Here is a 57,671-nt window from a genome sequence, read left to right on the forward strand (position 1 = left end):
TTCTTGCATAGCAGCTATAGCTGTTATTACCTTAAATATTGAACCTGGCTCAAACGTATCATTTACAAGTCTATTTCTCCACATTTTTTGAACCTTATCATATTCAGTTTTCCCTGTAAATTCATCTGCACCTTCAAATGGTTCATTTGGATCAAAATCTGGCTTATTTGCCATTGCAAGAACTTCTCCTGTCTTAGGATCCATAACAAGAACTGATGCCGCTTTAGCTTTATTGTCTTTAATAGCTTGTTCTGCAGCTTTTTCTGCAAATAACTGAATATGTTCATCTATAGTTAATGTAATATCTTTACCTTCAATTGGTGAAACGAATTTTGAAATAGTATAAGGTAAATCATTACTTCTACTATCTAATTCTGCAATTCTCATACCAGGTATACCTGATAATTCATCATTATATTGAAGTTCTATACCTGTTAAACCTTGTCCATCTATATTAGTACTACCTAAAAGATGTGCAGCAAAATTTTTATTTGGATAATATCTTTTAGTATCTGCAGATACTATAACACCATTTATACCTAAAGCTTTTACCTTATCAGCTTGTTCTTTTTCAATTCTTCTAATCAGTGTAGCTGAACCTGCATCAGCTCCACTTGGAAGCTTTGTATTAAGCTTTTTAAGAACATCTTCTGTTTTCATTCCAACCGCTTCTGCTATCTTAGGTGCAATATCTTCATTAGTTTTATCATCTTTATTTTTTTTAGCATCGTCTTTAAGATAAGCTCTTATAGAATTTAAGTCAAAATCTATTCTATAGACATTTGCAGAAACTGCAAGTTCTTCGCCATTTCTATCTAGGATTCTTCCTCTTCTTGCATCTATCTTAACTTCACTTGTCCATTGTTCTTCTGCTCTAGCTGCATAATCTTGTCTTTTAACAATCATTATATAAGATAATCTTACTGCTAAAACTGCTAAAAGCACTGTCAATAATCCAATAACTACTCCCATTCTCTTCCTAGACAATGCCCTATCTGTAAAGCCTCTTTTTTTCACATTAATTCCTCCGTATTATTAGCTTAAAAACACTTAGGATGCACTTTGTTTTTAAGTGCATCCATTACTTTAATAAATAATTAATTACTTATTTCCATTTACGTTTCCTAATCCTGAAAGATAATCCTTTGATAAATCAATGTTAACCTTTTTAGCATCTACTGTGGAAATCATCTTTAATTTATTTTTAGCATTAGATTCGATATTTTTAAGAGAAGCATGCTTTAATAATTCAACCTTTAAAGCCTCATTATCTGAAGTAACTTTTTTAATATCTGAATTTATAGTTCCAACTTCTGTTTGTAATCTATAAACTTTACTATCTCTCCATATAGTTATAACTCCAAGAACAAAAATAACTAATGCTATTTGTAATGCTGCATTTCTTTTTCTAATTTTCTCTTGTCTTAGTAATTTCTTTTTTTTGTTTTTATCAATATTTATGTTTTTCTTAGTTTTTTTTGTATTATTATATTTTCTCTGAGGATTTACAGCTGTATTTCCTTGTACATAATCATATTCCTCTACTAACACTTTATTCACATCCCTTTACATTTATAACATAATAATATAATAATTATACTTTTCTACTTTACCTTTATTTTTTATAACTTTTCTATAACTCTAAGCTTTGCACTTCTACTTCTAGGGTTTTCTAAAACTTCTTCTTTTGACGGTTCTATAGCTTTTCTACTTACTAATTTAACTAATGGTTCTTTTCCACATACACATATAGGAAATTCCTTTGGACAAGTACATGGATTAGCTAAATCTCTAAATTTTAACTTAACTATTCTATCTTCTAGTGAATGGAATGTTATAATCGCCATTCTTCCGCCTTTATTTAATCTATTAACACCATCTTCTATGGCCTTATTTAAGATTCTAAGTTCTCCATTTACTTCAATTCTTATAGCTTGGAAAGTTCTCTTAGCAGGGTGTGGTCCTTCTCTTCTAGCTTTTGCAGGTATTGCACTTTTTATTATGTCAACTAACTCAAAAGTAGTTTCTATAGGTTTGCTTTCTCTTTTTTCTACTATAAATGAAGCTATTCTCTTTGCAAATTTTTCTTCGCCATAATCTTTTATAACCTTATATAGTTCTTCTTCACTATAAGTATTTACAACATCATATGCTGAAAAATCATTTTCTCTATTCATTCTCATATCAAGATGTGCATCTTTCATATAGCTAAATCCTCTTTCTCCTTCATCTAATTGATAAGATGAAACCCCAAGGTCCATTAGTATACCATCTACATTTCCAACGTTTAAATCATCAATAATCTCACCTATGTTATAAAAATTATTGTGAACTAAGACCTTGTTTTCAAAGTTTTTTAGTCTTTCTCCCGCAGCTTTTAATGCATCTTTATCTTGATCTATTCCAATTAGTAAACCATCTTTAGATAATCTTTTTAGGATTTGTGATGAATGCCCAGCTCCACCTAAAGTACAATCTACATATTTTCCATCTGGTTTAATGTTTAAACCTTCTAAACACTCATTTAAAAGCACCGAAACATGTTTAAATTCCATATAGTTTTCTCCTCATCTTATCTTCTAAAATAACTTATTTTTTAAATTTTAAGCTAATATTAGAAACTTATTGTATTTATTTTTCTAAAGTTTTTTTACTATATTATCTAATCTTCATATCTTATCTTTATTAACTTATGTAAACTTAATCTTCAAAATCTTTAAAAATAATATAATGAAGATATAATATACAATAATAATTCTTATTATAGACACTCTATTATTCTAATATGTAAATATAGTCGCCTATATTATACTTTACATTTATTTAGGTATACTTTCAACCACTATTTATTACTTTTGGAAACTTATTTTATATTATTCTATTATAATTATTATTTTCCTTCTTTTTTTATTTTATTTTTCCTTTATTTTACTTTTATTAATATTACATATTTTATTATACAAGAATTTTTCACTCTATTTATAATAAATTAATTAAGATATTTTAAAATTTAAATTTTTTATAATAAAAAAAGGTGGAATAAAATCCACCTTTTTTTAAGTTATTTATTAAACATTGAATCTGAAGTTTACTACATCTCCATCTTTCATAACATATTCTTTACCTTCTAATCTGTAAAGACCTTTTTCCTTAGCAGCTGCTTCTGAACCACATTCTACTAAATCATCATAACTTACTATTTCAGCTCTTATGAATCCTCTTTCTATATCTGAGTGAATCTTACCTGCAGCTTGTGGCGCTTTTGTTCCTTGTTTTATAGTCCAAGCTCTTACTTCTTGTACACCAGCAGTTAAATAACTTATAAGACCTAATAACTTATATCCTTCTCTTATAAGTTGATCTAATCCTGATTCTGTAAGTCCATATTCTCCAAGCATTTCTTGCTTTTCTTCATCTTCAAGACCTGAAAGTTCTTCTTCTATCTTAGCACTTACTATAACTATTCCTGAATTTTCATTTTTAGCATATTCTTCTACTTTTTTAACGTATTCATTATGAGGATCTCCGCTAACAACATCATCTTCTGAAACATTACATGCATATAATACTGGCTTTGAAGTTATTAAGAATAGGCTCTTTACAAAAGCTTCTTCATCTTCATTTAAATCTAATGTTCTTACAGGTAAGTTGTTTTCTAGGTGAGATTTAACTCTCTCCATTATTTCATATTCAGCCTTTGCATTTTTATCTCCTGATCTTACAAGTTTAACTGCCTTTTCCATTCTTCTTTCTAAAACTTCTAAGTCTGAGAATATAAGTTCTAAGTTTATTGTTTCTATATCTCTTATTGGATCTACAGAACCTTCAACGTGAACTACATTTCCATCATCAAAACATCTTACAACGTGAACTATTGCTGAAACTTCTCTTATATGTGATAAGAATTTATTTCCTAATCCTTCTCCTTTTGAAGCTCCTTTAACTAATCCAGCTATATCATAAAATTCTATTGAAGTATATACCTTTTTCTTAGTACCATACATTTTTTCTAATACATCTAATCTTTTATCTGGAACGCTAACTACTCCAACATTTGGTTCTATAGTACAAAATGGATAGTTTGCTGATTCTGCTCCTGCCTTTGTTATTGCATTAAATAAAGTACTTTTACCTACGTTTGGTAAACCTACGATTCCTAACTTCATTATGTACATTCCTTTCTAATTTAAACTATACCAATAAATTATACTCTACATATTGTTAATTTTCAACTTATTAAAGAGTTACGACAATTTCCTTTAAATATTACCATGTTTATTTCTAAATATTCTTCTAATAATAATATTAAATACTATTAGGAGGTTTATTATGAAAAAAAAATTATTTAAAATAATAATGCTTTCATCTTTTATATGTATCTTATTTTCATGTATTAGTGTATTTGCTAAAACTACAAATGATAACTCTGAGCTTAATTGGTATTTTGTAAATAGAGGCAAAGATACTATTCCAGAAGCCCCTAAGGAATCAGCTACATTTTTAAATGATACATCTTCATTTTATTTAGGTGATACTTCAAAAAAAGAAATATATCTAACATTTGATGAAGGATATGAAAAAGGAAATACAGAAAAAATCTTAGACATTCTTAAAGAAGTTGATGTAAAGGCAGCATTTTTTGTTGTTAAGCCTTATATAATTTCAGAACCTGATACTGTAAAGAGAATGGAAGCTGAAGGCCATCTTGTATGTAATCACACTTCACACCACCCATCTATGGCTTCTATTAAAGATACAGAAAAGTTTAACAATGAGTTTAAAGAAGTTGAAGATGCATATAAAGATTTAATAGGTAAGGATATGCCAAAATATTTTAGACCACCTATGGGTAAATATTCAAAAGCTTCACTAGAAAAAACTAAAGATTTAGGTTATAAAACTATATTTTGGAGCTTTGCATATAGAGACTGGTTAGTTGACAATCAACCATCACCTAAAGATGCAGTTCAAAAGATAAAAAATGGAGTTCACCCTGGATGTATAATGTTACTTCATGCAGTATCTGATACTAATACAAAAATATTAAAAGAAGTTTTAACAGATCTTAAAAATGAAGGATATGAATTTAAAACTTTAGATGAACTTCCAGACCAAATGATAATAAAAGGTGCAAATTAATTTGCACCTTTTATTTATATATTATTATATACAGTATAGAGTATATTTTCTTTTTTACTATTAGATTCCTTAAGTAAGGATTTTATCTCATCTTCTACTTCATTAAAATAACTTTCGGACTTTAATGAGCTTAAATTTATCTTTACATTTATAATTGAGCTTTCTATTACTGAATGTAATAAACTTGCTGCTACTCCAGCATCTGATACAAGCATTTTATTTCCATACTTTATTGCAAATTCTATATTTTCATAAAATTTAATACATTCTCTACAAAGATTTAATGGACACATCATAGCACCATATGTTTTTTCCTTAATTTTTTGTTTTCTATATTCTTTTTCTTCATCTGTATTTTTAGGTAATTTATAAGAATCCATAACCTTATTAAAAGAAGCTCTATCTTCTTCCATTAATTCAATACACTTTTTTATAAATTCTTTGCATTCTTTTTCAAAAGATATCATTTTCTCTTTATTTTCTTTACTTAAAGGTTCAAACGATTTTTTATTTATTGTTAATGAATACACCATATTGTTTAAAGCTCCTGCAATTGCAGCTACAAATGCTGCGCTACTTCCACCTCCAGGTGATGGTGAACTTGAAGATAAATCATTTAAGAATTCTTCGATTTTATAGTTTTTAAATAGCATGTATTTAACACTCCTAAAAAATAATATTGAATTAGATTATAACATCTTATAGCCTTAAGTTCTATCTTTTAATAAAAAAATTAGAAGGCTTATAAATTAAACCTTCTAATAAAAACTTATTTATTTTCTTTTTTACTTATTAATTTTTCAATCTTTTGTACAATTTCATCATCTTTATTTAGTTGCTTAGCAATTTTTAGATGTAATTTTGCATCTTCTAAGTTTCCTAAATTAATATAACACATTATTATATTAGTACATATTTCAACTTCTCTTGAAGCTTCAAAAGCTTTTTTAAAGTATTTTATAGCTTCTTCATAGTTTCCTATGCATGCATAATTTAATCCTAATTCATTAACAACTTCAAGTATACCACTTTCAATTCTTAAGCTTTCAAGTAAATAATAAATTGCTTTTTCAAATTGTCCTACTTTTCTATAACATAAACCTAAATAATAATATATTAAAGGATTTTCTTGGAACTTATCTAATAATGATAAGAACAATCCTATTGACTTTTCTGGCTCTTCATCAACAAGACTTACAGCCTTTTCGTAAGTTGTTACATTTTCTATATCATTCATAAGCATTTCTATTTCTGGAGTTTGTTCTCCACCTCTTCTTAAATACTCATTAATTTCAACCTTAGCCCCTGCATAATCAGTTTTATCTTTTAAAATTATACCTTTATAAAGATATGGTTCTTTCATCTTATTAAATAAAATTTTAGCTTGATCTATATCTTCTAATAGGATTTCTTCAAAACCACTATCTTTTTCTCTAATACTTATACCTATTAAAAGTAATTTTTTCATATATTCTTCATTTTCAAAAACTTCAAGAAGTCCCTTTAATATAAGATAAGCATCTTCTAAACGTTCTTCTTTAACTCTTTTTGCAACTAAGCTCTTTGCACATTCTTCACTTTCTGGAATTTGCATAAGTAATAATTTATAATCATCACTAAAGCTTATATTTTTATCTGCTCCTAATGTTAAAAGCATACCTTCTATAAAATAATATATAGGAAGATTTTCTATTTTAATCTTATCTTGTATATTGCTTGTTATATATTCTGAACTTATTGGTAAAAATAATTCTTTATTCTTAAAAGAAATATACTCTGGTATATTTACTGACTTTTTAAAACCTTCTTGATTTATTTCTAAAAATAAAAGTTTACTAAGTTTTTCTTTAAATAATGATTTATAATCCATATGTTTGCACCGCCTATAAAAATATTCACGTCTCGTATAAAGTTAGTAGTTCTTTTATGATTTAAAACAAAAGATAAACTATTATCAAATATAGATTTTAACACACTAAGCTTAGATAATTCAACATCAATAGATATTTAAGCAAAAAAGAAAAGAGTTTTTAATTTACTCTTTTCTTTTAAAATATTATTTCTTATCTTTATTTTCTGAAAGTTTTGCTTGTTCTTCTTCCATTAAATCAGAAGTTAATTTTCTTTCATTTGCTACAGCTGCAATTACAGTATCTAATTTATCTAATACTTCTATTTCTCCAGCAATTTCTAAATCACATAATCTATATACTGAGCCATCTACTCCATTAGATACATCAAATTTTATAGATTTAGGTAATTTTTTTGAATCACAACATACCTTAACAGAATCTTTTTCTTTTTGAAGTACAGCACCCTTTTTATTTAGATATCCTTCACCTACATATTGTATAGGAATAGAAGTTTCTATTTGTTCGTTTTCTTCTAAAAGTTCTAAATCTAAATGAACAACTCTATGATTAATTGGTTCTCTTTGAACTTCTTTTATTAAAGCATTTTTATGCTCTCCATTAAAATTAACATTTAAAATTCCATGTTCTCCTGAATTTGAAATTTCTCTTCCAAGTTCTAAAGAACCGACTTCAAACATGAAATTATTTATTCCTTTTCCATATATAACGCCAGGTACTAATCCCTTTGCTCTAGTTTTTCTTCCACTATTATTAACTTTGCATCTTTCATTTATTTTTAGTTCACCCATAAAAATATCTCCTATCTTAATTAAAAATTCTTTTTAATTATGCCTAAAAATAAATACTTTTATTCATCATTTTCTAATGTTAGTATTTAGAGTTAATGTAAATATCTTAACCTTACAATAAAAATTTATGAGCTTCATCTTCTGAAAATACTTCTATTCCATTTTCCACAAATAATTTTGCAGTTATTCCTTCACCCTTTATTTTATTATCTGAAAAAGTTCCATCATATATATTTTTACTTCCACAAGAAGGACTGCCATTTTTTAATATTGCAACCTTTGCATCTACTAATTTAGCAATTTTAAGTGCCTCTTTAGCTCCCTTTTTAAACTCTTTACTGACATCTTTTCCTTCTTTACTTATAACTGAAATCTTTCCGTCATTTTTTAAAATTTCTGAAGGCACTCTTGGAGTTGTCATTCCCCCTAATTGTTCTGGACAAACTAAAACTGCTTTTCCTCTCTTTAATAATTCAACACAACTTTCATTTTTATTATTTTTTCCATTATATTTACAATCACATCCACAAAGACATGCACTAATTATCATCATAAAAATATTCTCCTTTCTTTAACACAGAAAAAGACTAAAGATTTAATCTTTAGTCTTAATTTCTAATATGTAACTTCTTCCCAATCTATTTTATTTAAGTATAATTCAACATATTCTCCGCTCATCTTAGGATTTATAGTATCCTCATGAGAAATTGTTATAGTTGACATTGCAATTGCATATTTTACTGTCTCTCTTAAACATAAATTATTCATATAACCATATCCTACACCAGCGACAAATGAATCACCTGCTCCTGTAGTATTTTTTACAACTACATCTTTAGCTTTTATCTTACCTTCTTCTTTGTCATTTAAATAATATATGCCATCAGAATCTAAACTAATGAATACATTTTTAACTCCTAAAGATAAGAAATATCTACCTGCTTCTCTTAAGTCTTCATCATTTTCTATTTTAGAACCCCAAAGTATTTCTGCTTCATATCTGTTTGGCTTTATAGTATGGAAATATTTAATTAAATGCTTTATCTTTTCTGCCTTAGCTGCTGATACTGGATCTAAAACAAATTTTGTTTTTCCATAATATGTAGTAAGTATATGTTCTAAAAGTTCTGCATCATCTGCATCAAGAATTGTATACTCTGCATCATATATTATTTCTTTTTTTGAATCGATAAAGTCAGCATCCATTTCATCTAAGCTTTCCATATCTACAACCGCTGATACCATATCCCCAGTATGGTCTAAGATTGCCATATAAGTTGGAGTACAACCACCTTCAAGAATTAATGATTCTTCCATATCATATCCTACCATCTTTGAATGTGATAAGATATTTCTGCCGTTCTCATCATCTCCTATTATTGATATAAACTTAGTATTTACTCCTACTCTTGCAAGATTTTCTGAAATATTTCTACAAACTCCCCCAAGAGAAATTTTGATATTACCAGGATTTGAATCCTTGCTTTTATATATGTTTCTAGTAAAACCTAGTATATCAACAATTGACGCCCCTATAACTAGTATGTATGAATCTTTTTGTATCATATTATCTCTCCTGTTTCTATTTCCCATTATTATAAATAAAACATATAATTATTATAAGTTACAAAATAAAAAAAATAAAGAATATTTCATGAATTTTTTAAAATAATTAATGTAAACGCTTATAATTTGTCGTATTATATCTTATTTTAGTTTTTATGCCTAAAATAGGATATATAAACTTAAAAAGATAAGCTTATTTTTAAGAAATAATCTTATCTTTTTTGTATATTTATGAACAAATATTAAATATCTTTACTTATTTTAAAACAACTACAGTAACTCCATCTCCACCTTCACCATAAACTCCTAGTCTATAGCTTTTAACATGCGGATGTCTTTTTAGCATATCATTTATTGCTTTTCTAAGAACTCCAGTTCCTTTACCATGAACAATAGTTACTTCACCTAAGTTTGCCATATAAGCATCATCTAAATACTTATCTGCTCTAAAGCAAGCTTCTTCAGAGTCCATACCTCTTAAATCTATTCTGCTTTCTACATTGCTTAAGTTTAACTTAACTTCTCTTCTCTTCTTTTCTTTTTTATTTGTAGTTTGCTTTTCTAAGGCTCTTAAATCTTTAGCTTTAACACTTATCTTCATTATTCCAGCTTCAACTAATACTTCACCTTTACTATCTGGCATTGATATAACAACCACGTTTTGATTTAATGATGGAAGATATGCTTCCATTCCTAATTTAATCTTATCTATACTCTTACCTTTTTGTTCTTTTTGAGTATAAAGTGCATTTTCTTTACTTTCTAAGCTTTCTTTTAACTTTCTTCTCTCTTCTTCAAGTCTACTTCTTCCACCACCTGAAATACCCATCTTTTCAAGCTCTCTCATAGCTTTTAGTATTTCATCTGCTTCTTCTTTTGCATCAGCTATTATATCCTTAGCTTCTTTTCTAGCATCCATATATGCTTTATCTCTTGCCTTTTCTAACTTTTGAAGTTTTTCTTCATATTTTTTCTTAAGCTTTAAAGCATCTTCTTTAGCTAAGATAGCTTCTCTTGCATCTCTTTTTGCTATTATACTCTTTTCTTGAAGTTCTCTTATAAGATCTTCAAATTGAAGATTGTCTTCAGCTATAAATTCTTTAGCTTCTTTTATTACGCTTTCGCTAAGTCCTAATCTTTTAGATATTTCAAAAGCATTTGATTTACCTGGTACACCAATTAAAAGTCTATATGTTGGCTTTAAAGTTTTTACATCAAATTCAACTGAAGCATTTTCAACATCTTCTGTTCTTAATGCATACCCTTTAAGTTCACTATAGTGTGTTGTAGCTATAATTTTACTTCCTCTAGCTTTTAAATTATCAATTATAGCTGCTGCAAGTGCTGCTCCTTCTGTAGGATCAGTACCTGCGCCAAGTTCATCAAATAATATTAATGATTCTCTAGTTGCCTTACTCATTATATCAACAATATTAGTCATATGAGATGAGAATGTTGAAAGTGATTGTTCTATGCTTTGTTCATCACCAATATCTGCAAAAATTTCATTATAAAACGCTATCTTAGAGCCTTCTTTTGCTGGTATTAAAAGACCACACATCCCCATTAAATGTACAAGTCCAACTGTTTTTAAAGTTACTGTTTTACCACCAGTATTAGGTCCTGTAATCATTATTACATTATATCCTTTCTCTAGATATATATCTGAAGATACTACACTCTTTGGATCTATTAAAGGATGTCTTGCTGAAATCATATTAAAACTTCCATCATCGCTTACAGTTGGATAAGTTCCATCTATGCTTGATGCATAAGCTCCTTTTGAGAATATAAAATCAAGTTCTCCTAATATCTTGTTATTGCTTTTACAAACATCAACATTATTTGAAACCTTATTTGAAAGGTCTGCTAATATTCTTTCAATTTCAGCTTTTTCCTTTAACATAAGCTCTTTTATTTCATTATTTAAATTAACTAAACTCATAGGTTCTATAAATAATGTTGCTCCAGTTGAGCTTTGGTCGTGAACTATACCAGGAACTTGACCTTTATATTCAACTTTAACAGGAAGAACATATCTATCCCCTCTCATTGTATATAAATTTTCTTGTAAGTATTTTGAATAACTTCTAACTATGCTATTTATTCTCTCTCTTACAGAAGAATTTTTTTCTTTTAAACTTCTTCTTATGCTTCTAAGAGTAGCTGATGCTCTATCACTTACCTCTTCTTCTGATACAATAGATCTTTCAATTTCTTCTTCAAGACCTTTTAAAGGTTCTAAAATATAAGCTAAATCTTCTATTCTTTCAAAAGCAACCTCAGCTTCATCTCTTTCAGTATACTTTTTAAAATTTCTTGCACATTTTAACATACTTCCTATATGTAGAAGTTGCATGCATGATAAAACTCCACCTTTACTAGCTCTATCAATTCCTTCGCTTACATCATATAATCCTTCAAATGGAGGAGCTCCCTTTGTAACTAACATATCTAAAGCTTCTTTTGTTTCTTTAAGAGCAATTTCCATCTCATATTTTGTTTCATATGGCATCAATTTATCTATAAGCTTTTTTCCGCCTTGTGTTTTTGAATATTTCTTTAGATTTTCTTTTATTTTTTGAAATTCTAAGACTCTAAATGTTCTTTCATTCATCTTCTATTCTACACCTCTTCTATAATGGCCTTTTGTATAATTTTTATTATCAACTAAACTTTTCCCATTAAGTTCATTTATTATTTCTCTTACTTCTTCTTTGCTTTCATCAGTAAAATCAATTCTTAAGCATTTAATTCCCATATCTTTTAAATCATCTATTTCTTCTATTAAATTTGTTGGCAGAGAATTTAATAGGTGACTTCTACAGAATATGTCTGTCATAACATTAAACTTTTCATTCATTCTATCTACTAATGTAAATGTATCTCTTTCACATGCTCTATTACATTCTTTGTTGCTATCTTTTTCGCCAAATGTACTTCCTATTGGGCAATATTCACTAACCATTAATTCTGTTTTTCCATATATAGTTTTAGAAACATTTCCTTTAAATCCTTTTAATGAAGCTTTCATTTCTTTTCTATTAAGTTCTTCACTTATAGGTAATATATCTAAATCTTCACTATAAAATTCTAACGCTTCTTTATTGAAGATATTTAACTTATAATCTCCAACTATAAGAAGTTCATTCTTATACTTATTTACTATTCCAATATTAGATGTAAGTATACCTTTTATATATGGTTTACATTCTTCTATTATATTTATGATTTTATCAAATTCACTCTTTATTATATTAGGTGTTTTAAGTATTAAATTATACTTTTCTCCATATTTTTTAACATCACTTATTCTTAAAGCATTTTTATGTCTACTAAATACATCTACTGCTATATACTCAAATTCATCTTTAATTTCTTCAAATTGATCTTTTAATATTACTTTAGGTAATACATCTATATTTTTACTTTCTCTATCACTTGTCATAGAAATTTTTTCACTATCATGTCTTTTTCTTCTATACTTTGCACATTCAGATTTTATTATCTTGTCAAATAATTCTCTTCTTAATTCATTAAGTTCTCCAATTCTAATAAAACCATCTTCAAATGATATAAATTCTATTTCATTAAATTTATATGGATATTCCCCTGATTTAAATAAAGCTTTTTCTATTCTTTCTTTATCTAAAGGTTTATTTGAAGCTTTTTCAACCTTGCTTCCTGAAACTTCATAATAATTATCTTTAAATAAAACTCCAATTTTTATTTCTTCATCCACTTTAAAATTAACATATCCTTTTAATTCAATTTTTCTGCCATAAGGTTTTACTCCTTCACTTAATTCCAAAGTTAGGTTTTTATCAGACATTTTATATATATAATCTCCTACTTTATATCCTGTAGGGAATAATTTTACCTTATCTCCTTTTTTAGCAGATTTTACTTCATCTTTATTTTTTATGATTTTACTAACTGTAAAACCTCCATCTTTTATTCTAACCCCATCTCCTAGGCCAATATTTTCTTCTAATAAAATTTGTCCATTATCTAATACTTTTCCAAGTAAAACACCAGTATTTTTAGGGAAATTATAGCTCATCATATCTTTCCCAACATTTTTATTTAAATATGCTTTTGAAAAACCTTCTCTATTAAATAATTGAAGTAATTCCTTTTTACCTTTTTTATTATCAAACTCTTCATTATATAATTCTTTATCTACTGCTTTTCTATAATTTCTAACTACACCAGCTACATATTCTGGCTTTTTCATTCTTCCTTCTATTTTTAATGAATATACACCAGTGTCTATAATGCTTTTTACATCTTCTACAGCACACATATCTTTTGTTGATAAAAGATACCCTTTCTTTTCTCCACCTTTTTGTGATTTTAATGTATATTCCATTCTACAAGGCTGTGCACATCTTCCTCTATTACCACTTCTACCACCTATCATAGAACTCATAAGGCATTGTCCTGAGTAGCATACACAAAGTGCTCCATGCACAAACATTTCAGTTTCTATATTTAAATCAGTTGATATATGTCTTATTTCTTGAAATGTCAATTCTCTTGATAATACTATTCTATGGAAGCCTTTTTCTTTAAAATACATAGCAGCTTCTCCATTATGAACAGTCATTTGTGTTGAGGCATGAATTTCAAAATCACTATATTTTTCTTTTATTATTTTAAATAATCCTAAATCTTGAACTAAAAGAGCATCTACACCTATTTCATAAAGATACCCTGCATATTTTAAAGCTTTAGGTAATTCCTCTTCTTTTAATAAAGTATTCATAGTTACATATACTTTAACGCCATAACTATGTGCATAATCTACTGCTTTTTTCATTTCTTCATTATTAAAATTTGAAGCATAAGCTCTTGCTGAAAACTTATCCCCACCTAAATATATAGCATCTGCACCATTATTAATTGCAGCATATAAACTTTCCATACTTCCAGCAGGTGCTAGAACTTCTATCTTTTTCATTTACATCTCTCCTATAAATTTAACCATTTGTTCTTTTCCATATCACTTTAGTTTAACCTATTACTTAATAAAAATAAAGTACTGAGCAAACGAAAAATTACTCAGTACAAAATTTTACTTTCTCTTTAATAACACAGGTTGATTTTCTGCCTTAACTTTTGTAAGTTCAATTTGTGAATCTATTAGCTTCTTTTCTAAATCAAGAACTTTATACTTATTACTTTGAAGTGCCATTCTTGTAGACTTTCCAGCTTCAATTAGCATCTTTCTATCATTTTCAAATTTTTTTGTTTTTTCTTTTAATTCATTCTCAAACTTAATAGTCTTTTCATTTAATTCATTTTCAAATGCAATAGTTTTTTCTTTAAGTTCATTTTCAAATTTATTAGCTTTTCCTTCTACTTCCTTTAAGCTATTTTGTTTGTCTTTTATTTCTTCTTCTAAAATATCTATTTTTTCTTTTAATCTCTTTACTTCCATCTCTTTTTCTTTTTGAAGCTTTTTAAAGCTTTCTATACTCTTTTCCTTTTGAGATGTTTCTTTTTTCATTAATTCTTTAAGCTTTGAATATTCTGCTTGAAGCTTGTTTAAATTCTCATTTTTCTTATTTAAGTTATTTTTAGAATCATGATACTTTGTCTTATATTCATCTATTGAAGCTTTATTATCTTTAACTTTATCTTCTAATTCCTTTATTATATCTTTAAGCTTATTTTCCTCTACTTTAAGTAAATTTTGGCTACTTCTAATATTTTCTAAATCCTTAAGTATTAATTCTCTTTCCTTCTTTACTTCTTCTATTTCTTTTGATAGAGTTTTATTTTTCAATAATTTATTATCCATCTCTTTTTTATTATTTCTATTTTCAGCTTCTAGCTTGTTTATCTTTTTATTTAAATCTTCCTCTATCTTCTTTTTATCAGCTAATGTAAGCTTAACCTTATTATCTATTTCATTATTTTTATTTTTTAAACCTTTATTTTCATTTTTAAGCTCTTTATTTTCTTCCTTTAATTTTGAAATTTCAGCTTCTTTATTTTTTATATTGTTTAAATTCTCACTACTACTTAAACTTAATTTATTCTTTTCTTCTTGTACATCATTAATCTTTTTTAATAATGATTCACGATCTTCTTTTAAGCCATTTATAACATTATCTTTTTCTTTAGATATAATAGCATTTTCATCTTTTAATCTAGTTATATTGCTCTTTAATTCTTCGATAGTCTTAAAAAGAGTAGCCCTTTCATTTTCCATATTCTTTTTAATGCTTGCTAATTTTCTTATTTGATCGTCTGATTTATATAAACCATCTGCAATATTTACAGCTGCAAGTACAGATGCTTGGGATATGCTAAGCATAGGATTTTTTCCAAGTACTTCTTTTATCCTTTCATCTACATATGAGGCAATATCTCTTAAATATTCTTCGCTTTCTTTTCCTTTTAAATTATAATCCACACCATTTATGTTAACAGTAATTTTTACCATACTATTCCACCTCTTAAATATCCAATATAATTTCTCTTATATAATTATATTGGATATTTTAGTATTTCACAATTATGTAAAGTGAAAAGATAATTAATTTTTAAAAATTTTTTTATTTTAAAAAAGGACTAATTGCATTTTTGCAATTAATCCTTCTTAAAATTTATATTCTTTTAATTCTTTACTTTATAAGTAAATTATCTTAATATAGCACCTAATTTATATTCAAGAGCTCTTAAAATCTTTTCATGAACCTTATTTACTTCTTTATCTGTTAATGTCTTTGATTCATTTCTATATACTATAGCATAAGCAATACTCTTTTTGCCTTCTTCTACTTGTTCGCCTCTATATATATCAAATAGTTCTACTTTTTCAACGATATTACTTCCTGCTTTTCTTATAGTATCTTCAATATCTTGAACTAATACTTCTTCATCAACTATAAGAGCTATATCTCTTGTAACTGCTGGGAACTTAGGTAATGCTTTATATTTATTTTCAAGTTCAGAATTTTCATATATAGCATCTAAGTTTATTTCTGCTACATAGCATGGAACTTCTATTCCAAAGTTTTCGTTAACATCTGGATGGATCTCTCCAAATACTCCAGCTTCTGTTTTTCTTCCAACAATAAGTTTTGCAGTCTTTCCTGGGTGGAAGCTTGGGTTTTCAGTTTCTCTTAAGAACTTAACTCCCTTAACACCTAATCCTTCAATTAAGTTTTCAACTATTCCTTTTATATTTAAGTAATCAACATCTCCATAAATACCTACAGTTAATATATTCTTTTCTGTTGGTATTTCTGTTGGATCTTCTGAAGGAATATAAACTTTACCTATTTCAAAAAGGTATGCTTCACTATTATTTCTTGAATAGTTTCTTGAAAGTGATTCCATCATTGACGCTAAAGTAGTAGTTCTCATTACACTATAATCTTCACCTAAAGGATTCTTTATAGTAACTACACGTCTTAAATCACTATCTTCTGGCAGAGATATCTTATCAAAAGCTTTTGGTGATATAAATGAGTAGCTTATAGATTGATTTAATCCACTTGCTGTCATAACTTCAATAACTTTTTCATCTAATATTTCTTTTTTATATTTTGGTTCTCTTTCAGTTTGAACCTTAAATATAGTTCCTTCAATATTATTATAACCATATATTCTTGCAACTTCTTCTGCTATATCTTCTTTTATAGCTATATCTATTCTAAATGTTGGCATAGTTATATCTAAAGCATCTCCATTTATTTCAGTTTCTAAATCTACTGAATCTAAGCATCTTTTCATTTCTTCTTTTGAAATATTTGTTCCTAAGAATTTATTTATCCAATTAGAATCAACTGATATGCTTGAAACTTTTTTAACTTCATTATATATATCAATTGTTCCTTCCATAACATCTCCGCATCCTAATTCACAGATAAGTGCACATGCTCTATTTAATGCAAGTTCTGCTAGGTTTGGATCTATATCTTTTTCAAATCTTGAAGAACTTTCTGTTCTAATTCCAAGCTTTTTAGAGTTAACTCTTATATTAGTTCCTTCAAAGTTTGCACATTCAAATATTATTTCAGTTGTATCTTGTTTAACTTCTGAATTTTGTCCGCCCATTATTCCAGCAAGAGCAACAGGTCTTTCTCCATCTTTTATGCATAAAATAGTGTTATCTAATTCTCTTTCAGTTTCATCTAAAGTTACAAACTTTTCACCGTCTAATGCTTTTTCAACAACTATAGTATTTGTTTTGATTTCTCTTTTATCAAATGCATGCATAGGTTCTCCTATTTCAAGCATTACAAAATTAGTTATATCAACTATATTGTTTATTGGTCTTACACCAGCTTCTAATAATCTATCTTGCATCCACTTAGGTGATGGAGCTATTTTTACATTTTTAACTCCTCTTGCCATGTATCTTCTACATAAAGAATCTTTAACTTCAACACTTAATTCATCATTTATATTAGCATCTGAAGTAACTTTATACTCCATGTTTGGCATTTTATATGTTGTTCTAAGAGTTGCAGCAGTTTCTCTTGCCATTCCAAGCATACTTAAACAATCTGGTCTATTTGATGTAATATCAAAATCTAAAGTTTCCTTTTTAAGTCCTAAGTATTCTTTTATTTCAACACCTAAAGGAGCATCTTCTGGAAGAATCATAAGTCCATCTACTTCATCTTCTCCCTTAAGTCCAAGTTCAGCTTCTGAACAGAACATTCCGTTTGAAACTACCCCTCTAAGCTTTCCTTTTTTAATTTCTGTTCCATCTGCTAATGTTGATTTGTGAAGAGCAACTGGAACAACATCTCCAACTTTCATGTTTGTTGCAGCAGTTACTATTTGAAGTTCTTCACCATTTCCAATATCAACAATACATACACTTAACTTTTCTGCATCTGGGTGCTTTTCAATAGATTTAAACTTACAAGTAACAACTCTATTTATAAGATCTCCTTGAACTATTATTCCTTCTAATGCTGATCCTGTAAGAGTTAATAAATCCCCAAGTTCCGTAGCATTTACATTTATATCAACATAATCATTTAACCAACTATATGGTACTTTCATTTTATTTCCTCCTATTTTTAAACTTTAATATTTTAGAATTGATCTAAAAATCTCATATCACTTTCGTATAGTAATCTTATATCATCTATACCATACTTAAGCATAACCATTCTATCAACACCAAATCCAAATGCAAAGCCTGAATATTCTTCTGGATCTATGTTACAGTTTCTAAGAACTTGAGGGTGAACCATACCACAACCTAGTATTTCAATCCATCCGCTTCCTTTACATACTTTACATCCTTTTCCTCCACAAACAAAGCATGTCGCATCCATTTCTGCTGAAGGTTCTGTAAATGGGAAGTGGTGAGGTCTAAACTTAGTTTTAACCTTATCTCCAAACATTTTCTTTGCAAATAATTCTAAAGTTCCCTTAAGATCTGCAAATGTAACTCCTTTATCAATTACTAAGCCTTCCATTTGATAGAATATAGGTGAGTGAGTTGCGTCAACATCATCTGATCTATAAACTTTTCCTGGTGATATCATCTTAATTGGTGGCTTTTGATTTTCCATAGTTCTAACTTGAACTGGAGAAGTTTGTGTTCTTAATACAAGATTATCATTTATGTAGAAAGTATCTTGTTCACTTCTAGCTGGATGATCTTTTGGTATATTTAAAGCTTCAAAATTATATCTATCGTATTCTATTTCTGGTCCTTCTTCAATAGTAAAGCCCATTGAAACAAATATATTTTTCATACTTTCAAGAGTTAAATCTAATGGATGTCTTTTTCCTAATCTACTCTTTTTACCTGGAAGTGATATATCTATTACTTCATTAGCTAACTTTTCATTTTTTTCTTTAGTCTTTATTTCTTTTGAAATATTTTCTAAAGTGCTTTCTAAAACAGCCTTTACTTCATTAACCATTTTACCTATTATTGGTCTTTCTTCTTTTGATACATCTTTCATACCTCTTAAAATAGTCGTAAGTTCTCCTTTTTTACCAAGGTATTTTACTCTTATTTCTTCAACTTCTGAAGAAGTTTTAGCATTTGATATTTCTTTTAATGCTACATCTTGAATATTTTTCAATTTTTCTTGCATATTCAATTTCTCCTTTCCTTACAATTCCAAATAAATTTAACATAAAAAAACCGCCCCTAAAATAAGGGACGGATTATCCGCGTTACCACCCTAATTGGTCTAAAATACAATGATAAATAGACCCAACTTGTAAATTTAACGATCTTACCCGCTAACTGCTACTTTATTTCACAGTTAGAACTCCCAAGTGAACTTCAATATAATTCTTTTAAAATAGCTTACAGTCTATGGCTATTTCTCCCTTAAAAAGTTAATCATATCTACTCTCTTGATCAACGCTTTATTAATTTAAAAACTACACTTAAAATTATACATATATTTTCTAAAATTACAATAGTGTTCTTGTCTGTCTAACTCTTTCATAAAGAATTATAGAAGTAGCAACTCCAACATTTAATGATTCTGCTCCACCTGGCATAGGTATTTTTACCTTTTTATCTGAAATATCATAAACTTCATTAGATACTCCATTTCCTTCATTACCTACAGTTATAACTATTTTGCCAGTTAAATCTTCATCAAAGAAATCATTTTTTCCTTCTAATGAAGTAGCTACAATTGAAAATCCTTTTTCTTTTAAATCTTTAACAACACTTAAATCTTCATCTTGTATTATTGGTACATAAAATATAGAACCCATTGTAGATCTTATTGTTTTATCATTATATATATCAACTGTTCCTTTTGTTAATATAATCCCATCAATACCTGATGCATGGGCTGTTCTTATTATAGTTCCAAGATTACCTGGATCTTGAACTTTGTCGCATAACAAATAAAATTCGCCATTTAATACTTTATTAGTATCATTCATAAATACTACTGCAAGAAGCCCTTGAGGATTTTCAGTTTCACAAATTTCTAAAAATAAGTCTTTGCTTAATTTAAATACTTTTCCATTATAGTTATATTTACTTATAATATCTGTTGCTTTATCTTCAATATCATCAATATAAAATATAGTTTCTATATTAGCATTAGCTTTAAGTGCTTCTTCTACTAATCTAAAACCTTCTATTAAATATTTTTTTTGCTTGTTTCTATTTCTTCTATCTTTTAACTTTTTAGTCTCTTTATATATAGTATTATTTTTACTTTCTATATAAACCAAAATTTATACCTCACGTTAATTAAATTTAACTATCATACCTTCTAACTTACTCAAGTCTTCAGCAGAGCCTATTGCAACAAATATATCTTTGCTTTTAACCATAAAATCTGCTGGAGGTGAAAGATTTATTTCATCATCTCTCTTTATAGCCATAACATTAATTCCATATTTGCTTCTTAATTTTAACTCATTTATAGTTTTATTTTTCCATTCTTCAGGTGCTTCTATTTCCATAATGCTATAATCTGGTGATAATTCAATAAAGTCTAGAATACTTTCTGAAACTAAATTATGAGCTACTCTAACACCCATATCTTTTTCAGGTAATATTACCCTATCTGCACCTATTTTATATAGTACTTTTGCATGTAAATCACTATTACCCTTTGCAATTATATACTTAACACCAAGTTCTTTAATTAAAAGCGTAACCATAACACTAGCTTGTATATTAGATCCAATAGTTACAACTGCTACATCAAAATTTCTAAGCCCTAAAGTTCTAAGTGCACCTTCATCTGTAGCATCCATTTGAACCGCATGAGTAACCTTATCTGATATATCTTGAATTAAATCTTCATTTTTATCTATAACAAGAACATCATTTCCAAGGCCATAAAGCGTTTCAGCTACTGATGATCCAAATCTACCAAGACCTATAACAACAAATTGCTTTTTTATCATTTAATTCATCCCCTAACCAATTAAAATTCTACCTTCTGGATATTTATGTGTTTGCTTTTTCTTATTTTTTAATAATGCTAAAACTACAGTCATAGGACCAACTCTACCACAGTACATAGTTAGTATTATTACTACCTTTCCTACTGAACTTAATCTTTGAGTAACTCCTGTTGTAAGTCCAACTGTACCAAAAGCAGATGTTGCTTCATAAAGTAAATTTATAAATGATTCGCCTGGCTCTGTAATAGTTAATATCATAGTAACTAATATAACAATTGACATTCCTATTATTAACAAAGCTAATGATTTATAAACTAATTCTTTAGAAAATCTTCTACCAAAAACTTGAGCATCTTCTCTACCTCGTATTACTGAAATAACTGATAAAATAATAACCCCAAATGTTGAAGTTTTAAGACCCCCTGCTGTTGATCCTGGAGAACCTCCTATAAACATTAAAATTACTGTTAAAAATTTTGATGCATTAACCATATCATCAGTAGATACGCTGTTCATCCCTGCAGTTCTTGGTGATGCTGAAGCAAAATAAGAATTAAGAACCTTATATCCAAATCCCATATCTCCTATTGTCTTTTTATTATTCATTTCAAATAAAAACATTAATATAGTTCCAACAATTAATAAAGCAACTGAAACTACTATTACAACTTTTGAATGAACAGATAGTTTTTTAATACCTCTATAATTATATAATTCAAACCAGACAGTAAATCCAATACCACCAATTATAATTAAACTACTTAATGTTAATAATACTACAATATTATTCCAATATCCTGTAACTGAATTAAAATGTCCGAATAAATCAAATCCTGCGTTACAAAAAGAAGATATTGAATGAAAAATACTAAAATAAATACCTTTACCTAGTCCAAACTGTGGAACGAATTGTGTAGATAATAATAAAGCTCCAAAAAATTGTACTGAAAATGTAAAAGCTAATACATACCTTGCCATTCTAACTAACCCTTGAATGTTAAATGTATTCATAGCTTCTTGCATAACTAATCTTTCTCTTAAAGTTATTTTTTTACCTAATATAAGTGCAAAAAAAGTTGCAAAAGACATGAATCCAAGTCCCCCAACTTCAATAAGTAGCATTATAACTACTTGTCCAAAATGACTCCAATATGTGCCTGTATCTAAGGTTATAAGCCCAGTTACACATGCAGCTGATGTTGATGTAAATAAAGCATCTAAGAAATCTGTACTTTTTCCACTAGCTGATGATATCGGTAAACTTAAAAGAATCCCACCTATTAAAATAAGTATAACAAACCCTATTACTAAGATTTGTACTGCACTTAAATTTCCTCTCTTTAAAAATTTTTTCATAAAATCACCCCAAAGGCTTATACTAATATATATTTATAAATTCAATAAATAGCCTTTTTCAACTTTATTTTTGTATATAAAAAATGCGACCGAAGTCGCATCTTTTTAACTAAGCGTTTATGTGTTTTTTAGCTACTTCAACTAATTCAGCAAATGCTTTTGGATCATTTATAGCTATTTCTGATAACATTTTTCTGTTTATATCTATGTTAGCTAATTTCATTCCATTCATGAATCTTGAATATGAAAGACCATTCATTCTTGTAGCTGCGTTTATTCTAGCTATCCATAATCTTCTGTAGTCTCTCTTCTTTAATCTTCTACCAACATAAGCATTTCTTAATGCTCTGATAACTGATTCATTAGCTGTTTTAAATAACTTGCTCTTTCCACCGTAGTATCCTTTTGCAAGCTTTAATACTTTTTTATGATTCTTACGAGCGTTAACTGCTCTTTTAACTCTTGCCATTTAACAAAACCTCCTGTGTCCAAACTCTTATAGGTATGGTAATAATTTCTTGATTACTTTTTCTTGTGCTACTGATACGTATCCACCTTTTCTAAGTTTTCTCTTAGTTTTTGATGTCTTCTTAGTTAAGATGTGGCTTCTGAAAGCTTTAGCTCTCTTAAGTTTTCCTGTACCTGTCTTTCTAAATCTCTTTGCTGCACCTCTATGTGTCTTCATTTTTGGCATGATAAAATCCTCCTCTCAAAAGTTATGCCTTTTTTGGCCCTAAAATCATAGTCATGTTTCTTCCTTCTCTCTTAGCTGGCTTTTCGATAACACAAACATCGTCAAGCTTTCCTAAGAAATTGTCAAGAATTCTTTGGGCGATATCGCCTAATTGCATTTCTCTTCCTCTGAATCTTACAGTGACTTTGACTTTATCACCATCTAATAGGAACTTTCTTGCTTTTTTAGCTTTTATTGCAATATCATTTTCTTCAATAGTAAGGCTTACTCTGATTTCTTTGATATTGATGACTTTTTGTTTTTTCTTAGCTTCTTTTTCTTTTTTAGATTGTTCATATATGAACTTACCTAAATCCATAATTTTGCAAACTGGTGGGTTAGCATTTGGTGATATCATCACTAAATCTAATTCTTGCTCGTCTGCAATATTAAGAGCTTCTTTAGTTGGTAATATTCCAAGTTGTTCTCCATCTTTAGATATTACTCTAATCTCTTTTTCTCTAATCTTTTCATTGATTATATAATTCTTACTAATAGTTTCCACCTCCAGGTTTAACGATTCAAAGATACATATAAATAAAGGACGGCATAAAGCCGTCCTGTTTAATCAATAATAAATTCATTAAATAAACTAAACCATACGAACAACTTATCATTAAGCGCTGCAGGTGAGAAACGGCTGTTTCTTCTTGACATGATATATTTTAATATCTTATTTTATTTTTGTCAACATATTTTTTATAAAAAATTATTTAGTTCATATTCGTCAACAAATCCTACTCGTTCACCGAATATATTAACTATTGTATCAATGAATTCTTTATTTGTACAGAACTTTTTATTATAAATTTTAATTTTCTTAGGTGCATTAGTTATAAGTCCACTTATTATTACATCTTCTATATTCGCATCTATACCTAACCTACAATCATTTAATTCTTGAATAAACTGATTAAATAAATCATTATTGCTTTGATCTACTATATTATAACCACCATCTTTATGAATTATAATATTTATAATTTCAACCTTACTTTCTTGTATATCAACAAAATATTTTAGTAATTTTATAAATTCCTTATATTCTTTTTCCACCATATATTTTTCTATGATTTTATCTATGATTTTTTCTATATCACTTTTTAGTTCTTTCATCCTAAACGTTATAAATCCATTTATATTAAGTTCATTTTTCTCTTCTAAACACTCTTTTATCTTTAAAACTATTTTGTTTATCTTATTTTCGCAGTATACACTTACTTCATCTTTTATATCTGCTCTTCTATATAAAATATCCATAATATTTTTTTCAACTTCTATTATTTCATCTTGTTTTAAGAAAAAATACGTATCTGTCAAAAATTCAAATAATTCTTTTTCTTTATAATTTTTAATCACTATATCATATAATAATTCGCTTATATATAGCTTAATTTTTTCAAAAACTTCGCTATTATAACACTCTTCTTCACACATAACTTTTACAAGATGAATATTACCTTCAATCTTTTCAACTAAACCTATTACTATATTTTTATTTTTTAGTAGGGTTTTCAATTCTTGTAACTCTTTTATAAAGTCTAATTCTCCCATATACGCTAACTTCAGCACAAGCATAAATTTCACTCCCTTCTTAGTAATAGTATGTATTAAATACAATCTATCTATACTTATAGTTATTTTGTAAAACTTCCTAGTTTTGTTGATTTTTTATCATATTAATAGTAACTTAAGTATATATTTATATTTAGGAGGGTATTTATGTATTCTTTTGTTGATTACAGAATAACAGACTTAGAATTATCAAATTTAAAAAAACAAGGACTTAAACCCATAAAGGTTCCACAATCTAAACTTTTATATGATGCAATAGATGGACATGTAGATATTCAATTAAATATCTTAGATAAAGAATCTAAGACCATAATAGTACATAAAGATATTGAAAAAGTCTTTTTAAAAGAATTAAAAAAACATTCAATAAATTTTATTTTTTCTAGTAATTCATTAAATAGCAAATATCCTAATGATATAATTTTAAATGCTTTAATAACTGATAAATTTATAATGCATAATATTAAATATACAGATAAAAATTTATTAGAAAATTGTAGCACTAAAAAAATATTAAATGTAAGTCAAGGATATACAAACTGTTCAGTTTTAAACATATATAATAAAGCTTTTATCACTTCTGATAAAGTTATATATAATACATTAAAAGATGAAAATTATGATGTTTTGCTACTTCCACCTGGAGATATTTTGCTTGAAGGATTTGATTACGGATTTATAGGCGGTACTGGAGGCATGATAGGTGATAATAAGATAGCTTTCTTTGGGAATTTAAACTGCTACAAATATGGTAATGAAATAATATCCTTCTTAAAAAAACATAACATTACACCTATTTATTTATCAGATTCTAAGCTAGTAGATAGGGGGAGCATATTAACACTATAATCTTCTATATATAGTACGTTGTATTATTTAAAATGTTTCAAATTAAAATAATAAAAGCTATATTATTTATAGCTTTTATTATTTTATAAAGTTTATGTTTGATTTTGAATATTTTTTATACTTTTCTAAAAATTCATGCATGCTTGCAATTATCTCTAATTTATCATCTTTATTAAGCCCACCTCTTCCTAATCTATCACATAGAAATAGTAATGTCATATCATTAATATCAACATTTTCTAACATTTCTTTTTCATTTGCAAAAGGCAAGTTTTTTTGTATGTATAAAAAGTGCATATGATATTTTATTAAATTTTGAACTTCTTTTATAAATCTTTCATCTTTAAATCCCATTCTTTTAAGAAATACATAACTTTCAGTATATCCAACATTATCATGATTATAAGAAGTCCATCTTCCTTTTCTAAGCTTTGTTGTTTTAATTTTTCCTATATCATGCAAAAGCGCTGCCCACATAAATGCTTTTTTATTATTTGCATATTCCCTATAATAAGCTGCATTATCAACTACCATCATAGTATGATTCCACACACTTCCCTCTGGGTGATATTTTTTAGATTGATTAACATCACGTAATCTTTTTAAAGTATCAAGTGGCTTTCTATCAAGTTCTCTCGTTTTAAATAACTTATCAAAATATTCAGAAGGTTTTTTATCATAAAGTAAACTATTTTCAATATCTCTTATTTTTCTATTAGACATTTAATTTTTGCTCCTTTCATCAAATCTATTTTTTTCATTTAATAAGAATTCTATAACTTTTTTAATTAAAATAATATATATTATATATAAATAGGCTATGAGCCTTTGTTTTTTAATTTTTATTCTTTTAATACCTCAAAACAATATAAAAATAAGGACTGATATCAGTCCTTATTTTTTAAAAATTTACTTTGTGTATGTTTCTAATAATTTTCCTATCTCATCGTGAGTTATTTTATATTTTCTATTACAGAAATGACATACTACTTCTTCATCTTTTCCATCATCATAAATATTTCTTAATTCTTCTTCACCAATACTTATTAATGCTTTTTCTATTCTTTCTTTTGAACAATCACACTTGTATTCTGGTTCTATACTATCTAATATCTTAGGATCCATATCTAAAAATACATCTTCAATTATTTCTTCTATTGTCATGCCTTCATCAATTAGTGTTGTTATTGGCTTCATTTCTTGAAGTCTATAAGTTATTATATCTGCTAATAATTCATCAGCATCAGGCATCATTTGAATTATAAATCCTCCAGAAGCTTTTATTGAAAGATCCTTATCAACTAACACACCAAGTGAAACTGCTGATGGTGTTTGTTCTGATACAGTAAAGTAATAAGCTAAATCTTCTGCTATTTCTCCTGTGTATATTGGAACCTGTCCTACATATGGATCTTTTAATCCTAAATCTTTTATTACATAAAGCAGACCATTTGTACCAACTGCTCCACTTACATCAAGCTTTCCATTTGGTTTTAGTGGTAAATCTACGTTTGGATTTCCTATAAAGCCCTTAACTGATCCATCTGAATGTCCAGTTACTGTAACTCCTCTAAGTTCTCCACCACCATCTATCTTTAAAGTTACAACTTCTTTATCTGATTTTAATTGTACTCCCATAAGTGCACATGCAGTTAACATTCTTCCAAGTGCTGCTGATGCAACTGGTGTACATTCATGTAATGAAGTTCCTTCATTAACTAGATTTGTAGTAATCCCTCCTATGAATCTAACCATACCATTTTTAGCAGTACCTCTAATAATTTTATCTTTCATAAGTTTTCCCTCCATCTCTTTTCTTTACTACATATAGAATTCTTTCTGAAGAATCTCTAACACTATCTTCTGTATATCCATCATATTTCCCTAATATATGTAGTCCACATTTTTCTAGATTTTTTTCTATATCTTCTTCTTTATATGCTCTTTCAAAATGCTCTTCTTCAAATCTTTCATAAAGATCACCATCTTTAATAAAGAAAGTTAAAAACATATTAGTTATTTCATCTTCAAATACATTTTCCCATGAATAAAATACATCTTCTGAATTATAAGTATAGATATTATTACCTAATATAGTAGATAATTTATAATATGAATTTATATCAAATATAAATATACCATCATCTTTTAAATGCTTGGCTACACTATTAAAGTAATTGCTAAGATCTTCTTCTTTTAATATATAATTAGTGGAATCTAATACGCAAGTTATTAAATCAAATTTATGATTTAATGAAAGTTCTGTCATATCTTGGCATACTATTCTACTTTTAATCTTTTCTTTTTTAAACTTTTCAAAAGCTTCTCTTAACATATCTTCTGAAAGATCTACTGCAAATGAATTTTTAAAATCTTTAGCTACTCTAAGTGAAACATTACCAGTTCCACATGCTAAATCTAAATAGTCTAATGTTTGTATTTTTTGTTCTTCTGATATATCTTTAATTCTTTTTGCTATTTTATCATAATCTATATCTTCATTTATTAGTTCATCATATATCTTAGCAAATTCACCATATGCCATAAAACTCCCCCATTTTCTTTATAAAAACACTACTGATTATATTATAATTAATTCTAGATTTAGTCAAACTAATTAATGAAATTTTATAATTATAGATTATTTTCTTCCTAATATTTCATCATTTGTAGGGATATGTAGCTTCTTTTTCCTACTTGTCATTATTCCTCCAATTCTTCCTGTCTCTTCAGCAGTAAGTGCAGACCAGCCGCCTTCATCGACTTTATCTTTAAGGCCTAGTTCTTCTGCTATCTCATATTTTATTTTTTCTCTTAATTTTTCTGCATCTGTAAGTTCTTTATTTGATTTTAATTTTGATTTTATAATTTTTTTTAAAGGTGTTTTACTCATATAATTCACTCCAATCTTTATTTGTATTTTATCCATTTAAAAACAAAAAATGTATTATTCTATTAACGAAATAATATAATTATGTGAAAAGTTTTTTAACAGTTTATTTTTTTTCGCTATTTTTTTCATAACTCTTGATATTTATTTAATAAATACTTATAGTTATTGTATGAATATAATTATAGAAAAATATTGGAGGGATTAATTTGTATAACGTTGCAATAGTTGGGGCTACTGGTAATGTAGGAAGAACATTTTTAAGTATTTTAGCAGAAAGAAATTTTCCTATAAAGAATCTTTATCTTTTTGCTTCTAAAAGATCTGCAGGTAAAAAATTAAAGTTTAAGGGAGTAGATTATGTAGTAGAAGAAACTTGCGAAGAAAACATAAAATCTAAAGATTTAGATTTTGCTCTATTTTCAGCAGGTGGTGATACAAGCCTAGAATTTGCTCCTATTTTTTCAAAATATGGTGCTACAGTTATAGACAATAGTAGTGCTTGGAGAATGGATCCTAAAGTTCCTTTAGTTGTTCCTGAAGTAAATCCAGAAGATATAAAATGGAATAATGGAATTATAGCTAATCCAAATTGTTCAACAATTCAAGCTATGGCTGTATTAAAGGCTCTTAATGATAAATATGGATTAAAGAGAGTTATATACTCTACTTATCAAGCAGTATCTGGTGCAGGAATGCAAGCAATACAAGATTTAGAAGATGGAATGAAGGGAATCGCACCTAAAAAATTCCCTAAGCCAATAGTTGGAAATGTATTGCCTCATATAGATGTATTTTTAGAAAATGGCTATACTAAAGAAGAAATGAAAATGATAAATGAAACTAGAAAAATTCTTCATATTGATGATTTAAAGGTAACTGCAACTACTGTTAGAGTTCCTGTATTAAATTCACATAGTGAAAGCATAAATGTAGAACTTTCAAACCCATTTGAACTTGAAGATGTAGTTAAACTTTTAGAAAATACACAAGGGGTTACTGTTTATGATGATGTAGATAATCTTAAATATCCAACTCCTCTTGAAGTATCTGGAAAAGATGATGTATATGTTGGAAGAATAAGAAGAGATTTTAGTGTAGATAATGGATTAAACCTTTGGGTTGTTGCTGATAACATAAGAAAAGGTGCTGCATTAAATGCTGTTCAAATAGCTGAAGTAATAATAAATAATAAATAAAGTTTGGAGGGGTTTAATATGACAGTTTTTAAAGGATCAGGAGTTGCTTTAATTACTCCATTTACAGAAACAGGAGTAGATTATAATAAATTAAAAGAAATCCTAGAATGGCATGTAAAAGAAGGAACAGATTCTATAATAATTTGTGGTACAACAGGTGAAGCTACTACAATGACTTTAGAAGAAAAAAAGGAAGTTATAAAGTTTACAGTTGAAGTTATAAATGGAAGAATACCAGTAATAGCTGGTACTGGTTCAAATAATACTAAAGCTGCAATAGATATGAGTAAATATGCAGAAAGTGTTGGTGTTTCAGCTGTTCTTGTAATTACTCCATACTATAACAAAACAAACCATAAAGGATTATTAAAGCATTTTGAAGCTATAAATGATGCTATAAATATTCCAATAATTTTATATAACGTTCCAAGTAGAACAGGTATGAACATAACTCCTTCTACTTTAAAAGAACTTTCAAAACTTAAAAATGTTGTTGCGATAAAAGAAGCTAGCGGAAACTTAAGCCAAGTTGCTGAAATGAAAGCTCTTTGCGGTGATTCTATAGATATTTATTCAGGTAACGATGATCAAATAGTTCCTATTATGTCACTTGGAGGAATTGGTGTTATTTCTGTTCTTGCAAATGTAATTCCAAAACAAGTTCATGATATGACAACAATGTACTTAGATGGAAAATGTCATGAAGCTTCAAAGATACAATTAGACACTTTAGAGCTTGCAAACTCATTATTCTTAGAAACTAATCCTATACCTGTTAAGACTGCTCTTAACTTAATGGGATTAAATGTAGGTCCTTTAAGACTTCCATTATATGAAATGGATGACTTACTTAAAAATAGTCTTGAAAATACATTGAAAAAATATAAATTAATGTAGTTTAAGGAGAACTAATATGACAAAAGTAATATTAAATGGTTGCTCAGGTAAAATGGGTACTGTTATAACAAATATAGCAAAAGATTTTAAAGATATTGAAATAGTTGCTGGTATAGATAAATTTCCAAAAAAAGATTCACCATATAAAATATTTGAAAAACCTTCAGATGTTAATATAGAATATGATGTATTACTTGATTTTTCTAGAGCTGATGCTTTAAAAGATTTATTAAATTTAACAGAAAAGACTAAAAAACCTCTTGTTATTTGTTCAACTGGTTTTTCAGAAGAAGATTTAAAACTTATAGATGAAAAAAGTAAAACTCTTCCTTTATTTAGATCAGCTAATATGTCACTTGGAATCAACTTAATAAATTCATTACTTAAAAAGGTTGCTCCTCTTTTATATGGAAATTATGATATAGAAATCATAGAAAAGCATCATAACCAAAAAGTAGATGCTCCAAGCGGAACTGCTCTTCTTTTAGCTGATACTATAAAAGATTCTTTAAAAGAAGAAACTGAGTATGTATATGGAAGACATGGATCACATAAGCGTGAAAAACAAGAAATAGGTATTCATGCAGTTCGTGGTGGTTCAATAGTTGGAGATCACGATGTAATATTTGCAGGTACTGGTGAAGTTATCGAATTAACTCATAAAGCAATTTCAAGAGAAGTTTTCGCAGTAGGTGCATTAAAAGCATGTGAATACATGGGAAGCATAACTAAGCCTGGTTTATATAATATGGATGATGTAATTGGATTATAAAATAAAAAGCTAAAGGATTATTTCCTTTAGCTTTTTATTTTATTCTTCTATATATGCTCCATCAAAATAAACACTACCTAAAGTTGATGCTCTAAATCCTTTTACATATGATTGAACACCATATACTTTAGTATAATCATATATAGGTATAACTGGTGTTTCTTCTAATAAGATTTCTTCTGCTTTTCTCATATATTCAAATCTCTTCTTAGAATCAGCTTCTGACTTAGCTTTTTTGATTAAATCATCATATTCTGAATTTGAGAAATGCGCATCATTATTTCCCCAGCTATTTTTATCTTCATCCTTTCCACTTACCCACATATCTAAGAATGTCATTGGATCTAAATAGTCAGCTGACCAACCATGTCTAGCTATTTGATAATCTCCATTTTGTCTTGTATTTATAAATACTGCCCATTCTTGATTTGTAAGTTTAACATTAACCCCAATAGCTTTCCAATTTTGTTCAATAACTTCCATTATGGCTTTATGTGATCCTTCAGAATTATACATTAACTCTAATTCTGGAAGTCCTTCACCATTTTCATAACCAGCTTCTTTTAATAATTTTTTTGCCTCCTTAACATTTTCTTCAAAATTTAAAGGATCAAACTTATTATTCTTAAAATCTTTTCCATCTGAATCCTTTATTCCTGATGGAACAAAACTTGCAGATGGTACTTGTTCTGCTTTAGTTACATCATTAACTATAGTTTCTCTATCTATTGCTAATGAAAGTGCTTTTCTTACATTTTTATTAGATAATGCTTCTTTAACTTCCTTATCTAATTTATCTAAATCATTTCCAACATTAACACATAAGAAATATGTTCCTAGATTAGGGAAAACTTTAACAAGTCCATTTTCCTTACCATCTTCAATTCTTTCAGTTGGAACATTTGATATCATATCAAAATTTTCTGATTCTAATGATGCATATGAACTTGTTTCATCAGTAGCCATTTTATAAACTAATTCTTCAAGTTTTACATTATCTTTATTCCAGTAGTTTTCATTCTTTTCAAAAGTATAAGAATCTTTCATTTGATAATCTGTTAATTTAAATGGACCATTTGAAATATAAGTTTCTGGGCTATTAATCCATTTATCTCCATTAGCTTCAACTACATCTTGTCTAACTGGCATATAAGTTGGAAATGCCATAAGTTCTGCAAAATATGGAGTTGGAGCATTTAATGTAACTTCTAAAGTTTTATCATCAATAACCTTTATACCTAAATCTTTTTCATCAACTTTTCCATTGTAATATTCTTGCGCATTTTTAATATACCAGAATTGATATACATATTCTGAAGCAGTTTCTTTATTTAATACTCTCTTCCATGAATATTCAAAATCTTTAGCAGTTACAGGCTTACCATCAGACCATTTAGCATCATCTCTTATAGTAAATGTATAAGTTAATCCATCATCTGATACTTTCCATTCTTTTGCTACACCTGGAATTGCCTTTTCATTTTCATCTAATCTAACTAATCCTTCAAAGGCATTTGAAATAACTGTTGAACCATCAACTGCTGTATTTAAGGCTGGATCTATAGTTTTTACAACTGCTCCAAGATTATAAGTAAGTTTTTGCTCTCTTTGCCCCCCTGCTTCATTTTGTTTTCCACAACCTACAAAAACTGATGCAGTTAAAGATATTGCAAGTGCAACTGCACACAGCTTTTTTATTTTGCTTAATTTCATATTTTTTCCCCCTTTTATATTTATAAATTATTTTTAATTAAATAAATGACAAGCTACAAAGTGATCCTTTTCCACTTCTTTTAATATAGGATCTTCCCTATCACAAATATCTTTTGCATATTTGCATCTTCCCTTAAACCTACATCCTGGCTTTGGATCTATAGGAGATGGTATATCTCCACTTAAAACTATCCTTTTATTGCTTTTTGCTATTTTAGGATCTGGTATAGGTACTGCAGATAAAAGTGCTTTAGTGTATGGATGTTTTGGTCTTAAATAAACATCATTGCTTGGTCCTTTTTCAACCATCTGTCCTAAATACATTACCCCAATATGTGTTGATATATGTTTAACCATAGATAAATCATGTGCTATGAATAAATAAGTTAAATTAAGCTCTTCTTGTAATTCTTCTAACATATTTATAACTTGTGCTTGAATTGAAACATCAAGCGCTGAAATTGGTTCATCACAAACTATAAAATCTGGTTCAACAGCAAGTGCTCTTGCAATCCCAATCCTTTGTCTTTGCCCACCTGAAAACTCATGTGCGTATCTATTTATATGCCCCCCATTTAAACCTACCTTATCAAGTAAATATCTTATTCTTTCGTTTCTTTCACTACCTTTATATAATCCATGAATATCTATTGCTTCACCAACAATATCCCCAACTGTCATTCTTGGATTTAAAGATGCATATGGATCTTGGAATATCATTTGCATCTTTCTTCTTAGAGAAATCATTTCTTTTTCAGACTTTTTAGTTATATCCTCGCCGTTAAATATTATATTTCCACTAGTTGGATTGTATAACTTTAATATAGTTCTACCAGTTGTAGTTTTTCCACACCCTGATTCTCCGACAAGTCCTAATGTTTCTCCTTTTCTTATTGTAAAAGAAACATTATCAACAGCTTTTACAAAACTTTTCTTTTGGAATATACCATTTTTAACCTGAAAGTATTTGCAAAGATTTTTAACTTCTAAAATTGTATCTTTATTTTTTTCCATGTAATACTTCCTCCCTAACAGTTGTCTCTACTTTCGGTGCATTTTTGCCACATAACCAGCAAGCAGCTTCATGTCCTTCATTAATTTTAAATAATGGTGGTTGATTTTCCATACATATTCTCATAGTATGCTCACACCTATCAGCAAAAGGACATCCAACAGGTGGCTTTAAAAGATCTGGCGGTTGTCCATCTATAGGTATAAGCTTTTCTTTAAGCTCACTTAATGGATTTGGAACACTTTTTAAAAGTCCCCAAGTATAAGGATGTTTTCCCCTATAGAAAATATCTTCTGCTGTTCCAGATTCTACAATTATTCCACCATACATAACATTTATCCTTGAACAAAGATCTGCTACAACTCCAAGATCATGAGTTATAAGTATAATAGATGTTTCTAGCTTTTCTTTTAAATTTTTCATAAGATCTAATATTTGAGCTTGAATTGTAACATCTAACGCTGTAGTTGGCTCATCAGCTATGATTAAGTTAGGTTCACAAATTAAACTTATAGCTATCATAGCTCTTTGTCTCATTCCACCTGAAAATTCATGAGGGTATTGTTTCATTCTACTTTCTGGACTTGGTATTCCAACTAACTCTAACATCTCTATCCCTTTTTTCCATGCTTCCTTTTTAGAAATCTTTTTATGCTTCATAAGATGCTCTGTTAATTGATTCCCTATTGTATATAACGGATTTAAAGATGTCATAGGATCTTGGAATATCATTCCCATTTCTGCTCCTCTTATCTTCTCCATTTCTCTTTCACTAAAATTACTTATATCTTTTCCATTAAATATAATTTCATCACTTTTAATATTCGCATTTTTAGCTAATAATTTCATTATTGACATCATCGTAACTGATTTGCCACAACCTGATTCACCAACAATTCCAAGAGCTTCCCCTTTTCCTATATGAAAAGAAACTCCTCTAACTGCCTGTACATTTCCTAAGTGTGTATTAAATGAAGTTTTTAAATTCTTTACCTCTAGTAACTTTTCCATATATACACTATCCTCCTATCTTTGATGCTTAGGATCTAACGCTTCTGTTAGACCATCACCTAACATATTAAATGAAAGTATTATTATACAAATCATAGCTGCTGGGAAAAATAATTGATATGGTTTTGTATATATTGCAGGCATAGCATCATTACATAATGTACCTAGTGAAGCAAGTGGTGCATTTAAACCAAGTCCAATAAAGCTTAAAAATGCTTCAGTAAATATAGCTTGTGGTATTAAAAGTGTCATAGTAACTATAATTGAACCCATACAGTTTGGTATTAAATGCCTAAATAGAATTCTTGTTTTAGATGCTCCAAGAGTTCTTGCAGCAAGTATAAATTCTTGTTGCTTAAGTTGAAGTATATCTCCTCTTACTATTCTTGCCATTCCAACCCAATATGATATTGAAAGTGCTACTATAATACTTAATATTCCTGTTTTATCAAATGAAGTATCTTTTAATACTGCCATTATTATTACAACATATATTGTTGTAGGAATTGAATAAAGACAATCAACAATACGCATCATAATGTTATCAACTCTACCACCAAAAAATCCTGCTATACCACCGTATATAACTCCAATAAATAAGTTTATTATAGCTGCTGCTCCCCCAATTATTAATGAATATCTAGCTCCCATCATAACTCTTACAAATAAATCTCTTCCAAGCTTATCTGTTCCAAAAGGATGTCTTAAGCTAGGTCCTAAATTTTTTGCATCTGCTATTTGTTGATCATATGAAAAATGCGATATCATAGGAACTACTATTGCAAGCATAACTAATGCTATTACTATTATTAATGAAGCTAATGCTACCTTATTTGCTCTAAGTCTTCTCCACGCATCATTCCAATAACCAATACTTGGTCTAATATTTTGTTCAAATGTTTTTTCTTCCCTAGATACAGGTTTAAACATATCTTTACTAAATTCTAAATTCTCCATATACATATCTCCTTAGCACTCTATATTATCAAGTTTTATTCTTGGATCTATGATTACATATAAAATATCTACTAATAGATTACAAACTACGATTAATGTACAGAAAAATACAACAACTCCAAGTAGTGCTGTATAATCTCTATTAGTAATTGTTGATACAAATTCATTTCCAAGACCAGGTATTACAAATATTTTTTCAACAACAAATGATCCAGTTAATATAGATGCAACTAAAGGTCCAAGATATGTTACTACAGGTATAAGCGAATTTCTTAAGGCATGCTTAAATATAACAACTCTACTATTTAATCCCTTAGCTTTTGCTGTTCTTATATAATCAGATTTTAAGACATCTATAAGCTTACTTCTTGTAAGTCTAGTTATAAATGCCATTGAACTTCCAGCTAAAGCTATAACTGGCATTATATAAGTATTTGGACCTTTTAAGCCAGATGGTGGAAGTAATCTCCATTTTACTGTAAAGAAATATATTAAAACTGCCCCAATAACAAAGCTTGGTACTGTTATTCCAAGAGTTGATATAAACATACATAATTTATCAGGTAATTTTCCAGCTTTTATTGCTGAAATAACTCCAAGTAATACTCCAATGATAAGTGAAAAGCTAACTGCTACTATTCCAATTCTTGCTGATTTTGGGAATGAGTATGCTATAGTTTCACTTACAGATCTTCCTCTAAAATTTAATGACTCTCCTAAATCACCTTTTAATAAATTTTTCATATACATTGTATATTGTTCACTTAATGGTTTATCTAGTCCATATTTTTCATTTAACACAACCTTCATTTCAGCTGTTACCTTTTCTCCATCAAATGGTCCACCAGGCATCGCTCTCACTAAAAAGAATGTTAGTGTTACAACTGCCCAAATTGTTAAAATACTAGTAAAAATTCTTTTTGCTATGTAGCTTAACATTTTAATTCCCCCTTTTGTTCTTCCAATATTTTACATTATACATTTATTAATAATTATATTGCATATATACCTTTTGTCAATTAGTAATATTCTATAAAAATATATATTTTCTTAATAATTTTATAAATTTTACATATATTTTTATATATTTATTAAATTGGAATCATTTCCAATGAATACGTTTACTAGACTTTATTAAAAGGATTTATGCAAGTTTTATATTTAAACTTGCATTTTCATATAAATATTTTTTTAAACTTTTTTCTCTATTAATTTATTTTAATGCATTTGGACATTTTTTTAATTTTGTATTCTGTATAAATACAAAACAAAAAAGTACCATGATTAATCATGGTACTTTTTTTTTATTTTGTTATAAATTTTTTATAAATTCTTCTATTTTATCTAATGCTAATTCTAATTCTTTTAAAGAATAACAATATGATATTCTTATAAACCCTTCACCTTTTTCACCAAAAGCTGATCCTGGCACACATGCAACTTTTTTTTCATTTAATAATTTTTCACAAAATTCTTCAGAAGTTAAATTAAACTTTTTTATTGATGGGAAAACATAAAAGGCTCCCTTTGGCTCATTAACATCAAATCCAATTTTTCTTAATCTATCAATTACATAATTTTTTCTCTTTAAAAATTCATCTCTCATATACAAAACATCTTCCATAGAATGTTTTAATCCTTCAATCATTCCATATTGTACAATTGAAGTTGCACATGATACACCATATTGATGAACCTTCATAATTTCTTTCATAATAACATCACTGCATGCTATGTAACCTACTCTAAGCCCTGTTGCAGAAAACATCTTAGAAAAACCACTTACATATATTATTTTATCTTTTATACTACTATCTTGAGCAACAGAATAATAATCATCATAAATAATTGATGCATAAATTTCATCTGTGATTACTATTATATCTTCGCTTTTTATAAACTCTATTAATTCATCTCTTCCCTTTTTATCAAGTACTGCCCCCGTTGGATTAGTTGGGAAAGATAACACAATATATTTGCAATTTTCTTTTTTAAACTTTTCTTTTATGTATTTAACATTTACAGTAAAATCATCATTTAATTCATAATTTATAACTTTTCCACCAACCATTTTTACTACACTTTCATAAGCTGGATATGCTGGAGATGGAATTAAAACTTTATCTCCTTCATTTAATAAAGCCATAAAGCAATCTAATATAGCCTCGCTTCCTCCAACAGTTATACATATCTCATCTTCTAAGTAATCTATATCTAATGTCTTTAAATACTTAGAAATTTCATATCTTAACTCTTTTAACCCTGCATTTTCTGTATAAACAGTTTTATTTTTATCAATTGCATTTTTAATTCCTTCTTTTATAGCTGATGGAACATTAAAATCTGGTTGACCTAATGTTAATGATATAGCACCTTCAACTTTACGAACCTTATTGTAAAATTTTCTAATACCTGATATTTCTATGTCACACACTCTGTTATTCACTAAAATTCAACTCCTTTTCTAGCTGGTACTCCCTCTTTATAATAATGCTTTATCTCTTTCATCTCTGTAACAAGATTTGCTTTATCTACTATTTCTTCTGGTACATTTCTTCCTGTCATTATAAGTTCCATGTTTTTTGGTTTTTTTCTAATAAGATTTAAAACATCTTCTACTGATAAAAACTCATTTTTAAGAACACCCATGATTTCATCTATTATAAGCATATCACACTTACAATTTTCTATTACATCTAAAATGAAATCATAAGCCACTTTAACTTCTTTTTTAACTTCTAATTTTTCTTCTTCAGTAAGAGTCCAAACAAAGCCTCTTTTTTTCTCAAATCTAAAAATTTCAAAGTTTTCTCCAAGCTCATCTATTGTATTTAGCTCTCCAGTTTTACCACTTTTTAAAAACTGAACCATGATAACTTTAAGTCCATTACCATAAGCTCTGATTCCTTGGCCTATTGCTGCAGTAGTTTTTCCTTTCCCATTTCCTGTATATATTTGAACAAAACCTTCATTTAGTTTCAATATAATCATCTCCTTTAGAAAATATTTTACATTAAACTGATGTTACTAGCAAATTTTGTTCTTTTTCGTAATACCCTCTTTTATTATTCAGCTTTTTTTATTATAATTAATTTATTATTATTAATTATAAATTAAGAGAGGATGGTATTATGGAATACAATTTCACTGATCCATATGAAATAGCAAGATTTATAAAAGAATCTAAAAAATCAACACCAGTTAAAGTTTATGTAAATGGTGATTTAAGAGAAGCAAACTTAGACGGAATAGAATGGTACGGAACTAATGGTTTCTACATACTAGTTGGTGAATCAGATTTAATCTTAAAAGTTGTTTTAGATAATAAACACTTAATAAACCACTTTAAAATAGAAAACGACAGAAGAAATTCTGCAATACCAATGCTTGATATTTTAGATATAGAAGCTAGAATAGAACCAGGTGCTATAATCCGTGATAGAGTATCTATAGGTAAAAATGCAGTTATAATGATGGGTGCAGTTATAAATATAGGTGCTGAAATAGGCGAAGGAACTATGGTAGATATGAATGCTGTAATAGGTGCTCGTGGAAAACTTGGAAAGAACGTTCATTTAGGTGCTGGAGCTGTTGTTGCAGGAGTTTTAGAACCACCTAGCAAGTCACCATGTGAAATAGGTGATAATGCCTTAATAGGAGCTAATGCTGTTATTCTTGAAGGTGTTAAAATAGGAAAAGGTTCAGTTGTAGCTGCAGGTTCAGTTGTAACTGAAGATGTTCCAGATGGAGTTGTTGTTGCAGGTTCACCAGCTAAGATAATAAAATCAGTTGATGATAAGACTAAAGACAAAACTCAACTTCTTGATGATTTAAGAAAATAATATAAAATAAAAAAGGTATTTGAATATTCAAATACCTTTTTTATTTTATCTATACTGCACCTTCTTCATGTGCATTTGATTCTTCTCTTTTAGATCTTTCCATCTTTGATATAGATACTTCATATGCAATTTTCTTAACAGTTTCAGTTTCTGATATCTTCTTTTGATATTCTCTACTTTGTAATCTTCCCCATACTTTAATGTTATCTCCAACTTCTAAAGTTTTACAGAATCTTGAATTTCTTCCCCAAGCAATTGTTGGTATATAATCTGATTTATTATAAGCTCTATTTACAGCTAATAAAACATCTGCAATTTCTCTTCCAAATGGAGTTGTTCTATATACTGGTTCTTTGCATATATATCCATCTAAGAAAATTTCGTTAGGATTTTTACTCTTTTCTGTGCATTCTTCAATATTTCTTGCAAAAACAGTAAGTATTAATTTATTTGTTCCTTCTACGAATTTATTATATGATCTTAATTGTCCTTCTACTATAACTTCTTTACCTATACTGATATCAAATCCAGCTAATAATCTTTCTGAAATTGTAACATTTAATAAATCTACTGAATCACTTAGCCTCTGTACCTCAAGAGCAAATGTATAAAATCCTTCTCCATACATTTCGTGACTATACTCTAATTCTGAAACTACCTTTCCTTCAAGATAAATTTTGTTGTTTAACATTAAATTATCCATTGTAACCCCTCTCTCCCTTTGTGATAAACTAATATATACTTTTTAATGACCCCACAAGTACATTTCCATTATAATACATAATTTATCCATTTTTCAATATAAATTAATTATTTTTTGTTTTGAATTCCATTTAAATCAATATAAAAATCTTCTTTATAAATCATTTCTCCTACTTTTTTAAAATCATAACCTTGATCCTTTAGTTCTTTAATCACTTTTTCTAAATTTTTTGGAGTATATTTTGCATTGTTATGATAAAGAATAATAGAACCCTTTTTTACTTTTTTCATAACCCTATCATATTCTATTTTTTCTCCATCTTGTTTCCAATCTACTGAATCTGTATCCCATTGTATTGGAATATAACCAAGTTCTAAAACCTTTTCTACAGAAGCATTATTATAATCACCACTTGGAAATCTAAATAATTTAGTTTCTTCTCCAGTTACCTCCTTTATTATTTCTTCTGTCTTTTTTATTTCATTTTCTATTTTATCAGGACTTATTTTTGAAAAATTAGGATGCATATAGCTATGATTTCCTATTTCATGCCCCCTTTCATATATAAGCTTAAGTTTATCTTCATTTTCCTTCGGATAGTTTACCCATTTTCCCATCACAAAGAATGTTCCCTTTACATTATATTTATCCATTATATTTAATATGTCATTTAAATATTCTTTTTCTGCCCAATTTACATCAAAAGTTAATGCAATGCTTTTTTCTTCAGTATTTACAGAATGAATAGGTAATTTTTTTTCACTAACAAATACATCTAATAACTTTTCATTTCTTTTATCCTCAAAGATTTTAATTGATACTGAAATTAAAAACACAATAATACTTAGACAAGATATACATATAATTTTTCTCTTTGCTGAATTCAAAATTTCTCTCCTTAATAATTTTTTAAAATACATTCATTTATATTTTATCGATTACACTATATTCATTCTTTTAAAATTTATGCTATAATTATTAATATATCTGAATAAAATGGAGGCTTAATTATGTACGAAGAGAGTTCATTAGAATTAGCAGAAAACAAGTTATTGCTTTTATATATCTTAAAGACTCTAAAGCAGCCTATTTCTAATACACAACTCACTGAAATAGTGCTTGAAAATAGTTTTATAAATTATTTTACCCTACAACAATACATAGCAGAACTTGATGAGTCAAAATTTATAGAATACACTGAAGTGATGGATAAAAAGTTGTTAAAGTTAACAGATAAAGGGGAAAATGTTCTTTCATTTTTTAAAGACAGAATATCTCCTTCAAAAATATCACTTATAAATGAATACATTAAATTACATATCGATTTAATAAAAAAAGAATTAACAATAAAAAGTGACTATACAATAGAAGCTGATGATAGCTTTATTGTTGATATCAAGGCTTTAGAAAATAATTACCCTTTAATTGAACTAAAACTACAAGTTCCAACAAAAAAACAAGCCACTTATCTTTGTAACAAGTGGCAAGAAAATCCTTCAGAAATATATGATCAAATTATCAATTTACTATTTGATGATTTGAATTAACCATAATCATTGCATTAGGCTCACATCCTATTGCAATGATTTTTCTCTTATTATTTTCTTCACTTATCACATGCAAATTCCCATAAAGATAATCAGTAACAAATATTTCTTTTTGTATCTTTATTATTCCATTTGGCATTCCATCTACACTTATATCTTTAATCACTTCTCCTTTTTTTATATCTACAATACTTATACTTTTACGCCCAAAGTTTGCAATATATAGCTTTTCATTATTTTCATCTTCAAATATATCTATAGGCATAGATCCAACCTTTATTCTATTTATACATAATAAATTTTTCATTGAATAAATCCCAATGATTCCTCCATTATCCCCACCTAAATAACTTTCACAAAGATAAAAATACTCATTATTTTTAGACATGATTATTTTAATAGGATACTCCCCGACATTTATTTTATTATCTAAAGTTTTACTTTGTAAATTTATAAGTGAAACCGTATTTTCTAATAAATTAGTCGACAAAAGTATTCCTCGATTAAAGTCTAAAGCCATACTATTTGGAGCATTTCCTGAAGGAACTTCAAATTCAATATTTTTATTTTTTATATTACAGAAAATTATAGAATTTATTTCACTACATGCAACACAGGCGTATTCTTTATAAAGCTTTACATCTTTTGGATGTGGTCCTATATACACTCTTTCTAATTCTTTTAAATTTATTAAATCTAAAAAAGATAAGCTATTATCATAGCTATTTGCCACTACCCCAAGCTCATCTTTTATTGCTATACTTCTAGGACCTATAGGTCTTCCATTTGAATTTAGCTTTATATTATCTATATCTAAGTTCTCCACATCTATTTTCTTTATGCAATCATCACAAGTATTGCAAATATAAATACTATTCATAAGTAACACCTCCTAAGGAACACCTATATATTTATATAATATGACTTTTTTTAACTTTAGCGACAAAATACTCTTTATTTCTTAGCTATTTCACATTATAATTAACTTATGTTTTTATCAAGGAGGATTTTTATGTACGTATATAAAACAAGTGGTGTTTGTTCAACTGAAATACATGTTGAAATGGAAAATGATACTATTAAATCAGTAGAATTTGTTAGAGGCTGTCCTGGAAATTTATTTGGTATATCAAGCTTAGTAAAAGGAATGAACATAGATGAGGCTATATCTAAACTTGAAGGAATTAAATGCAGAGATAAAGCTACATCATGCCCTGATCAATTAGCACAAGCTTTAAAAGAAATCAAAAATAAATAATATACATAAAAAAATACCAGCTAATATTTAGCTGGTATTTTTATTATTACTAATCTAAAAAATTAAGCGTTTTTTTCATTCCATCATAGGCTAAAAAAGAATCCTTAAATATTTTTTTAGCATTATCTATAAATTCTTCTGGCTTTAATAATGCTGGAGAATAATGAGTAAATATTAATTCTTTTACATTTGATTCTTTTCCTAATATAGCACCTTCTCTAAATGTCATATGTTTATTTTTAATTGCTTTATCTAAATCTTTATCATCTCCATATGTACCTTCACATATAAATAGATCACTTTCTTTAATAAAGTTTATAATTTCATCTATAGGCCTACTATCTGTTATATAACTTATAATTATTCCTTTTCTACTTTCTCCTAACACTAAATCACTTTTATATATCTTTTCTTCAAATTCTACTTCTTCGCCCTTTTGAAGCCTGCTCCACAATATTTTTGGTACATTATTTTTTTCTGCAAGTTCTCTATCAAATTTTGCTGATCTTTTTATCTCTAATTTCATTCCTATGCATTCAGTTGAATGATCTAATATTAATGTAACAATATTTATTTCACTATTTCTTTCATCACAAGGAACTATTATTTTATTTTGTATCTTAAAATTTAAGTTACTATTATTACATTCTATTATATTTATATTATATGGTATATGTCTTGCTGTAACCATAAGACCTTCTATAACTTTAGTTATACCTACTGGTCCTATTATAGTTAATTCTTCTTCTCTTCCACTATTTCCAATAGTAGCTAAAAGTCCAGGTAATCCATTAATGTGATCTCCATGAGCATGGCTTATAAGTATGATGTCTATGCTCTTAAATCCTATAGAATATTCTCTCATCCATATTTGACACCCTTCTCCACAGTCAAACAACATCTTTCTACCTTTATAATTAATAATGAAAGATGAAAGATGTCTAAAAGGCATAGGCATTCCACCACCAGTTCCTAGAAATGTTATATCAACCATAATAAATCACCTACTTTTCTTGTTTTACTATATGATTTATTATTCCTCTCATTTCTCCAATCATGTATAAAGATCCTGTAACTAAAATCAAGTCATCTTCTCTTGCAATACTTAATGCTTTTTTAAATGCAGTCTCATAACTTTCAAAACTTTCTACATTTTTATTAAACTTTTCTATCTCTTCTTTAAGTTTAACTCCAAGCTCTGCTCTATCACTATGAGGTGTTAAAGCAATGATATGTTTACTCATAGGAGTTATAACTTTTATCATATCTTCAACTTGTTTATCTGCTAATATTCCTATTAAAAGAATTATATTTTTATAATTAAAATACTTACTAACATTTTCTTTAAGAGTTGTTATTCCTTGAATATTATGAGCACCATCTATTACTACTAGTGGATTTTTATTTAAAACTTCAAGTCTTCCAATCCATCTTGCATTTTCTATACCCTTTTCTATGTTTTTAATTTGAAATCCTTGTATTTTAGATAATACTTCAACTGCCCTAACAGCAACAGCACAATTTAATATCTGATGTTCACCTAAAAGTCTTAAATTAGCATTATATGTATTAAATTCTCCTTTTATCTTAATCTTTTGATAAAAATCATCATTTTTAATAATTTCTAATAACTTCGCATCATCTTTTTTAACTTCATATATCTTTGCTGATTTTTCTTTAGATATATTTTGAAGTTCTTTAAGTGCCTCTTCTTTTTGAGGATATAGTATTAGTGGAGTATTTTTCTTTATTATCCCTCCTTTTTCTCTTGCTATTTCTTCTAAAGTATTTCCTAAAATGTTTGTATGATCTAAACTTATTGATGTTATTACTGTAAGTAATGGATTTACTACATTTGTTGAATCAAGTCTTCCTCCAAGACCAACTTCTACAACTGCATAATCTACCTTTTTATCATAAAAATATTTAAACATAAGACATGTTATTATTTCAAATTCCGTAGGATGATTATATCCTTCTTCAATAACTTTATCTACAGCTTCTTTTATATAATCCATATAATTTGCTAAATCATTCTTTTTTATATTTTGTCTATTTATTTGTATTCTTTCTTCAAACTCTTCTAAAAATGGTGATGTATACATCCCAACATTAAACCCTTCTTCAATAAGAATCGATGCAATCATAGATGTAGTAGATCCTTTTCCATTTGTTCCAGCTATATGTATGACATTTAATTTTTTATGTGGATTCCCTAATATCTCTAATAGCCTCTCTGTACGTTCTAATCCATAATTTGATCCAAAATTCCCAACTTTTTTAATATAATTAATAGCTTCTTTATAATTCATTTATTTTCTCCTCATATTTTTAATATTAGATATGTATAATAACATCTATTAATCTTAATATTTTATTGTTAATAGTTTATAATAAAAGTATATTATATTTTTCTAAAATTATCTAATTAATAAAGATATATTTTACAATTAATTATTTATCTAGTATAATAATACTACGGATAATTTATATTTATTAAAAATAGTTATTGTTTATAGAGGTGTTAAGAATGAGAAATGTAGAAATTAAAAAAGACATTTATTGGGTAGGTTCGTTAGATCCTAAATTAAGAGTATTTGATATTATAATGTATACTCCATATGGAACAACTTATAATTCTTATATTGTTAAAGGAAGCGAAAAGGTTGCTTTATTTGAAACTGTTAAAGAAAAATGCTTTGATGAGTATCTAAAGACACTTGAAACTTTAGACATAACTCCAGATCAAATAGACTATATTGTAGTTGATCATACAGAACCAGACCACGCAGGTTCAGTTGGTAAAATATTAAAACTTGCACCACACGCTAAAGTTGTTGGTTCTATGCAAGCTATATCTTACTTAAAAGAAATTATAAATGAAGATTTTGATCATATAATCGTTAAAGATGGAGATACTATTTCACTTGGAAATAAAACATTAAGATTTATTTCAGCTCCATTTTTACATTGGCCAGATTCAATGTATACTTACGTAGAAGAAGATAATATTTTAATGAGCTGTGATTCATTTGGAAGTCACTATTCATCTGAATTAATATTTGATGATTTAATTAAAGATAAAGATGCTTATAATGAAGCTTTAAGATATTATTATGATTGTATATTTGGACCATTTAAGCCATTTGTATTAAAAGCAATAGAAAAGATTAAAGATTTAAAGATAGATATAATCTGTCCAGGACATGGCCCTGTATTAAGAGAAGATCCTTGGAAGATAGTAGAAACTTATAAAGAATGGAGCACTCCTTCAAAACCTAAGATAGATGGAGATAAAAAGGTTACTATTTGCTACGTATCAGCATATGGCTATACAGAAGAATTAGCAAAAGCTATTGCTGAAGGAATAAAGAAAGATCATAACGTTGAAATTAAGATGTATGATGTAATTCATCATGAAACTTCTGAAATCATTAAAGACATAGAAGAATCAGACGGATTATTATTTGGTTCACCAACTATAGTAAACGAATTATTACCTCCAATTAGAATGCTACTTGCTAACTTAAATCCAATAATACATGGTGGAAAATATGCTGGAGCATTTGGTTCATATGGTTGGAGCGGTGAAGCAGTTCCTAGAATCGAAAGCAGATTAAAAGAATTAAATATGAAGTCACCACTTCCTGGTCTTCGTATTAAATTTAGAGCTTCAGAAGAACAACTTGAAGAAGCTAGAAAATTCGGTTCTGATTTTGCAAATGCGATGTTTGAAAAATAAAATCACTAAAAAAAGAGAGATAATAAATTATCTCTCTTTTTATTATTTAAATTAGTTTAATGCAGCTATTCTAGCTTTAACAGCTTCTAGCATTTCAACATATTTAACTCTCTTTTCTTTTTCTCCTAAAACAACCTTTTCAGGTGCCTTAGCCACAAAGCCTTCATTTGAAAGTTTTTTATCTATTCTTTCAATTTCACCTTCTAATTTTTTCATTTCTTTATTTAATCTTTCAAGTTCTTTTTCTCTATCAACTAAGTCAAGTAATGGCATGAATAATTCTCCACCCTTTACTACTAATGATACTGCATTTTCTGGAACTTCTTTTTTATCTTCTATAAATGATACATTTGAAGCTGATGCTAATTTTTCAATATAAGCTGCACCTAATGTAAATGCTTCTTTAGCTTCATCTGATATATAACATATAACATTTGCTTTTCTTGAAGGTGGTACATTCATTTCTGCTCTTAAGTTTCTTAAGTTCTTAATAGCTTCTATAACAAATTCCATATCTTCTTCTGCTTTTTTATCAGCTAATTCTTCTTTAAATTCTGGCCAAGCTGATAATGTTATAGTTTCTTCTTCTTCATTTAAGTGAGTAAATATTTCTTCTGTTATAAATGGCATTACTGGATGTAGAAGCTTAAGTCCTGATTCTAAAACAGTAAATAATACATTATAAACTATTCCCTTAGCTTTTTCATCTTCACCATATAATATTGGTTTAACTAATTCTATATACCAATCACAGAATTCTGTCCACATGAAATCATAAACCTTTTGAAGTGCAATTCCAAGTTCAAATTTATCCATGTTTTCTGTAACTTCTTTTATTAAAGTATTTAAATTTGAAAGTATCCATCTATCAGCTAAGCTATATTCTTTGCAATCTTTATATTTTTTCATTAATTCTCTATCAAGATTCATCATAACAAATCTTGAAGCATTCCATATCTTATTTGCAAAGTTTCTTGCAGATTCTACTCTTTCTGGATAATATCTTATATCATTTCCTGGAGCGTTACCTGTAACTAACATAAATCTTAAAGCATCTGCTCCATAAGTATCTATAACTTCTAATGGATCTACCCCATTACCTAAAGATTTACTCATCTTTCTTCCTTCAGAGTCTCTTATAATTCCGTGTATTAATACATTTTCAAATGGAGTTTCTCCCATGTTATGTATACCACTAAATATCATTCTAGCAACCCAGAAGAATATAATATCATATCCAGTAACTAATGTATTAGTTGGATAGAAATATTCTAAATCTTCTGTTCTATCTGGCCATCCAAGAGTTGAGAAAGGCCATAGAGCTGAACTAAACCAAGTATCTAAAACATCTGTTTCTTGTCTTAAATTATGGCTTCCACACTTTTCACATGTAGTAACTTCTTCTGTTGACACATTTATATGGTTGCAATCATTGCAGTACCAAACTGGTATTCTATGTCCCCACCATAATTGTCTTGAAATACACCAATCTTGTATATTTTCCATCCAGTTAAAGTATGTTTTTTCAAATCTTTCAGGTATGAATTTAGTCTTTTTATTCTTTACAACTTCTATAGCAGGATCTGCTAATGATTGCATCTTTACATACCATTGTTTTGATATTATAGGTTCTATTACAGTTCCACATCTATCATGAGTTCCTACGTTATGAGTGTGATCTTTTACCTTAACTAAAAGTCCAAGCTCTTCTAAATCCTTAACAATAGCTTTTCTAGCTTCATATCTGTCTAATCCTTGATATTTTCCGCCTTGCTCATTTATAACACCCTTATCATCCATAACTCTTATTTCAGGTAAGTTATGTCTTTTTCCAACTTCAAAATCGTTAGGGTCATGTGCTGGAGTTATTTTAACTGCACCAGTACCAAATTCTACATCAACATAATCATCACCAACTATAGGGATTTCTCTATCTACTAATGGAAGTATTAAAGTTTCACCTATAAGATGCTTAAATCTATCATCATTTGGATTAACTGCAACAGCTGTATCTCCAAGTAAAGTTTCTGGTCTTGTTGTAGCAATTTCTAAGAAACCTTCTCCATTTTTTAATGGATAGTTTATATGCCAAAAATGTCCTGCTTGTTCTTCATATTCTATTTCTGCATCTGATAAAGCTGTTTGACATTTAGGGCACCAGTTAGTTATTCTGTTTCCTTGATATATAAGACCTTCATTATATAACTTAACAAATACATGCTTAACTGCTTTATCTAAATGTTCATCCATTGTAAATGCTTCTCTTGTAAAATCAGCTGAACATCCCATCTTTTTAAGTTGAGTTCTTATTCTTTCTCTATATTCATCAGTCCATTCCCAAACTTTTTCAAGGAATGCTTCTCTTCCCATTTCTTTTTTCTTAAGACCTTGCTTTAAAAGTTCATTTTCAACCTTAACTTCTGTTGCAATTGATGCGTGGTCTTGACCTGGAAGCCAAAGTGTTTCAAAACCTTGCATTCTCTTAAATCTTATAAGCATATCTTGAAGTGTATTATCAAGTGCATGGCCTAAGTGTAATTTTCCTGTTATGTTTGGTGGTGGCATAACTATTGAATATGATTTTTTATTCTTATCAACCACTGGTGTGAAATATTTTTTTTCTTCCCAAGTCTTATAAATTCTATCTTCGAATTCTTTTGGGTTATATGTTGTCTGAATATTTTTTATATCTGACATATATAAAGTTCCTCCTTAAATTTAATCTATTAAAATAAAAAGAGCTTTCATCCAAAAGAAAGGACGAAAGCTCGTGGTACCACCTTTATTCTTATAAAAACTTTTAATTTTTATAAGCTCTTAATTAAAATAACGACCTAGACTGGCCGTCTTTAGCTACTATAATTTTCACCAAAGAAGCTCAAAAGCTACCTTCAAAATATTCCATATAAAGGGCTCTCACCTAATCCCTTCTCTCTTTGATACTTCCTATTTTTACTCCTCTTTATCATTGCTTTTATTATATTATTTACAATTATCTTATATTAATAATTCTTCTTTGTCAAATCTTTATAGAAACTATTCATTAAGTGTAGCACTTGCTTCTTCAAATAAAGCTTGCATTTGATCTATAGCATTTAACTCTTTATTATTTAAATCTTTTTCTTGTTCTCTTAACTTTTTAAATGCAACTGATATCATAAGCTTAATTCTATTAACTTGGTTTACAACTGAAGCACCTGGATCATAATCTACTGCAACTATATTTGATTCTGGATAATGCTTTTTAAGTGCTTTCATCATCCCCTTACCAGTTACATGGTTTGGAAGACAAGCAAATGGTTGCATACAAACAATATTATCTGCACCACTTTTTATAAGTTCAATCATTTCAGCTGTTAAGAACCATCCTTCCCCTGTTTGGTTTCCAAGTGAAAGTATTTGTGATGCCATCTTTCCAAGATCTTTTATATTCTTTGGAGCTTCAAATCTCTTACTCTTTTCTAATTCTTCATTCATAACTTTTCTATAGCTTTCCATATATTTCATAGCAAGCATACTAAGTTCTCTGGAAGTTCTACTAAATGCTAAATATTTATGTTTAAAGTCACTATCATATGTTGAATAGAAGAAGAAGTCTAAAAGATCAGGTACAACAGCCTCTACTCCTTCACTTTCTAAAAGACTTACAATATCATTGTTAGCAGTTGGATGGTATTTAACTAATATTTCTCCTACTACACCAACTCTTGGTTTCTTGATATCTAATAATTCTAATTCATCAAATTCTCTTATTATTTGTCTTATATTATTATTAAATTCTCTCTTACTACCGTTTCTAAGATTTTCTTTTGCTTTTTCATTCCACTTTTCATAAAGCATATTTGCAGAGCCTTTAATCTTTTCATAAGGTCTTGTTCTATATAAAACTCTCATGAATAAATCACCATATACAAGTGCCATTAATGCTCTTTTTACAAATTTTAATGTTATCTTAAATCCTGGTTGTTTTTCAAGTCCTACTGCATTTAATGATAAAATAGGAACATTAGTAAATCCAGCATTTTTCATAGCAAGTTTTAAGAATCCAATATAGTTTGTTGCTCTACAACCACCACCAGTTTGAGATATTATAACTGATGTATTATTTAAATCATACTTACCTGATTTTAACGCCTTTATAATTTGTCCAATTACTATTATTGAAGGATAACAAGCATCATTATTTACATACTTTAATCCTTCTTCAACAGCACCTGGATCATTAGAAGGTAATATTTCTAAATTATATCCTGAAGCTCTTGCAGCAACTTCTAATTTATCAAAATGTATTGGTGACATTTGAGGACATAATATTGTGTGGTTCTTTCTCATTTCTTTTGTAAACACTGGGTTTTTATATCCTATTTCTTTAGTTATAGGAGTATAATTACTTCTTTCTCTTTCCTCAATTGCAGCCTTTAATGATCTTATTCTTATTCTAGCTGCTCCTAAGTTGTTACCTTCATCTATTTTTAAAACAGTATAGATTTTACCTTTTTCTTCAAGTATTTCATTTACTTGATCTGTAGTTACAGCATCTAATCCGCATCCAAATGAATTAAGTTGTATCATTTCAAGAACTTCTGAATCCCTAACATATGCTGCTGCTCTATAAAGTCTTGCATGGTATGTCCATTGGTCTACAACTCTAAGTGGAGAATTTAATTTACCTAAATCTGCAATACTATCTTCTGTTAATACTGCCATTCCAAATGAAGTTATAACATCTGGAATTCCATGATTTATTTCTGGATCTATATGGTATGGTCTTCCTGTTAATACTATACCTTTTTTATTATTCTTTTTAAGATATTCTACAACTTCTTTTCCTTTATTTCTTATGTCGTTTCTATAATTTTGTCTTTCAATAAAGGCTTTAGCTACAGCTTCTTTAGCTTCTTTATGAGTTACTCCATATTCTTTAAATTCTTCAACTATTCTCTTAGCTAATACTTTTTCATCATCTAATGAGAAAAATGGTGCTATAAATTTAATATTTTTTTCTTCAAGTATATCCATATTATTTTTAATTACTTCTGGATATGAAGTAACCATTGGACAATTATAATGATTATTAGAATCGCAATATTCTTTCTTTTCATAAGGTATGCATGGATAGAATATTGTATCAATTCCATTTTCTATTAATGCCATTATATGTCCATGAACAAGTTTTGCTGGATAACATGCTGAATCTGAAGGTATAGTTTCAATTCCTTTTTCATATAGCTTTTTAGATGAAACTGGTGATAAAACCACTCTAAATCCTAGTTCTGTAAATAATGTAAACCATAGTGGATAGTTTTCATATATATTTAATACTCTAGGAATTCCAAGCGTTCCTCTCTTAGCTTCTTCCTTCTTTAATGGTTTATAGCCAAATGTTCTTTTAAACTTATATTTATAAAGATTTGGAACCTTTTCTTTATTAAGACTTATACCAAGAGGTCTTTCACATCTATTTCCTGAAATAAACTTTTCATTTGTAGAGAATATATTTTCAGTAAGAAGACAGTTATTTCCGCACAATCCACATCTTCTAAACTCAGAAGTCATACTAAAATCTTTGATTTGTTCTTTGTTTAATATTGAAGACTTTTTACCTTCTACATATCTTTCTCTTGAAATTAAAGCAGCTCCAAAAGCTCCCATAAGACCTGCAATATCTGGTCTTACAACTTCTCTTCCTGAAATCTTTTCAAAACTTCTTAAAACAGCTTCATTATAGAAAGTTCCACCTTGAACTATAATCTTTTCTCCCATTTCTTTTTCATCTCTCATCTTTATAACCTTGTATAAAGCATTTTTGATTACTGAATATGAAAGTCCCGCTGATATATCTCCAACAGAAGCACCTTCTTTTTGAGATTGCTTAACCCTTGAATTCATGAAAACTGTACATCTTGAACCTAAATCAACTGGTGAATCAGCAAATAGCGCAGCTTTAGCAAAATCTTGTACTTCCATTCCAAGAGATTTACCAAATGTTTCAATAAATGATCCACATCCTGCTGAACATGCTTCATTTAAAAGTATGCTATCTATTACACCACCTTTAATCTTTAAGCATTTCATATCTTGTCCACCAATATCTAAAATAAAATCAACTCCTGGCAGGAAATACTCAGAAGCTTTGTAGTGGGCAATTGTTTCAATTTCTCCAATATCCATATGAAGTGCTGCTTTAATTAAAGACTCACCGTATCCTGTTACTGTAGCCTTTGCAATTTCAACTCCACTTGGAATATTATCATAAACTTCATTCATTATACCTATTATTGTTTTTAAAGGATCTCCTTCATTACTTCCATAGAATGAATAAACTATTTCTCTATCTTCATTTATTAATACAACTTTAGTAGTTGTAGATCCTGCATCTATTCCTAAAAACACTTTTCCAGTAACATCTTTTAGCTCTGCTCTTTTAGCTTTTGCTTTATCATGTCTTTCCTTAAAGACTTTATATTCTTCTTCATTTTCAAATAAAGCAGGTAATCTTTCAATAGTATCATCTTTAGCATCACTTATTGTATTTACTTTATCTATTAAATCTTTAAATGAAACCGGTTCTTCTTCTCCTGATAAAAGTGCTGCTCCCATAGCAACAAATAATTGTGAATTTTCAGGGAAGATTATCTCATCTTCTGTAAGACCTAATGTTTCAATAAATCTATTTCTAAGTTCTGATGAAAAATATAAAGGTCCTCCTAAGAATGCAACATTACCTTTTATTGGTTTACCGCAAGCTAACCCTCCAATAGTTTGATTTACTACTGCTTGAAGTACAGAAGCTGCTATATCTTCTTTTTTAGCCCCTTCATTTATAAGGGGTTGTACATCAGTTTTAGCAAATACCCCACATCTTGAAGCTATTGGATATATTACTGTATGTTTTTTTGCAAGCTCATTTAAACCTGAAGCATCAGTATTTAATAAAGCTGCCATTTGATCTATAAATGCCCCTGTACCACCTGCACAAGAGCCATTCATTCTTTGCTCTATTCCACCTTTTAAATAAGTAATTTTAGCATCCTCTCCACCAAGTTCAATCGCAACATCAGTTTGAGGAATAATATTTTCAATAGTTTCAGTACATGCTATAACTTCTTGAACAAATTTAACATCAAGCCATTTAGAAACTGAAAGTCCACCAGAACCTGTAATTGTTACTGTAACCTTTCTATTCCCTATTTTCTCATAACATTCTTTCATTAACCCAATTATAGTGCTTTTTATATCTGAAAAATGTCTTCTATATTCAGAGTGTATAATATCGTTATTACCATTTAACAATACCAACTTTACTGTAGTTGAACCTACATCTAACCCCATTTTATAATTGTTCATTCATTTACACCTACTTAATTATATTTTAAAACAAAACATATATTTTAAATAAATCATCTATATATATATGTATTATATATTAACTTATTATTAAATCAATGTTTTATACCAAATTATTATTGGAAATTTAAGAATGTGTTTAATATTTCTTAAAATTTAAGTATACTTTTGGAAAAATAAGTATATAATATTAAAAATGTGTCCATATTTTAAATATAGAATCTTTATTGTTCAAAGTTTATATAAAAAATACGTTTTGATAGAAAATTTCTATCTTAAGGAGGAAATATGAATTACTTTAGTGAAGCAAATAGATTGTATAACACCAAAGAATATGAAAAAGCAATACAATTTTATAAAAAAGCAGTAGAACACAAAGAAAATGAAGCTTGCTCTTATTATAATTTAGGTGTTTGCTTTATTAAACTTAAAAACTATAGTGAGGCAATAACTATGTTAAAAGAAGCTTTAAAGATTCAAAGAGATAGTAAATACTTTTTTAATCTTGGTTATTGCTATGCTATGCAAGAAAACAATAATAAAGCCTTAATATATTTTAATATGTCTTGGGCCTTAGACAATAAAGATAAAGATTGTGAAAAAGCCATAAATTTAATACTTTCTAAATATAAAAAAGATTAGCAAAAATTTCTTTTGCTAATCTTTTTTTACCACTGCCCTGCAATATTTCTTTTTTTATGATCTTTATCAAAATCTTCATTATCAAAATAGTTTCCTGCAATATAAAATGTTGGATCTACCTTAATCCATTTAGCTTCATCTTTAAGATAAACTTCATTCCATGCATGACTTATATATTCTTCACCATTATAAGCATCACCCATAACAATTCTAACATCTAAATTTATAGCTCTACACATAGATACATAAAGACAAGCATAATCAAAACATATTCCCTTTCTTTCATTAAATGCAGATATAGCACCACTATTTTTAACATCATTTTTATTCATCACTAAATATGCTTTATTATAATCATATTTTATATTATGTCCTATCCAGTTATATATAGATTTTGCTTTTTCTCTATCTGTCTTATCTTCTCTAGTTATTTCCTTTGCTTTTTTATCTATTTGCCCATTTGATTTTATTCCATCTTCTAAAGTTACGCCATTATAATATATTATAGTAGAACTTGATATATCCTCTACAATACCATTTTTTATTTTATCAATTTTCTGTTCATATAAAATATCTGAAAGGTTATTATATATGTTTAAATCAGAAAATGTACCTATTTCATATTTTGGCATAACAAATTCATTGTAAGTTATAATTGCAATTAAAATACAAACTATAACCAATAATCCCCTTATAAACCCTAGTAAGCTACTAAAAATAAAAAGTAACGATTTATTTACACCATATTTAATGTTAAAAAGCGAATTAGCACCCCTAAGTAATATATATACTATAGCTTTAATGATGAAAAATGCTATAAAAAGCATCATAACATTGATTAATCCATTTAATGGCTTATTATAATTTATTCTTAATAAAACTTTTTCTATTTCTTCATCAATAAAACTATAAAAAGTAATCATTATAAAGAAACTCACTATACTAGATATATTTCCTATTATAGCTATAATTATTTCATCTAAATCTTTATCCTCCATAGCATTTTTTACACTTTTTATAAGCATCAATGCTACTATTATAAAGAGGATTATTTTAGCTAGATTAAAATTCATATTAGTCTCCCTTATATTTTAAATAAACTTCCCTAATACACTCTTTTGCTATGTCGTAACCATATCCCCTACCTAATAAATATCTTATAATCTTATTTTTTATTTTAAATTCATCATTTTCTCGTTTTGCTAAAGATAAATACTTTTTTTCGCATAATGTAAATGCTACGTTAAATTCATCATCTCTATCTATTTCTTCTAAAGCTTCATCTATTAAACTTTTATCTATGCCTTTTTGAATTAATGTATATTTTATCTTGTTTTGCCCTTGATTTTTAATATGATCTTTAACATACATTTTTACAAATTTTGAATCATCAATAAATTTATATTCTTTTAAAAATTGTATTGTCTTTTCTATAGTATCTTCATCAAAGTCTTTTAAAAATAACTTATCTCTTATCTCTTTTTCAGTTTTATAGCTTCTCTCTACCGTATTTAAGGCTACTTCTTTGCACTTTGAAAAGTTTTCTGAAATCGCTATCTTTATTAACTTTTCTTTATCTATTTCTTGTTTTTCTTTTAAGCCAAATTTATAAACTAACTCCATATTTATTGAAAAAGCATATTCATAATCTATATAAATATTTACTCTTTCTTTATTTCTTTTTCCAACTTCTATTTTTGTTATTTTACTCAAATTTAATCACCTTATCTATCTTTTCTTAAAATGTGAATTGTAGGATCTTTTAAAACCTTTGACGCAATTTCATAAATTTGTTCTTTTTCTATTTTATTTATTCTTTCCATATCTTTTACAAATTCTAATAAATCTTCTTCTTCTAATTCTTGGTGAAGTATATAATTGCAAAGTTCTGCTGAATCTTCAAGAGTTGATATAACTGCTGTTTTATGAACTTTTTTCATTATCTCTAAATCCTTATCTGTAAATTTTATATTACCTGAATGTATATTACTTATAACGCTATCTATTGCATTTTTTGCTTCTTCTACATCTTCATCTCCCACTGATGTATATATATATAGCACCTTAGAATCTTTACTTATATCTAAATGCGTAAAAATATCATAAGCAAGACCCCTATTTTCTCTTACTTCTCTAAACAATAAAGAATTAGCACTTTCTCCTAATCTGTGATTTAATATCCTTAAAGAAATTTCATCATCTTTTTCTAAATCATTAAATGTATATAGATATACTATTGTGCTTTGTTCAATTTCATTTTTATAACTTGTAACTTCTATATTTTTATTTTTTTCTAATATTATATTTCTTTCTCTATTATTTACTCTTTCCCAATTTCCAAAACTTTCTTCTATTAATTTTAAAGCTTTATCATGTTCA

Annotated in this window: 52 protein-coding genes and 3 other annotated features (1 of these 55 running past the window's edge); of the genes, 10 read left to right on the forward strand and 42 right to left on the reverse strand. The window is 27.9% G+C overall.

All coding sequences use genetic code 11. The features are described 5' to 3' along the window. The 4 genes from SPJ33_RS00920 to ychF form a co-directional block, all read right to left on the reverse strand. The coding region (locus SPJ33_RS00920; RefSeq protein WP_414627192.1) for a penicillin-binding transpeptidase domain-containing protein at positions 1-972 on the reverse strand (972 nt) is incomplete at its 3' end. 129 nt (positions 973-1,101) lie between these two features. Continuing rightward, on the reverse strand, positions 1,102-1,551 hold the full coding sequence (locus SPJ33_RS00925) for a cell division protein FtsL (protein WP_321116078.1): 450 nt from the start codon (positions 1,549-1,551) through the stop codon (positions 1,102-1,104). Between the two features lie 71 nt (positions 1,552-1,622). Beyond that, positions 1,623-2,555, reverse strand: a complete 933-nt coding sequence (rsmH, locus tag SPJ33_RS00930) for a 16S rRNA (cytosine(1402)-N(4))-methyltransferase RsmH (protein WP_321116079.1) — start codon at positions 2,553-2,555, stop codon at positions 1,623-1,625. Positions 2,556-3,068: 513 nt separating this feature from the next. Then, positions 3,069-4,166: a redox-regulated ATPase YchF gene (gene ychF, locus SPJ33_RS00935; RefSeq protein WP_321116080.1), complete on the reverse strand. Its 1,098-nt coding sequence runs from the start codon at positions 4,164-4,166 to the stop codon at positions 3,069-3,071. A gap of 163 nt (positions 4,167-4,329) precedes the next feature. On the opposite strand from ychF, the gene pdaA reads away from it, so the two are divergent. Beyond that, positions 4,330-5,139, forward strand: coding sequence for a delta-lactam-biosynthetic de-N-acetylase (gene pdaA, locus SPJ33_RS00940; protein WP_321116081.1), 810 nt, complete (start codon positions 4,330-4,332; stop codon positions 5,137-5,139). 14 nt (positions 5,140-5,153) lie between these two features. Here the strand turns inward: pdaA and SPJ33_RS00945 are convergent, their stop codons facing one another. From SPJ33_RS00945 to ytxC, 17 genes are all read right to left on the reverse strand, one after another. Then, positions 5,154-5,792 (reverse strand): cyclodeaminase/cyclohydrolase family protein, encoded by a 639-nt coding sequence (locus SPJ33_RS00945; RefSeq protein WP_321116082.1) that lies wholly within the window; start codon positions 5,790-5,792, stop codon positions 5,154-5,156. Positions 5,793-5,908: 116 nt separating this feature from the next. After that, complete coding sequence (locus SPJ33_RS00950) at positions 5,909-7,009, reverse strand: tetratricopeptide repeat protein (protein ID WP_321116083.1); 1,101 nt, start codon at positions 7,007-7,009, stop codon at positions 5,909-5,911. Positions 7,010-7,195: 186 nt separating this feature from the next. Further along, positions 7,196-7,801, reverse strand: a complete 606-nt coding sequence (locus tag SPJ33_RS00955) for a 50S ribosomal protein L25 (protein WP_321116084.1) — start codon at positions 7,799-7,801, stop codon at positions 7,196-7,198. Positions 7,802-7,913: 112 nt separating this feature from the next. After that, positions 7,914-8,354, reverse strand: a complete 441-nt coding sequence (locus SPJ33_RS00960; RefSeq protein ID WP_321116085.1) for a DUF523 domain-containing protein — start codon at positions 8,352-8,354, stop codon at positions 7,914-7,916. A gap of 62 nt (positions 8,355-8,416) precedes the next feature. Beyond that, positions 8,417-9,367 (reverse strand): carbohydrate kinase family protein, encoded by a 951-nt coding sequence (locus SPJ33_RS00965; RefSeq protein ID WP_321116086.1) that lies wholly within the window; start codon positions 9,365-9,367, stop codon positions 8,417-8,419. Between the two features lie 256 nt (positions 9,368-9,623). Next, the gene (locus tag SPJ33_RS00970; RefSeq protein WP_321116087.1) at positions 9,624-11,984 is read right to left on the reverse strand and encodes an endonuclease MutS2; all 2,361 of its coding nucleotides are present in this window, start codon (positions 11,982-11,984) and stop codon (positions 9,624-9,626) included. A 3-nt stretch (positions 11,985-11,987) separates the two neighbouring features. Beyond that, positions 11,988-14,330 carry a U32 family peptidase gene (locus SPJ33_RS00975; RefSeq protein ID WP_321116088.1) on the reverse strand — a complete coding sequence of 781 codons (2,343 nt, stop codon included), beginning with the start codon at positions 14,328-14,330 and terminating at the stop codon, positions 11,988-11,990. A gap of 114 nt (positions 14,331-14,444) precedes the next feature. After that, positions 14,445-15,821: a cell division protein ZapA gene (gene zapA, locus SPJ33_RS00980; RefSeq protein ID WP_321116089.1), complete on the reverse strand. Its 1,377-nt coding sequence runs from the start codon at positions 15,819-15,821 to the stop codon at positions 14,445-14,447. Between the two features lie 197 nt (positions 15,822-16,018). After that, entirely contained in the window at positions 16,019-18,400 is a 2,382-nt protein-coding gene (gene pheT, locus SPJ33_RS00985; protein WP_321116090.1) for a phenylalanine--tRNA ligase subunit beta, read from the reverse strand. A gap of 32 nt (positions 18,401-18,432) precedes the next feature. Beyond that, positions 18,433-19,452: a phenylalanine--tRNA ligase subunit alpha gene (gene pheS / locus SPJ33_RS00990; RefSeq protein ID WP_321116091.1), complete on the reverse strand. Its 1,020-nt coding sequence runs from the start codon at positions 19,450-19,452 to the stop codon at positions 18,433-18,435. Positions 19,453-19,513: 61 nt separating this feature from the next. After that, positions 19,514-19,737 (reverse strand) — a binding site (T-box leader). Positions 19,738-19,780: 43 nt separating this feature from the next. Further along, positions 19,781-20,563 carry an RNA methyltransferase gene (locus SPJ33_RS00995; protein ID WP_321116092.1) on the reverse strand — a complete coding sequence of 261 codons (783 nt, stop codon included), beginning with the start codon at positions 20,561-20,563 and terminating at the stop codon, positions 19,781-19,783. Between the two features lie 15 nt (positions 20,564-20,578). Further along, a complete protein-coding gene (locus SPJ33_RS01000; protein WP_321116093.1) occupies positions 20,579-21,247 on the reverse strand; it encodes a TrkA family potassium uptake protein in 669 nt (222 codons plus the stop codon). A 12-nt stretch (positions 21,248-21,259) separates the two neighbouring features. After that, the gene (locus SPJ33_RS01005; protein WP_321116094.1) at positions 21,260-22,603 is read right to left on the reverse strand and encodes a TrkH family potassium uptake protein; all 1,344 of its coding nucleotides are present in this window, start codon (positions 22,601-22,603) and stop codon (positions 21,260-21,262) included. Positions 22,604-22,712: 109 nt separating this feature from the next. Continuing rightward, positions 22,713-23,072: a 50S ribosomal protein L20 gene (rplT, locus tag SPJ33_RS01010; protein ID WP_321116095.1), complete on the reverse strand. Its 360-nt coding sequence runs from the start codon at positions 23,070-23,072 to the stop codon at positions 22,713-22,715. A gap of 27 nt (positions 23,073-23,099) precedes the next feature. Next, positions 23,100-23,297 (reverse strand): 50S ribosomal protein L35, encoded by a 198-nt coding sequence (rpmI, locus tag SPJ33_RS01015; RefSeq protein WP_321116096.1) that lies wholly within the window; start codon positions 23,295-23,297, stop codon positions 23,100-23,102. A 22-nt stretch (positions 23,298-23,319) separates the two neighbouring features. Then, positions 23,320-23,841 carry a translation initiation factor IF-3 gene (infC, locus tag SPJ33_RS01020; RefSeq protein ID WP_321116097.1) on the reverse strand — a complete coding sequence of 174 codons (522 nt, stop codon included), beginning with the start codon at positions 23,839-23,841 and terminating at the stop codon, positions 23,320-23,322. Positions 23,842-23,866: 25 nt separating this feature from the next. Next, positions 23,867-23,994, reverse strand: a sequence feature (ribosomal protein L20 leader region). A 41-nt stretch (positions 23,995-24,035) separates the two neighbouring features. Beyond that, complete coding sequence (ytxC, locus tag SPJ33_RS01025; protein WP_321116098.1) at positions 24,036-24,914, reverse strand: putative sporulation protein YtxC; 879 nt, start codon at positions 24,912-24,914, stop codon at positions 24,036-24,038. A 144-nt stretch (positions 24,915-25,058) separates the two neighbouring features. On the opposite strand from ytxC, the gene SPJ33_RS01030 reads away from it, so the two are divergent. After that, positions 25,059-25,760, forward strand: coding sequence for a DUF6873 family GME fold protein (locus tag SPJ33_RS01030; protein WP_321116099.1), 702 nt, complete (start codon positions 25,059-25,061; stop codon positions 25,758-25,760). Between the two features lie 78 nt (positions 25,761-25,838). Here SPJ33_RS01030 and SPJ33_RS01035 read toward each other — a convergent pair whose 3' ends face one another. The 4 genes from SPJ33_RS01035 to SPJ33_RS01050 form a co-directional block, all read right to left on the reverse strand. Further along, positions 25,839-26,483 carry an HD domain-containing protein gene (locus SPJ33_RS01035; protein ID WP_321116100.1) on the reverse strand — a complete coding sequence of 215 codons (645 nt, stop codon included), beginning with the start codon at positions 26,481-26,483 and terminating at the stop codon, positions 25,839-25,841. Between the two features lie 186 nt (positions 26,484-26,669). Next, positions 26,670-27,554, reverse strand: coding sequence for an Hsp33 family molecular chaperone HslO (gene hslO / locus SPJ33_RS01040; RefSeq protein WP_321116101.1), 885 nt, complete (start codon positions 27,552-27,554; stop codon positions 26,670-26,672). Then, complete coding sequence (locus SPJ33_RS01045; RefSeq protein WP_321116102.1) at positions 27,544-28,305, reverse strand: class I SAM-dependent methyltransferase; 762 nt, start codon at positions 28,303-28,305, stop codon at positions 27,544-27,546. Before SPJ33_RS01045 ends, hslO begins: the two co-directional genes overlap by 11 nt. Before the next feature lie 96 nt (positions 28,306-28,401). Next, positions 28,402-28,653: a small, acid-soluble spore protein, alpha/beta type gene (locus SPJ33_RS01050; protein ID WP_321116103.1), complete on the reverse strand. Its 252-nt coding sequence runs from the start codon at positions 28,651-28,653 to the stop codon at positions 28,402-28,404. 206 nt (positions 28,654-28,859) lie between these two features. Between SPJ33_RS01050 and SPJ33_RS01055 the strand changes: the two genes are divergently transcribed. The 3 genes from SPJ33_RS01055 to dapB are packed head-to-tail and all read left to right on the forward strand — an operon-like array spanning position 28,860 to position 31,518. Continuing rightward, positions 28,860-29,849, forward strand: coding sequence for an aspartate-semialdehyde dehydrogenase (locus tag SPJ33_RS01055; protein WP_321116104.1), 990 nt, complete (start codon positions 28,860-28,862; stop codon positions 29,847-29,849). 18 nt (positions 29,850-29,867) lie between these two features. Further along, entirely contained in the window at positions 29,868-30,746 is an 879-nt protein-coding gene (gene dapA, locus SPJ33_RS01060) for a 4-hydroxy-tetrahydrodipicolinate synthase (protein WP_321116105.1), read from the forward strand. Positions 30,747-30,762: 16 nt separating this feature from the next. Beyond that, entirely contained in the window at positions 30,763-31,518 is a 756-nt protein-coding gene (gene dapB / locus SPJ33_RS01065) for a 4-hydroxy-tetrahydrodipicolinate reductase (RefSeq protein ID WP_321116106.1), read from the forward strand. Positions 31,519-31,557: 39 nt separating this feature from the next. Here dapB and SPJ33_RS01070 read toward each other — a convergent pair whose 3' ends face one another. From SPJ33_RS01070 to SPJ33_RS01100, 7 genes are all read right to left on the reverse strand, one after another. Further along, positions 31,558-33,231, reverse strand: coding sequence for a peptide ABC transporter substrate-binding protein (locus SPJ33_RS01070; protein WP_321116107.1), 1,674 nt, complete (start codon positions 33,229-33,231; stop codon positions 31,558-31,560). Positions 33,232-33,264: 33 nt separating this feature from the next. Next, the gene (locus SPJ33_RS01075) at positions 33,265-34,245 is read right to left on the reverse strand and encodes a dipeptide ABC transporter ATP-binding protein (protein ID WP_321116109.1); all 981 of its coding nucleotides are present in this window, start codon (positions 34,243-34,245) and stop codon (positions 33,265-33,267) included. Next, positions 34,232-35,254, reverse strand: coding sequence for an ABC transporter ATP-binding protein (locus SPJ33_RS01080; protein WP_321116110.1), 1,023 nt, complete (start codon positions 35,252-35,254; stop codon positions 34,232-34,234). Before SPJ33_RS01080 ends, SPJ33_RS01075 begins: the two co-directional genes overlap by 14 nt. A gap of 15 nt (positions 35,255-35,269) precedes the next feature. After that, complete coding sequence (locus SPJ33_RS01085; RefSeq protein WP_321116111.1) at positions 35,270-36,211, reverse strand: ABC transporter permease; 942 nt, start codon at positions 36,209-36,211, stop codon at positions 35,270-35,272. 12 nt (positions 36,212-36,223) lie between these two features. Beyond that, positions 36,224-37,150: an ABC transporter permease gene (locus SPJ33_RS01090; RefSeq protein ID WP_321116113.1), complete on the reverse strand. Its 927-nt coding sequence runs from the start codon at positions 37,148-37,150 to the stop codon at positions 36,224-36,226. A 373-nt stretch (positions 37,151-37,523) separates the two neighbouring features. After that, positions 37,524-38,657 carry a pyridoxal phosphate-dependent aminotransferase gene (locus tag SPJ33_RS01095; RefSeq protein ID WP_321116114.1) on the reverse strand — a complete coding sequence of 378 codons (1,134 nt, stop codon included), beginning with the start codon at positions 38,655-38,657 and terminating at the stop codon, positions 37,524-37,526. After that, on the reverse strand, positions 38,657-39,196 hold the full coding sequence (locus tag SPJ33_RS01100; protein ID WP_321116201.1) for a cob(I)yrinic acid a,c-diamide adenosyltransferase: 540 nt from the start codon (positions 39,194-39,196) through the stop codon (positions 38,657-38,659). Before SPJ33_RS01100 ends, SPJ33_RS01095 begins: the two co-directional genes overlap by 1 nt. Before the next feature lie 146 nt (positions 39,197-39,342). Between SPJ33_RS01100 and dapD the strand changes: the two genes are divergently transcribed. Next, positions 39,343-40,053 (forward strand): 2,3,4,5-tetrahydropyridine-2,6-dicarboxylate N-acetyltransferase, encoded by a 711-nt coding sequence (gene dapD / locus SPJ33_RS01105; RefSeq protein WP_321116115.1) that lies wholly within the window; start codon positions 39,343-39,345, stop codon positions 40,051-40,053. A gap of 49 nt (positions 40,054-40,102) precedes the next feature. On the opposite strand, the gene SPJ33_RS01110 is transcribed toward dapD, so the two are convergent. Next, complete coding sequence (locus SPJ33_RS01110) at positions 40,103-40,756, reverse strand: single-stranded DNA-binding protein (protein WP_321116116.1); 654 nt, start codon at positions 40,754-40,756, stop codon at positions 40,103-40,105. Between the two features lie 107 nt (positions 40,757-40,863). Next, complete coding sequence (locus SPJ33_RS01115; protein WP_414627190.1) at positions 40,864-41,643, reverse strand: polysaccharide deacetylase family protein; 780 nt, start codon at positions 41,641-41,643, stop codon at positions 40,864-40,866. 123 nt (positions 41,644-41,766) lie between these two features. Here SPJ33_RS01115 and SPJ33_RS01120 point away from each other — a divergent pair, with 123 nt between their 5' ends. Beyond that, positions 41,767-42,303 carry a DUF4364 family protein gene (locus tag SPJ33_RS01120; protein WP_321116117.1) on the forward strand — a complete coding sequence of 179 codons (537 nt, stop codon included), beginning with the start codon at positions 41,767-41,769 and terminating at the stop codon, positions 42,301-42,303. Here the strand turns inward: SPJ33_RS01120 and SPJ33_RS01125 are convergent. Further along, complete coding sequence (locus SPJ33_RS01125; protein WP_321116118.1) at positions 42,275-43,183, reverse strand: hypothetical protein; 909 nt, start codon at positions 43,181-43,183, stop codon at positions 42,275-42,277. The two genes, SPJ33_RS01120 and SPJ33_RS01125, sit on opposite strands and share 29 nt — an antisense overlap. 132 nt (positions 43,184-43,315) lie before the next feature. Here SPJ33_RS01125 and SPJ33_RS01130 point away from each other — a divergent pair, with 132 nt between their 5' ends. Beyond that, entirely contained in the window at positions 43,316-43,561 is a 246-nt protein-coding gene (locus SPJ33_RS01130; RefSeq protein WP_321116119.1) for a TIGR03905 family TSCPD domain-containing protein, read from the forward strand. Positions 43,562-43,610: 49 nt separating this feature from the next. Here the strand turns inward: SPJ33_RS01130 and SPJ33_RS01135 are convergent, their stop codons facing one another. Then, entirely contained in the window at positions 43,611-44,555 is a 945-nt protein-coding gene (locus SPJ33_RS01135; protein WP_321116120.1) for a ribonuclease Z, read from the reverse strand. 10 nt (positions 44,556-44,565) lie between these two features. Next, complete coding sequence (locus tag SPJ33_RS01140) at positions 44,566-45,873, reverse strand: folylpolyglutamate synthase/dihydrofolate synthase family protein (protein WP_321116121.1); 1,308 nt, start codon at positions 45,871-45,873, stop codon at positions 44,566-44,568. A 218-nt stretch (positions 45,874-46,091) separates the two neighbouring features. On the opposite strand from SPJ33_RS01140, the gene SPJ33_RS01145 reads away from it, so the two are divergent. Then, entirely contained in the window at positions 46,092-47,303 is a 1,212-nt protein-coding gene (locus SPJ33_RS01145; RefSeq protein WP_321116122.1) for an FprA family A-type flavoprotein, read from the forward strand. A 51-nt stretch (positions 47,304-47,354) separates the two neighbouring features. On the opposite strand, the gene SPJ33_RS01150 is transcribed toward SPJ33_RS01145, so the two are convergent. Next, entirely contained in the window at positions 47,355-50,000 is a 2,646-nt protein-coding gene (locus SPJ33_RS01150; RefSeq protein ID WP_321116123.1) for a valine--tRNA ligase, read from the reverse strand. 56 nt (positions 50,001-50,056) lie between these two features. After that, positions 50,057-50,281 (reverse strand) — a binding site (T-box leader). A gap of 58 nt (positions 50,282-50,339) precedes the next feature. Then, positions 50,340-54,650: an acyl-CoA dehydratase activase-related protein gene (locus tag SPJ33_RS01155; protein WP_321116124.1), complete on the reverse strand. Its 4,311-nt coding sequence runs from the start codon at positions 54,648-54,650 to the stop codon at positions 50,340-50,342. Between the two features lie 288 nt (positions 54,651-54,938). On the opposite strand from SPJ33_RS01155, the gene SPJ33_RS01160 reads away from it, so the two are divergent. Then, positions 54,939-55,292 carry a tetratricopeptide repeat protein gene (locus tag SPJ33_RS01160; protein ID WP_321116125.1) on the forward strand — a complete coding sequence of 118 codons (354 nt, stop codon included), beginning with the start codon at positions 54,939-54,941 and terminating at the stop codon, positions 55,290-55,292. Positions 55,293-55,318: 26 nt separating this feature from the next. Here SPJ33_RS01160 and SPJ33_RS01165 read toward each other — a convergent pair whose 3' ends face one another. The 3 genes in view from SPJ33_RS01165 to SPJ33_RS01175 are tightly spaced (at most 11 nt apart) and all read right to left on the reverse strand, a layout consistent with a single transcriptional unit that may run on beyond the window. Then, positions 55,319-56,365 (reverse strand): transglutaminase-like domain-containing protein, encoded by a 1,047-nt coding sequence (locus tag SPJ33_RS01165; protein ID WP_321116126.1) that lies wholly within the window; start codon positions 56,363-56,365, stop codon positions 55,319-55,321. A 1-nt stretch (position 56,366) separates the two neighbouring features. Then, the gene (gene recX / locus SPJ33_RS01170) at positions 56,367-57,005 is read right to left on the reverse strand and encodes a recombination regulator RecX (protein ID WP_321116127.1); all 639 of its coding nucleotides are present in this window, start codon (positions 57,003-57,005) and stop codon (positions 56,367-56,369) included. Positions 57,006-57,016: 11 nt separating this feature from the next. After that, positions 57,017-57,671, reverse strand: the 3' portion of a protein-coding gene (locus SPJ33_RS01175) for a pitrilysin family protein (RefSeq protein ID WP_321116128.1). Its footprint extends 590 nt past the window's final position; only the last 655 of its 1,245 coding nucleotides appear in the window; its start codon lies off the right edge, out of view; it ends in the stop codon at positions 57,017-57,019.

Source organism: Clostridium sp., assembly GCF_034179595.1.
Classification (GTDB): Bacteria; Bacillota; Clostridia; order Clostridiales; family Clostridiaceae; genus Clostridium.

Coding starts and splice junctions, on each gene's coding strand:
- rsmH (WP_321116079.1), bottom strand. CDS start 2,555: ATGGAATTTAAACATGTTTCGGTGCTTTTAAATGAGTGTTTAGAAGGT.
- ychF (WP_321116080.1), bottom strand. CDS start 4,166: ATGAAGTTAGGAATCGTAGGTTTACCAAACGTAGGTAAAAGTACTTTA.
- pdaA (WP_321116081.1), top strand. CDS start 4,330: ATGAAAAAAAAATTATTTAAAATAATAATGCTTTCATCTTTTATATGT.
- SPJ33_RS00945 (WP_321116082.1), bottom strand. CDS start 5,792: ATGCTATTTAAAAACTATAAAATCGAAGAATTCTTAAATGATTTATCT.
- SPJ33_RS00950 (WP_321116083.1), bottom strand. CDS start 7,009: ATGGATTATAAATCATTATTTAAAGAAAAACTTAGTAAACTTTTATTT.
- SPJ33_RS00955 (WP_321116084.1), bottom strand. CDS start 7,801: ATGGGTGAACTAAAAATAAATGAAAGATGCAAAGTTAATAATAGTGGA.
- SPJ33_RS00960 (WP_321116085.1), bottom strand. CDS start 8,354: ATGATGATAATTAGTGCATGTCTTTGTGGATGTGATTGTAAATATAAT.
- SPJ33_RS00965 (WP_321116086.1), bottom strand. CDS start 9,367: ATGATACAAAAAGATTCATACATACTAGTTATAGGGGCGTCAATTGTT.
- SPJ33_RS00970 (WP_321116087.1), bottom strand. CDS start 11,984: ATGAATGAAAGAACATTTAGAGTCTTAGAATTTCAAAAAATAAAAGAA.
- SPJ33_RS00975 (WP_321116088.1), bottom strand. CDS start 14,330: ATGAAAAAGATAGAAGTTCTAGCACCTGCTGGAAGTATGGAAAGTTTA.
- zapA (WP_321116089.1), bottom strand. CDS start 15,821: ATGGTAAAAATTACTGTTAACATAAATGGTGTGGATTATAATTTAAAA.
- pheT (WP_321116090.1), bottom strand. CDS start 18,400: ATGAAAGTACCATATAGTTGGTTAAATGATTATGTTGATATAAATGTA.
- pheS (WP_321116091.1), bottom strand. CDS start 19,452: ATGCAAGAAAAATTGAAAAATATTCAAGATGTAGCATTAAAAGAAATA.
- SPJ33_RS01000 (WP_321116093.1), bottom strand. CDS start 21,247: ATGATAAAAAAGCAATTTGTTGTTATAGGTCTTGGTAGATTTGGATCA.
- SPJ33_RS01005 (WP_321116094.1), bottom strand. CDS start 22,603: ATGAAAAAATTTTTAAAGAGAGGAAATTTAAGTGCAGTACAAATCTTA.
- rplT (WP_321116095.1), bottom strand. CDS start 23,072: ATGGCAAGAGTTAAAAGAGCAGTTAACGCTCGTAAGAATCATAAAAAA.
- rpmI (WP_321116096.1), bottom strand. CDS start 23,297: ATGCCAAAAATGAAGACACATAGAGGTGCAGCAAAGAGATTTAGAAAG.
- ytxC (WP_321116098.1), bottom strand. CDS start 24,914: ATGCTTGTGCTGAAGTTAGCGTATATGGGAGAATTAGACTTTATAAAA.
- SPJ33_RS01030 (WP_321116099.1), top strand. CDS start 25,059: ATGTATTCTTTTGTTGATTACAGAATAACAGACTTAGAATTATCAAAT.
- SPJ33_RS01035 (WP_321116100.1), bottom strand. CDS start 26,483: ATGTCTAATAGAAAAATAAGAGATATTGAAAATAGTTTACTTTATGAT.
- hslO (WP_321116101.1), bottom strand. CDS start 27,554: ATGAAAGATAAAATTATTAGAGGTACTGCTAAAAATGGTATGGTTAGA.
- SPJ33_RS01045 (WP_321116102.1), bottom strand. CDS start 28,305: ATGGCATATGGTGAATTTGCTAAGATATATGATGAACTAATAAATGAA.
- SPJ33_RS01050 (WP_321116103.1), bottom strand. CDS start 28,653: ATGAGTAAAACACCTTTAAAAAAAATTATAAAATCAAAATTAAAATCA.
- dapA (WP_321116105.1), top strand. CDS start 29,868: ATGACAGTTTTTAAAGGATCAGGAGTTGCTTTAATTACTCCATTTACA.
- dapB (WP_321116106.1), top strand. CDS start 30,763: ATGACAAAAGTAATATTAAATGGTTGCTCAGGTAAAATGGGTACTGTT.
- SPJ33_RS01070 (WP_321116107.1), bottom strand. CDS start 33,231: ATGAAATTAAGCAAAATAAAAAAGCTGTGTGCAGTTGCACTTGCAATA.
- SPJ33_RS01075 (WP_321116109.1), bottom strand. CDS start 34,245: ATGGAAAAAAATAAAGATACAATTTTAGAAGTTAAAAATCTTTGCAAA.
- SPJ33_RS01080 (WP_321116110.1), bottom strand. CDS start 35,254: ATGGAAAAGTTACTAGAGGTAAAGAATTTAAAAACTTCATTTAATACA.
- SPJ33_RS01085 (WP_321116111.1), bottom strand. CDS start 36,211: ATGGAGAATTTAGAATTTAGTAAAGATATGTTTAAACCTGTATCTAGG.
- SPJ33_RS01090 (WP_321116113.1), bottom strand. CDS start 37,150: ATGTTAAGCTACATAGCAAAAAGAATTTTTACTAGTATTTTAACAATT.
- dapD (WP_321116115.1), top strand. CDS start 39,343: ATGGAATACAATTTCACTGATCCATATGAAATAGCAAGATTTATAAAA.
- SPJ33_RS01110 (WP_321116116.1), bottom strand. CDS start 40,756: ATGGATAATTTAATGTTAAACAACAAAATTTATCTTGAAGGAAAGGTA.
- SPJ33_RS01120 (WP_321116117.1), top strand. CDS start 41,767: ATGTACGAAGAGAGTTCATTAGAATTAGCAGAAAACAAGTTATTGCTT.
- SPJ33_RS01125 (WP_321116118.1), bottom strand. CDS start 43,183: ATGAATAGTATTTATATTTGCAATACTTGTGATGATTGCATAAAGAAA.
- SPJ33_RS01130 (WP_321116119.1), top strand. CDS start 43,316: ATGTACGTATATAAAACAAGTGGTGTTTGTTCAACTGAAATACATGTT.
- SPJ33_RS01135 (WP_321116120.1), bottom strand. CDS start 44,555: ATGGTTGATATAACATTTCTAGGAACTGGTGGTGGAATGCCTATGCCT.
- SPJ33_RS01140 (WP_321116121.1), bottom strand. CDS start 45,873: ATGAATTATAAAGAAGCTATTAATTATATTAAAAAAGTTGGGAATTTT.
- SPJ33_RS01145 (WP_321116122.1), top strand. CDS start 46,092: ATGAGAAATGTAGAAATTAAAAAAGACATTTATTGGGTAGGTTCGTTA.
- SPJ33_RS01150 (WP_321116123.1), bottom strand. CDS start 50,000: ATGTCAGATATAAAAAATATTCAGACAACATATAACCCAAAAGAATTC.
- SPJ33_RS01155 (WP_321116124.1), bottom strand. CDS start 54,650: ATGAACAATTATAAAATGGGGTTAGATGTAGGTTCAACTACAGTAAAG.
- SPJ33_RS01160 (WP_321116125.1), top strand. CDS start 54,939: ATGAATTACTTTAGTGAAGCAAATAGATTGTATAACACCAAAGAATAT.
- SPJ33_RS01165 (WP_321116126.1), bottom strand. CDS start 56,365: ATGAATTTTAATCTAGCTAAAATAATCCTCTTTATAATAGTAGCATTG.